We start from the raw sequence: 42948 nt of genomic DNA on the forward strand, positions 1-42948 counted from the left end.
AGCCCGCGGGTGATAGGTCACCGGCCCCGACGGCGTCGGGGAGTACGTGGTGACCAGCACGTCCGCGCCCCGCGGCACCCGGATCGCCACCACGTCGCCGACCACCTCCCCGCCCGCCGGTACGACGACGGACGCGGAGCCGCCGAAGGTGAGCCGCCGCATCGTCCCGGCGTCGGCCGCGGCCGTGTCGTGGCCGGCCGCGAGCGCGATCGAGGCGTGGGTGAGGGTGAGCGCCGACTGGCCGTACAGGTTGGAGAGCGTGATCCGGGCGCTCGTACCGGACGCGGTCGTGTGCACGACGTTGCGCACCGACCGGCCCGCCAGCCCGTTCGTCTCGGTGCCCGGCTCGCCGCCCACCGGGGACGCCGACCAGGCGCCGACCCAGGTACCGGCCGACACGGGTGCCGCCGAGGCGCCGTGGTGGCGGCCGGCTCCGTCCGCGTCGGTGCCGCTCCGGGACGTGCCGTCGGCGGCGACGCCGGCGTAGAGGGCGGCGGACAGGGCCACGATCAGCGCGACGACCGCGCTGAGCAGGGCGTAACCGTGGTGACGCCGGGTCATGCGTGTTCAGTTCTCCTCGACCGAGGGCAGGCCCCTGATGGGCGGGCCTGCCGGAATCTCCCGAACAGAGAGACGACGGGAACTCTTGTTCCGTTCCGGGAGTAGGTCAGCAAGGGACAATATGTGCGGGATCACCATGAGGGTGGGACCGGCTGCGAACGGGTGGAGCAGATGGCGGAACGTACGCACACGCCGGACGGCGACGGTCGGACGGCCGGGCAGGCGGGCGGCCGGGTGGCGGCCACCACCCCGGCCTCGGCCCCGGCCCCGACGCAGACGCCGTCCTACAAGTCCATGAACGCCTTCACACCCGCCGACGAGGAGCGCCAGCGCGGCGTACGGCAAATGAAGCGCATGGCGACCGGCCTGCTGCTGTTCGTCGCGCTGGTGTACGCGCTGGCCAAGTGGGCGTCCGGCGAGGGCGCGGGAGTCTGGGCGGACTACGTCGCCGCGGCCGCAGAGGCGGGCATGGTCGGCGCGATGGCCGACTGGTTCGCGGTCACCGCGATCTTCCGGCACCCCCTCGGCGTGCCCATCCCGCACACCGCGATCATCCCCAACAAGAAGGACCAGCTCGGCGTCTCGCTGGGCGAGTTCGTCGGCGAGAACTTCCTCTCCCAGGACGTCGTACGACAGCGGTTGCGCGCCGTCGGCATCGCCGGCCGGCTCGGCGCGTGGCTGGCGGAGCCGAAGAACGCCGACCGGGTGACGGCCGAGCTGGCGACCGCGCTGCGCGGCGCCCTGACCGTGCTGCGGGACTCCGACGTGCAGGCCGTGGTCGGCGAGGCGATCACCCGGCGGGCCGACGCCCAGGAGATCGCCCCCGGCATCGGCAAGATGCTGGACCGGGTCGTCGCCGACGGCGGTCACAAGCGGGTCGTGGACCTGGTCGTCTCCCGGGCGTACGACTGGCTGGTGCAGCACGGGGACTCCGTCATGGACGCGGTCCAGGGCGGGGCGCCCGGCTGGACGCCCCGGTTCGTGGACCGGCGGGTCGGCGAGCGCGTCTACAAGGAGCTGCTGCGCTTCTGCTCCGAGATGCGGGACATGCCGTCGCACCCGGCGCGCGGCGCCCTCGACCGTTTCCTCACGGACTTCGCGAACGACCTCCAGTCCGACACCGACACCCGGGCCCGGGTCGAGCGGCTCAAGGGCGAGGTCCTGGGCCGTGGCGAGGTGCAGGACCTGATCGCGTCCGCCTGGACGGCCGTACGGTCCATGATCGTCTCGGCGGCCGAGGACGAACGCAGCGAACTGCGGCTGCGCGTCCGCGCCTCCCTGATCTCGCTTGGTGCCCGGATGGCCGACGAAGCCAAGGTCCAGGACAAGGTCGACAGCTGGGTGGAGGGCGCGGCCGTGCACGTCGTGTCGACCTACCGCAAGGAGATCACGTCCCTGATCACCGACACCGTCGCGGGCTGGGACGCCGAGCACACCACCCGGAAGATCGAGGCGCACATCGGGCGTGATCTGCAGTTCATCCGGATCAATGGCACGGTGGTGGGGTCGCTGGCCGGAGTGCTGATCTTCACGGTGTCGCGGGCGCTGGGCGCGTAGGGCGTTTCGAGCGCTTCAGGGGCCCGGGGCTGGGCACCCGGCCGGGGATGTCGGTTCCTTCCCGGCCGAGGAGGCGCGGATGGCTACGGGTGCGGACGTGGGCGTGGACGGAGTGGACGGCGGCAGCGGCCCCGGGCGGACGATCACCACCCGCATCCCGGCCCGCCTGGACCGCCTGCCCTGGTCCCGCTGGCACTGGACGATCGTCATCGGCCTCGGCACGGTCTGGATCCTGGACGGCCTCGAGGTCACGGTCGTAGGCAATATCGCGAGCCGTCTGTCGGAACCGGGCAGCGGGCTCGCGATCTCGTCGTCCCAGGTCACCGGCATGGCGGCCGCGCTGTACGTGGCCGGCGCCTGCTCCGGTGCCCTCTTCTGGGGCCGCCTGACCGACCGCCACGGCCGCAAGAAGCTCTTCATGATCACCCTGGTGGTCTATCTGGCCGCCACCGCGCTCACCTCGATCTCCTTCGCTCCCTGGTGGTTCTTCCTCTTCCGCTTCCTGACCGGCTTCGGCATCGGCGGCGAGTACGCGGCGATCAACTCCGCGATCGACGAACTGATCCCGGCGTACCACCGCGGCCGCGTCGACCTGATCATCAACGGCAGCTTCTGGGTGGGCGCGGTCGGCGGCTCGCTGCTCTCGATCGTCGCCCTGAACACGGACTTCCTGGCGAAGGACGTGGGCTGGCGCCTGACCTTCGCCCTGGGGGTCGTCCTGGGCCTGGTCATCCTGCTGGTACGACGGAACGTCCCGGAGAGTCCGCGCTGGCTGCTGATCCACGGCAGAGAGCGGGAGGCGGAGGAGATCGTCTCCTCCATCGAGCGCCAGGTGGAGGCCGAGAAGGGCGAGCCGCTCCCCGAACCGGCGAGCGAGCTGGTGATCCACCAGCGGTCCGGTGTCAGCTTCCGGGAGATCGCCCGCACGGTCTTCCACGACTACCGCCGCCGGGCCGTCCTCGGCTTCTCCCTCTTCATCGGCCAGGCGTTCCTCTACAACGCGATCACCTTCGGCTTCGGCGTGATCCTCACCAAGTTCTTCGACGTGCCGACGGGGGACACGGGCTACTACTTCGCGGTCATCGCGGTCGGCAACTTCCTCGGCCCCCTGCTGCTGGGCAAGCTCTTCGACACGGTGGGCAGGAAGGTGATGATCTCCTCGACGTACCTCGGGTCGGGGCTGCTCCTCTTCCTGACGGCCTGGCTGTTCGGCCGGGGCGTGCTGACGGCGGGGACGCTGACGGCGTGCTGGTGCGCGGTCCTGTTCTTCGCGTCGGCGGGAGCGTCCAGTGCCTACCTGACGGTGTCCGAGATCTTCCCGATGGAGACGAGGGCCATGTCGATCGCGTTCTTCTACGCGCTGGGCACGGCGGCGGGCGGCATCAGCGGGCCCCTGCTGTTCGCCGACCTGACGGGGACGGGGAAGGTGGGCGACACGGTGCTGGCCTTCCAGATCGGGGCGGGGCTGATGTGCGCGGCGGGGCTGGTGGCGGCGGTGTGCGCGGTGAAGGCGGAGCGGCGGTCGCTGGAGGACATCGCGACACCGCTGACGGCGGCGCCGGGCGGGGCGGCGAAGGCGGGGGCGTAGGGGCGTAGGGGCGTAGAGGCGGGGGAGGGAGGGGAGAGACACAGGGGTCTTCGGCCGCCCAGTGACAGGGCCGCGCGGGCGAAGGGCTGTCAGCGGCCAGTGACACGGCCGCGCGGGCGAAGGTCTGTCAGCGGCCAGTGACACGGCCGCGCGGGCGAAGGTCTGTCAGCGGACCAGTGACACGGCCGCCGCCAGGGCGACGACGCCGGCGCACACGGCCAGTGCCCATCCCACACAGCGCGCCCGCAGCCCGCGGTACCGCCGCTCGTACTCGCCCCGCAGGGAGACACACCGGGCGGCGATCCGTTCGAGGTCCTGCCGGGCGCGCCTGAGGCTGTCCTCGACGTAGTGGCGTTCGACCTCGTCACGCTGGGCCGTGGTCAGCCAGTCCAGGCGCCCGGTGAACTCCCGTGCCCGCTGTTCGGCCTCCGTGATGCTGGCCTGCCACAGCAGGTATCCCTCCACCTCGTTGGCGAGGTCTCCGTCGGCTCCCCGCTGCGGTCTGCCACCCACTCGGTGTCCCGCGTCGGTCATGAGTGGACGCCGTGGGCCTCGGCCTCGGCCAGGGCGATGTCCGGGTGGTGCAGGTCGAACGCCGGGGACTCGCTGCGGATCCGCGGCAGGGTGACGAAGTTGTGCCGCGGCGGCGGGCAGGAGGTCGCCCACTCCAGCGAACGGCCGTAGCCCCACGGGTCGTCGACGCCGACCGGCTTGCCGTACCTGGCCGTCTTCCACACGTTGTAGAGGAACGGCAGGATCGACAGGCCGAGCAGGAACGAACCGATCGACGAGACCGTGTTCAGGGCGGTGAAGCCGTCCTGCGCCAGGTAGTCGGCGTACCGGCGCGGCATGCCCTCGGCACCCAGCCAGTGCTGCACCAGGAACGTGGTGTGGAAACCGATGAACAGCGTCCAGAAGGTGACCTTCCCGAGCCGTTCGTCGAGCATCTTGCCCGTCATCTTCGGCCACCAGAAGTGGAAGCCGGCGAACATCGCGAAGACGACCGTACCGAAGACCACGTAGTGGAAGTGGGCCACCACGAAGTACGAGTCGGAGACGTGGAAGTCCATCGGCGGCGAGGCCAGGATGACACCGGTCAGACCACCGAACAGGAACGTCACGAGGAAGCCCGTCGCCCACAGCATCGGTGTCTCGAACGACACCGAGCCCTTCCACATGGTGCCGATCCAGTTGAAGAACTTCACCCCGGTGGGGACCGCGATCAGGAAGGTCATGAAGGCGAAGAACGGCAGCAGCACACCGCCGGTGACGTACATGTGGTGCGCCCACACCGTCACGGACAGACCGGCGATCGCGATGGTCGCCGCGACCAGGCCCATGTAGCCGAAGACCGGCTTGCGGGAGAAGACCGGGAGCACCTCGGTCACGATGCCGAAGAACGGCAGCGCGATGATGTACACCTCCGGGTGGCCGAAGAACCAGAAGAGGTGTTGCCAGAGCAGCGCGCCGCCGTTCGCGGCGTCGAAGACATGGGCGCCGAACTTGCGGTCCGCCTCCAGCGCGAACAGCGCGGCGGCGAGGACCGGGAAGGCGAAGAGGACCAGGACGGCGGTCAGCAGCACGTTCCACACGAAGATCGGCATCCGGAACATGGTCATGCCGGGGGCGCGCATGCAGATGATCGTGGTGATGAAGTTGACCGCGCCGAGAATGGTGCCGAAGCCGGAGAAGGCCAGACCCATGATCCACATGTCGGAACCGAGGCCCGGCGAGCGGATCGCGTCCGACAGCGGCGAGTAGGCGAACCAGCCGAAGTCGGCCGCGCCCTGCGGGGTGAGGAAGCCGCCGACCGCGATGGTCGAACCGAACAGGTAGAGCCAGTAGGCGAACATGTTCAGCCGCGGGAACGCGACGTCCGGCGCACCGATCTGGAGCGGCATGATCCAGTTCGTGAAGCCCGCGAACAGCGGCGTCGCGAACATCAGCAGCATCACCGTGCCGTGCATCGTGAACGCCTGGTTGAACTGCTCGTTCGAGACGATCTGCAGGCCCGGCCGGGCGAGCTCGGCGCGCATGAGCAGCGCCATCACGCCGCCGATCAGGAAGAACGCGAACGACGTGATCAGATACAACGTGCCGATCGTCTTGTGGTCGGTGGTGGTGAGCCACTTGATGACCACGTTGCCGGGCGCCCGGCCTCGCAGCGGCACCTCGCTGTCGTAATGCGGGACGGCAGAGGGCTCGGGGTGGTTGAGAACGGTCACCGGTGTGTGTCTCCAGACGCTCGCGGTTCACTCGCACCATGGCTGACTCTCCGGCCATCCTGGCCGCTCGGAGTGGGGAGAGAAGCCCCGAGCCGCCCGCCGTAGGGCCGATCGGGCGGCCAGGACCCACGAGTGGAGCAAGCCCGGCGCCGGTCCGGCCCCGGCGGACGGCGCCTAGTCGGCCCGGCGCCCCCGTTCCCGCTCCAGCCCTCGCCTCCGCAGCAACAGCAGCCCGCCCGCCAGCGCGGTGATCCCCGTGGCCGCGGTCCATCCGACGACGTCACCGGACCCGGTGGCGGCGAGGTCGTCGCCCTTGCCCATGACCGACGGGGAGGACGACGCCGACGCGGACGCGGACGCGGACGCGGACGCCGGAGCGGACACGGATGCGGATGCCGATGCCGTCGGACTCGGGGAAGACGTCGCACCCACTGCCGCCTCCGTCCGATCCCGCGTGAACGTCAACGTCCCGAACCCCAGCTGGTCGTACCCTCCGCTGTTCGGCCCGTAGTCCCCGCCGCCGCCCTCCGGCGCGGCCTTCGCCGCGATCCGGGTGACGTACGTCGCCGGCATGCCCCGCCGCCTGGTGTAGTGGTTGGCGATCATCGCCCAGATGGGTCGCGTCATCGACGGATCGACGCCCGCCGCGGCCGTCACCGTCTCGCTCCCCGACCACCCCCCGATCGCTCCCTTCCGCCGCGTGCTCGCGGTGAACGGCACCTGCCCGCCCATGCTCCACTTGGCGACGTACTGCGCCCCCTTGAGGAACCGGCTGTCGTCGTACCCGTACAGGTCGATCCCCTGGTTCCAGGCCATCTCGCAGAACGTGCCCATGAGCCCGACCCCGAGCAGCGCGTGCCCCTGGTCGCGCCCCGCCTCCAGCCACTCGCCCAGCCCGCCGTCCGCCTCCTCGTCGTACACGACGGGAATGGCGTTCCTGATCGCCCCGAGCCCGTCGCCGTGCTTGAAGTAGTCGACCGCGCGGGCGACCTGGGCGCGGTCGTCGCAGAAGATGCCGGTGGCGAGGACGCAGGCCATGGCGGCGAGGTCCCAGTTGGTCCAGTAGTTGGAGACGACGGCGTCGTTGTGCCGGACGAGGAAGTCGTCGCTGACCGCGCCGAAGTGCTTGCTCAGCATCTCCTGGAAGCGGGCGAGCTCGAAGTCCCCGTGGTCACGGACGAGTTCGGCGGCGTTCGCGAACTGGTAGCCGTACAGCCCGGCGGCCAGGAACCGGTCGGCGGACCCGTTGACCGCGGTGAGGGTGGACGACCAGGCGTTGAGGACGGCGACGGCGGTGTCGGCGTACGCGCTCTCGCCGGTGACGTGGTGGCGCAGGGCGTTCTGGTAGGCGGCGTGGACGTCGTTGTAGAGGAGCGCGTAGTTCTCCGGGGTGCCCGAGCCCCGGTACACGACGGCCTGCGGCCGCGCCTGCCAGCCGCTCTGCGCGTGCCGGTTGGCGGTGAGCCGGGCGAACCCGGCCGCGTAGGGTGCGGCGCCCGCCTTCACCTTGGCGGCCATGCGGTCGAGATCGGTACGGGTGTGCAGCAGGCCGGGATGGGCGAAGGCCCCGGCGGCGGTTGCGGGACGGCCCGCCGCGGCGATCCCCGCGGCGGCCCCCACCGCCACTCCCGAGGCCTTCAGCAGACTCCGGCGGCTGATCTGTCGAGTCATGTGCATGCCCTGGGAGACGGACCGGCGGGGCCCCGATAACAGAAACCCGGAGCCGACTGCTCAGGCGCCGGTCGTCGACCCCGGCCGCACGATCATCAGAACCGTCACGGCGGCCCACAGCAGATTGAACACCCCGGTGAACATGGCGAGTTGGACCGTCGCCTGCCGCGCAGCGCCCTTCGCGCCGGCCTCCGTGGCGCCCTCCACCAGTGCGCTCTGGCGGGGCAGCACCAGTGCGGCGAGGACGAGGGCCGCGAGGGCGGTGAGCGCGATCGACGTGATCAGCCAGGCACTGCCCAGCACGTGCATGTTGCTCGCCGTGGCGAACCCGAACACGGGGACGACGACGCCGACGACGGCGTACATCCGGCAGATCCGGTACAGCAGCTGGAGGGTCTCGGCGGCCCGGACGTCGTCCGGTGCCTCGATGGCACGCCGGGCGGCCGGCGGGAACATGCTGGCGGCGACGGTGACGGGACCGATCGCGACGATCGCCGCGAGGACATGGACGGCGAGGAGGAACTTGGTCACGGCCTCGACCGTAGGCGGCCGGAGGATCTTGCAGAAGCGGCAATACTGCCACCACTCGACGGATTCTCGCCAGGTGTGCGTCTCACCGCCTCCCGGTGTCCCCCTCCGGTTGGCGGCAACCCGTCGGACGGGTACGTTCCTGCCATGCACACCGTCGCCGTACTGGTCCTGGACCAGGTCATCCCGTCCGACTTCGCCGTGCCGATCGACACCTTCGGCTGGGCCCGGCTGCCCGACGGCCGGGACGCCTACCGGGTGCGGGTGTGCGGGCCGGCGGACGAGGTGACGGCGGCGGGCGGCGCGTTCACGATCAAGGCGCCGTACGGGCTGGACGCGCTGGCCGACGCGGACACGATCATCGTGCCGGGCGTCGCGGATCCCACCTGCGTCCTGCCGGCCGAGGTCGCCGATGCCCTGCGCGCGGCGGCGGCGAACGGCACGCGGATCGCGTCGGTCTGCGTCGGGGCGTTCGTCCTCGCGGCCACCGGCCTGCTGGACGGCCTGCGCGCCACCACGCACTGGGTCGCGGCCGACACCCTGGCCGCGCTGCACCCGGACATCGACGTCGACCCGAACGTCCTGTACGTCGACAACGGCCAGTTCCTGACCTCGGCGGGCGCGGCGGCGGCCATGGACATGTGCCTGCACCTGATCCGCAGGGACTACGGTTCGGCGGTCGCCGCCCACGCGGCCCGGATGTCGGTCATGCCGCTGGAACGGGAGGGCGGCCAGGCCCAGTTCATCGTCCACGACCAGCCGCCGGCCCCGGCCGGTGCCACCCTGGAGCCGCTGCTGAGCTGGCTTGAGGACAACTGCGACCGGGACCTGACTCTGGAGGAGGTGGCGGCGCGGGCCGGCATGAGCACCCGTACCCTCAACCGCCGCTTCCGCGACCAGACCGGCACGACCCCGCTGCAGTGGCTGCACCGGGCGCGGGTGCGCAGGGCGCAGCACCTGCTGGAGACCACCGCGCACCCCGTCGAACGCATCGCGACCCAGTCGGGCTTCGGCTCCCCGACGGCCTTCCGGGAACGCTTCCGCAGGGTGGTCGGCACGAGCCCCCAGGCATACCGCCGGGCGTTCCGCGGCGCGGACGCTTCCTAGGCGTACGGCAGGGCGTTCCGCCGGGCGGATGCTTTACGGGCGTACCGCGGGCGTACCGCGGGCGTTCCACCGGGCCTTCCGCAACGCGGATGCTTCCTGCACGTACCGCCGGGCCTTCCGCGGCGTGCGGACGCTTCCTGGCGCGGATGCTCCCCGGCGTCGATGCCGCTCAGGCGCGCCGGTCGGCGACCGCCCAGGACGCCAGGGCCACCGCGCCCGCCACGCCGAAGACGGACGGCCAGGCGCCGACCTTCTTGGCCAGCGGATGCGACCCGGCGAACGCGGCGACATACGCGACGGACAGTGCCCCGGCGGTCTTCCCGCCCGCCCGCTGCCGCCACTGCTGCGCGGCGGCGGCCCCGGCGACGGCCAGCACGGCCCCGCCCAGCGGCCGCTTCTTCGTCCACCGGGCCACGCCGTAGCCTCCGACAAGCCCGCTCGCGGCGATCACCGAACTGGGAACCCTGGCCATGCCTGTCTCCTTCTGCCACCTTCTGCCTGGATTTCCCGAGGCTAGCCCGACGGCAACCGACCCGACCGAACTTGAGTCGACCCTTGTCAACCCTGCCCCGTCGGCGAGACTGCGCGGTCTTCAGGACCGCCACTTGGGGCTGAGCGCGATGGCACGCAGCTGCTTCATGGTCAGCGCCGGGGTCTTGCGGGTCGCGGCGGTCTGCTGGGAGCCGGAGTTGAAGGCGCTGATCACCACACGGAAGCCGTCGGTGCGCATGGTGTCGACGGTCCACATGACGACCCCGTCGCCCCCCTTCTCCCCGGGCCCCTGCCGCTCGGCCACCTTCGTCCCGTCGGACAGGGTCTCGGACCCGCTGCCGAACAGGTCACCGGCCACATCGGACATGTCCGGCTGCACATTGATCTGGACGAGACTCCTGCCCTTGCCGTCGTCGACGACGAGGTAGGTGAACTGGTCGTCGTCATCGGCCCCGTGCGCCACGACCTTGAGCCCCTTGGGGATCAGCGAGGTCAGGGTCCGCCGGATCGCCTTGCCGCCGTCACCGTCGTCCGGCGCCGTGGGCTCCTGGGTCTGCCGGGGATCCTCCGGGATGGCGTCGACGACCCCACGCCAGTCCGCCGCGGCCGCGAGGGTCCTCAACTGCGCGGCGGACAGCGGAGGTCGGTCCCGGCTGATCGGCGCGTCCTTCTCGGCGGCGGCGTTCCACTCGCTCACGGAGACGTGATGGCCGTCCGGGGTGACGAGGTTCGCGGTCCAGAGCTTGGTGTCCACCCGCCGGTCGGGATACTCGTACCCCTTCACGACGGTGACGACGGAAGCGTCGGGCAGATGGCTGGTGACACAACTGTCGTACGGGACGTAGACCTTGTCCGGGCATTGGACGGCCTGCCGGGCGTCGGACCCGCCCGGCAGCACCCGGTTCACGGAGACACTGACGGCGGCGGCGCCGTGCCCGTCGTCGTACACGAGCTGCGCGTACGGCGCCACGAGCGGCGCGTTCCTGTCGACGCCCCGCCCCTGCGCCTTGCTGAACCCGCCCTTCGGCAGCAGTTTCTCCAGCGTGCGGATCATGTCGTCCGAGGTGACGGCGCGGGCGGCGGAGGCGGTGGGGGACTGGGCGACGCGCGGGGTGGTGCTGACGGCGGCGAGCGGCCGTGCGGACGACGACCCACCCCAGGGCACCAGCAGCGCACCGCCCACACCGGCCAGCGCGACACCGGCGGCGCCGCCCAGCACGGTGGTCCGCCGCCGCAGCCGTAGCCGCCGCCCCCGCGCCGTTCCGGCGGCGGCGAGCGCGCCCCGGTCGGTGTCGAAGGCGGCGCCGGCGTCGTGCAGGGCGGCGGAGAGCCGGTTTTCGAAAGGATCGCTACTGCTGTTGCCGTCGCTGTGCTGCTGCTCCACGGGCATGACGAACCACCGTTTCCACAAGATCGAGGTCAGGAGCGGGCGTATTCGGCGAGGTCCTCGCCCAGCAGCTCGCGCAGCCGGGCGAGGGCGCGTACGCACCGCGTACGGACGGCGGCCGAACTCGTGTTGAGCGCGTCCGCGGTCTCGTGTATCGACCGGTCCTCCCAGTACCGCAGGACGACCACCGCCCGGTCCTTGGCGGGCAGCCGCGCGAGCGCGTCGAGGAGGGTCAGCCGCAGCGAGGGATCGTCACCGGCGTGGTCGGCGCCGGTGACGGCCAGCTCGGGGAACGAGTCCCTGGCCCGCTCCCTGCTGCTGAACCGCCGCCGGTGGGCGAGGAAGGTCCGGGTGAGGACGGTCTGCGCGTACCCGGCGGGGTTCTCCACGCGGGAGACCCGGCCCCACCGGAGGTAGATCCGCCCGAGGGCCTCCTGCACCAGGTCCTCCGCGAGATGCGTGTCCCCGGCGGTGAGCAGACAGGCGGACCGGTACATGTGCCCGGCCCGCACCGCGGCGAACTCGGCGAAGTCCTCCCCAGACCCCTGCCCCATCCGCGACCTCCCCCGTCCCCGGCGCTCTGCCGTTCCACCTCATTGATGCGGTGGGCCGGGGAAAATGTTTCAAAGAATTCTCAGGGGCGGCTCATTGCTCCCCGTGTCGCCCCTTCCCGTTCCCCGGTCACCGGGCCAGCGCCTCCCGCACCGCGTCGACGAGCGTGGACGCACGCGGGTCCTCCGCCCCTTCCACGATGCTGTTCATGACGTACCCGAAGGCGATGCCGTGCTCGGGGTCGGCGAAGGCCAGCGATCCGCCGCGGCCGGGGTGGCCGAAGGCACGGGGACCGGTGAGCGGGTTGGTCTCGACGGGCAGCATGTACCCGGAGGCGTACCGGATCGGCAACATGATGACCTTGTCCACCCCGGCGGCCTGCTCCGCGGTCGCCGACGCGAGCGTCTCCGGCGTGAACAGCCGTACCCCGTCCACCTCCCCGATCAGCGCGGCGTACATCCGCGCGAGGCCGCGGGCGGTGCCGATCCCGTTGGAGGCGGGCAGCTCCGCGGCCTGCACCTCGGCCGAGTTGAAGTCGATCTCGACGGGTTCGGTGACGGCGAACGCCCTGTTGGTCAACGAGTCCGGATCCTGCAGCGCCGCGACGAAGTCCCGCGCCTCCGGCGGCACGAGATCCAGCGGTACGGTGCTCAGGTCGACCTCCGGCTTCGGGTACACCATCCGGCTGACCCGCCCGCGCTCGGCCGCCGGCAGCCCGATGAAGAAGTCGAGGCCCAGCGGCCCGGCGACCTCCTCGGCGAAGAACCGCCCGGGCGTACGCCCGGAGACCCGCCGGATCACCTCTCCGACCAGCCATCCGAAGGTCCGCCCGTGATACCCGTGCGCGGTCCCCGGCTCCCACTCCGGCCGCTGCACGGCGAGGGCGTCGACCATCGGCTGCCACCGCAACGCCGCCTCCAACGGCACAGGCGGTTCCACGGTCACCACCCCGGCCCGATGCGACAACAGCCACCGCACCGGGATCTCCGCCTTGCCGTTCACGGCGAACTCCGGCCAGTAGGCGGCCACCGGCGCGTCGAGGTCCAACTCCCCACGCTGGGCGAGCAGATGCGCGACGGTGGCGGTGGCCCCCTTGGTCGCCGAGTACACGAGCTGCAACGTGTCCCGCTCCCAGGCCCGCCCGGTGTCGGGATCGGCAACCCCACCCCACAGATCCACCACGGGCCGCCCGTCCCGGTACACGCACACGGCGGCCCCGACATCCCCCCGCCGCTCGAAGTTGGCGGCGAACGCCTCCCGTACACCCTCGAACCCGACCGCGACTTCCCCGTTGATTGTCGTCATGCCCTCATCCTGGCACTGACGCCGTTCGGCCGGATGCCGCAGGCGAGTTGGAGCAGTACGCGGTGGAAGCGAATCGTCAATTACAAGTTGACGCTGAGGGATCGTCAACTTAAACTTGACGCATGAGCCCACTCGACATCAGCCTCGCGGACCTGATCGCCCGTCTCGACGAGGAGCTCCCGGAAGCCAACGAACTGGCCCGCATCAGCGAGGCCCGACTGCGCGCCCAGACCCTGTCCGACCTCGGTGACCAGCTCATCGACCACTACGTCAGCAAGGCCAAGCAGACCGGCGCGTCGTGGACCGAGATCGGCGACGCCATCGGTGTGTCCAAGCAGGCCGCGCAGCAACGCCACGCCCCCGCCGCGTTCGAGCGGTTCACGAACCTGAACCGGCACAGCATCGTGCTGGCGCAGGAGGCCGCCCGAACGTACAAGCACGACTCCATCGGCACCGAACACCTCCTGCTCGGCCTGCTCGGCGAACCGCGGGGCCTGGCGTACGAGGTGCTGGTCGCGAAGGCCGGGTCGGAACAACGCGTCCGCGACGCGATCCAGGAAGCGCTGCCGCCGGCCGGGGAGAAGGCGCTGCGGGGTCACATCCCGTTCCGGGAGGAGACCAAGGAGGCCATCGGCCAGACCCGCCGCGCGTCGGCCGACCTCGGCCACGACTGGGTCGGCACGGAACACACACTGCTGGGCCTGATCCGCACCGCGGAGAGCTCGGCCGCGCAGATCCTCCGCACCCTCGGCTTCACGTCGGAGGAACTGCACGAGACGGTCAAGGCCGAGATCACCAAGCGGCTCGCCGCCCGCGACAAGCAGTAGCGAACCGATCGGTCCCCGCGGGGTCCCGCCCACCGACGGTCCGGCCGGAAAGGGGATCCGGATACGGCTGGTGCCCAGGAGGCCGGGACCTCCTGGGCACCACCTGCGCGTCGGCGCGTGCGGTCGGCGGACCGTCAGGCGTCCGTGGCCGTGACGTCCGATGCGTACACGAGGACGACCCGGTGGTTGTACTGGATGGTGTACATCGCCTTGGCGCCGGTGACGACCGCGCCGCTGGACGGGAAGAAGTCGTCCGTCAGGGACGGCGCCACGGTGGCCACGTAGGCCTGGCCGGCCGGGACGGAGTACATGCTCAGCGGGGCCTGCGTCGAGGGCGACAGGCCCGCGGGGTACTCGGCGGCGTCCGGGTAGCTGGAGCCGTACACCGCCACCGGCGAGCTGCCGGCCGCCGTGATCACCTTCACGCCGTGGGCCGGCGCGGTGTTGCAGCCGTGCGGGTTGTGGAACCACACCTTCGCGCCGCTGTACCAGACGGCGGTCCAGTCGCCGTCCTGCCCGGCGACCACGAACTGCTGTCCCGCCGCCGCCGTGCTGCCCCAGTCGTTGATCCGGTCGGTGCCGGCCGCGCCGGGGTGCAGCGCCTGGTCCCCGAAGAGGGGAGCGGTGTCGCTGGGCCCGGTACGCAGGTACACGAAGTCCGACGGCTGCTGTGTCTCGGTGCACGCGGTGGTGGCGCCGGTCGGGTCGTCGGAGGGGCAGATCTGGACGGTCTGCAGGTTGTCGTCGAAGCGGGGGGCGATGGTGACCACCGAGCCGACGGGGCCGACGCCGTGCCGCCCGGTGTGCACACCGAGCAGGCTCATGAAGTGGTTCCAGTCCCAGGACGGGCCCGGGTCCCAGTGCATGCCGGAGACGAGGGACGAGTTCGGCCCGGCGACGTTGTCATGGCCGATGATGTGCTCGCGGTCCAGCGGTATGCCGAAGCGGCCGGCGAGGTACTTCACCAGCTCGGCCGTGGCCTCGTACTGCGCCTCGGTGTACCAGGTGGCACCGTGCGCGGCGTAGCCCTCGTGCTCGATGCCGATCGAGTGCATGTTGGTGGAGTAGTTGCCCGCGTGGAAGGCGAGGTCCTTCGTGGGCACCATCTGCGTCACCGCACCGTCGGAGGACCGCATGACGTAGTGCGAGGCGGAGCCGCCCGGCTTCTGGAAGAGGCTGATGGCGGTGTCGTACGACGTCTCGGTGTCGTGGATGACGATGCTGTCGATCCGGATGCCGTTGGCGGGGCGGTTGGAGACCTGCCCGTTGGACGGCGACGCCGGCACGAACGTGCAGGCGACGGTGGTCGGGCACTCGGTGCCGGTGTCCGCCGCGGACTTCAGGTCCAGCGAGGCCAACTGGCCGGTCGCCGGCGCGACATCGCTGTCAGCCGCCAGCTTTACGTGCGCGCCGTCGGCCGTGGTGCGGTGGGCGCCCTTCTGCACGGTGGCGAAGACGCGGTCCGCGAAGGCCGCGGCGCCCTGTCGCTGGGTGGACTGGCTGTAACGGGCCACGGCCGCGTACCAGTTGCCGGGGTCCGTGGCGTCCTTCGAGCCGGACCCGGTCACTGCCTTCTGGTACGAGGCGAGCAGCGCCGCACCACCGCGGATGTTGGCCGCCGCATCGGTACGCAACTCCTCGGCCGACAGACCGGTCAGCTTCGCGGCGGCCTGAAGGGTGTGCAGGGCCGGATCCGCGGACATCTGCTTCAGATCGTGGCGGCCCGCCGCGCCCGCGTCACCGCCGGCCATCATCGCCGGGGTGACGTCCGTCAGGTTCATCGGACCGTAGCCGCCGTCCGTGCTGTGCTGCCCGGCGTGCGTGTCCCAGGCCGACTCCTGGTACGCCACCGCCAGCAGCACCTGACGCGGCACGTGGTAGGCGTCGGCGGCGGCCGTGAAGTCCTGCTGCAGCGTGGTCGCCGCAACCGGGTCGCCACCGGCGGCCAGCGCCGGCACCGGCAGGGCCGTCCCGCCTCCGACGGCGAGCGCGGCGACGGCGGTCAGCAGGGCCGCACGGCGGTGCTTGGACGCGGGTCCGCGTCTGAGATTGCTTGTGCTCATGAAAGGGTCCCCGGACCTCGGAGGATCAAATGGAGGATCAAATGGCGGAAGGAAGGATGCATGCGACGGGACATCGGTTCACTGACCGGGCCGGTATGCGCACGGTTCCGCGACCTACGCGGGGCTTCGTCCGTCGGCGTCCGGCAGTGGATGATCCCTCTCGACGAGAACGCGCGTCAACCTCACCCGGACAAAGGGGACTTGAGGGCGAGCGGGATACGTACGCGCAGGGCTTCGAGCTCGACCCGGACGACGACATCCCGATCACCCTCGACCTGGTCTTCCGCCGCTACGCCTGCCTGACGCCCGGCGACGAGGTGGCCGACGCGGCAGGCCGCGCATGGCGCTTCGACACCCCCTGGGACTGGCGCCTCTTCGACGGCGCCACCCCCGACGAGCCCCGCCGGCCCCTCGCCCTCCTGACGAGGCGGCCACCCAGCCGCCCCAGAGCGCGCCGCCACCGTCACCGCCGCGACGAAGACCGGCTCACACCACGAGGAATTGGCCCGCTGGTCGGAACTGGCCCAAGCAACACCCACCCGGACACCGCCACCCCCTGAGCCGTGAGGCCCCGTCCAATGGCCCCTCGCAACCCACACAAGGGCCATCCAACGCAAGCCCCACCGCATCCTTCCCGGCCGCCCGCTCGCTTCTTCCCCGTGCTGGAGTGAGCTGAGTCAAGGGTCGGCCGAAGGCCGATCGGCGCCAGCCGACGCGGACGCGCAGCGCAGCGGAGCGGGAGCGCCCTTTACTCGGCTCGCGGAAGCACGACACTGAGAAAGAAGCGGGCGGCCGGGGGCACCTTGCAGCCGACGGTTCGGCGCATGACCTTGATGCCGGGCCCTACCCCAGAAGCAGTTCAAGCCCCGGGCAACTCAAGACCGGACACTTGCGCGTGGACCAGCCTCTGCTCCCTACCGCGCACCCGTAGTCTGAACGACTCCGGCCCTGGACACCCGGCGGAGTCGAAGGCGTCGACGACCTCCTCGACGCGCTCCCACAACCGCACCGGCCCGGCCTCCCGCACCTCCCACCCACCGTCGCACGGCGTGAGCGACGCGGCAGAGCCATGGACGACATCGATCAGGTTCACGACCTCTCCCACGGCGGTCATCTGAGCGTCGGGCACCGCGCATTGGGCGAGGAAGCGCAGTTGAAATGCCTCCGCACCGGCAGCCGTGATCCGCTCGGGCCCGTACCGCGCCGGCCTGGCCTTCTCCGGTAGCCCGGCAGCCCAGTGGGCGGGGTTCCCGAAGACCGGAGCCGCGTGCGCCCGGACCGACATGAACGAGACGGTGCCCGGCAGCAGCGGCCCCTCCGCCATACCGTCCTCGGTGACGGTGAGGAGGACGCGCGCATAGCCGTACAACCACCCCGACAGCGTGAGCAGGATCTTCCCGCCCGGCCGCGTCTGCGCGACGAGCGCGCCCGGCACGGAACGGAAGGAACAGGCGGCCACGATCCGGTCGAAGCGCGCCTCGGGCCAGTAGCCGTACCGGCCGTCCGCCACGGCCAGAGTCGGCGTGTAGCCGCAGCCGTACAGGGCGTCGGCCGCCACCGCCAGCCGGTCCGGATCGACGTCGATGCTCGTGACGTCGGCGGACCCGAGGCGCTCACAGGCCAGCGCGGTGGAGTAGCCGCTGCCGGTGCCGATCTCCAGCACCGTGTGCCCCTCGTCCAGGTCGGCGTCGGCCCACATCCGCAGGACTAGTGACGGCAGGGTGGACGAGGAGGTCGGCGCCCCACCGTGCCGCACCTCGGGCGCGCTCCAGTCCGGCTCCCTGTGGTCGAACTGGGTGATCAGCGTGGCATTGGAGTACGCGGCGGCCAGCCACCTGCCGTGGTCGAGTTCGGCGGTGACGGGCTCCCAGACCGTCAGCCCGTGCTCGTCGGTCGCGTCGGCGGACAGATAGAAACCCGGCACGAACCGATGTCGAGGCACCTTTTCGACGGCGGTCAGCCACCGGAGATCATCCACCGAGCCGTTCCGCGCGAGTTCCTTCGCCATCTTTCGCCGGAGCAGAACGGCATTGCTCCCAAGGTCGTTCGGTGTCGTCAAGGTCTTCGATGTCCTCTCGACTCAGGATCTCGGCGAACGCGTCGGCGATGGCCGGCGCGTCCGGAAGCCAGCCCCACTGCCCGTTCGGATTGCACTCGATCGCCCACCAGTCCTCCGGAGCCGTCCCGTCGCCGGTGAGCGCGAAGTCGAAGCAGCCGAAGACCAGCCCGAACGAGGCCAAGTAGCTGTACAGAGCGGTCCGAACGGACTCGGGCACGGCGACGGGGGTATGGACGAGACAGTCCCAGTCACCCCGGCGCCAGTCCAGGGCACCGTCCGGCGTGGTGATCCGCTGGGCGAACACACGATGCCCGACCACGGTGACCCTTACGTCCGCGCTCTTCGGAATCTCGGCCTGAAAGAGATGCGCGGTCACCGAGACTGAGTCGTCCAGGGCACCGGCCTCGATCCGCTGGGCCCAGATCGCCCCGGCGCACCCGTCTTCCCCCTCCGGCAACCCGCGGAACGACTTGTAGATGACACGCTCGTGCTCGGCCGCGAACTTCCGAGCCTCCTCCACGTCATTGGTGACCAGGGTCTCCGGAACACGCAGACCGAGAGCGGCGAACCTCTGGAGCTGGGCGGGTTTGAAGTCGGCGCGGGCTACGGCGGCCGGGTGGTTGACATACAACGCACCCCGCAGACCGTGGAGCACACCCCCGAGCCCATGACGTGCCTCTGCGACGGCGAACTCCCGTAACTGGCGGGGCAGCTGCTGGAAGCGAGCGGTGTACGGGGTCGGCCGGCGACAGTAGACGGCTGTCACGGCCTCTACATCCACCTCCCGGCTGGCAGTACGCAACCGACCGCCCCACGTCGAGCCTGTGCCCTGCCCGAGCCGAAACCCGAAGACAAGGCCCGGCCCGACATCCCCCGGATCGACGCGTACGACGGCCGTGCCACGCTCATTCAGGGCCTCGACGACCCGGTCCGCGGTGACGTCCTCCAACGCGGTGAGCACCAGAACGACGGACTCCACCGCTCAGTCCGACTCGTAGTCGGTCGTGTTGTCGTCCTGCGTCTGAGGCTGCGGCTTCTGCCCGTCCCCACCACCGGAAACCGACGCCGTACCCGCCGTCTTCGACGTCCCGTGCTTGCCCATCTCCAGCACCTGACCGGCGGCGTCCGTGTACACGGCGGTCTGCGACGTGGCATCAAGCGCCACGGACGCGTACGACGGAGGCCCGACCGGCAGCCGATCGGTCACCAACCGCATGGCCCAGGGCGCCTGAACGGCAGTAGTCGTCATGTGATTGCTCACCATTCCTTTCGAGGTTCTTCGCGGAGGAGGATCAGACTTCCGAGCGTGCGGCCAGTCGCGACCGCCCTCTTTTGACCAGGGCCGTGACTGAACGTGGGGTGCACAGATCGCCCTCGTAGCGCGGCGGAACGAGCCAGTAGGTGCCCGGTGACTGCTGCCGGTCGAGTCGTGGCACGCCGAGATAGGTGCCTTGCCCCAGACACGTGGCGATGTCGTCATACGCCCAGACCAGACCGGCGTGTCCCTGGATCAGGGCGTAGTAAGTACCGCCGGCGAATCGGCGGTCGTAGATGATCGAGCCCCCCAGTAGAAGACCGAGGCAGACGGCGACATCGTCCGGGTCGCTCGAATCCACGGCGGCATGCACCTCCTCCGACGCCATGCGTACCGCTGCGAACCGATCGCCGAGCGGTAACAGGGCGACGCCCTGAACCGCCCACTCGTGCCAGGCCTGCGCAGGCGTCGGATGGGCTCGTGCGAGCCATTCGGAGATCGCTCTGTCCAGGGCCTCTTGCGTGTCCACAACCTGCCTCCTGTCTTGGGAACAACACAAAGCGTCCAATAACTGAGCGTTGGATTCGAGGACTTGAAAAGGTCTCGGATGGGACTCCTTGGGGGCTTCTATGACTCCTTGAGTGGGAGACCCTGCTCGAAACAGGACTCCGTGTGGGAGAGTTGGAGAAGCCGTAGCAGGAGGTGCTCCAGTGCCCAGGCCCACCGGCAACGTCCGACTCAAGGCCGCCCGCGTAGCCGCGGGTTTCAACTCCCAGCAGCATTTGGCCGACGCACTCACCCGGCACGCCAAGGACATGGGCGTCCGAGGGTTGTCGATCGGTGTACGACAGGTTCGCCGCTGGGAGTCGGAGAACCCGCCCTGGCCGCAACCGGACTGCCAACGCGTTCTTGTGCACCTGCTCGGACAGACCATGGAGGCGTTGGGATTCACGCCCCCGTGGGGTTCCGACGGGGCACAGCGTGCAGAGCACGCACGGCGGCCCCCGGCCACCGGCGGCCGGACAATGTCGGGAGGCTGGGCATCGCTGCCCCGGAAAGTCGCGGTGGCGCCTCAACCTTCCACGGCCGGCGCGGATTTCATGGCGGTGACCCGCGCCCACCGGCGGCTCTACTGGTCGGTCGCACCGGCCGAGCTGCACCCGGCCGTTGTCGCGCACGCGACGCTGGGATGCTCCCTGTTGCCGGAGACGACGGACTCGACACGTCGTGAGATCGCGGCCGCGATGGCGGAGACCTACCTCCTGGCAGGCCGTGTCGAGTTCTTCGATCTCCGCGAGCCGACCACGGCCAACGACACCTTCCTGTTGGCTCTGCAGGCAGCAGGGGAGGCCGACGACGCGTTGCTCGGCTCAGCGATCATCGCGCACATGGCGTTCGTTCCAGGTTGGGCGGCGGATCGCGACGGCGCGCTTGAGCGTATGACTGCCGCGCGCACCTACGCACGACGTGCGCCGGTCTCCGCCGAGTTCCTGGCCTGGCTGGACGCGGTGGAGGCCGAGTGCGAGACGCGGTCGGGCAACAGCCGTACCGCGCTGCACCTCCTCGGCCACGCGGAGGACGTCCTGACGGCGGGCAACGAACACCCTTCGCCGGAGTGGCTGGACTGGTTCTCCCCAGCCCGTCTGGCGGCCTTCAAGGGCAACACCCAGATGATCGCGGGCCACCTCCCGCAAGCCCGCGAAAGCCTCCTGCACGCCCTGACCACGATGACACCGGCCGAGGACAAGCAGCGCTCGGTGGTCTACGGCGACCTGGCTGCCGTCGAGGCGACTTCCGGAAACCCGGAGCAGGCCTGCGAGTACGCGGGCAAGGCCCTCGACCAGCTGGCGGTCACCTGGTACGCGACCGGCATGGACCGGGTACGCGAGGTACGCCGCGCGCTCGCGCCCCACCAGGCCGAGCGCTGCGTACGTGACCTCGACGACCGCCTGTACGACTGGTCGACGACGCTCAGCGCGCTGGGCCGTTGAACTGACGGATCAGGTCCGGCAGTTCAAGCAGTGTCTCGACCCTGAAGGTCGGCAGTTCTCTGGCCTCGCGGTCATTCCATTGGATGGTGGCCCAGGGCCCGCGGTGCACGAGAGCGGTGTGCATGCCGGCCTGCCGGGCGGGACGGATGTCGTTGTCGCAGCGGTCCCCGACGTACAGGATCTCGTCGACGTTGAACGGCACAGCGTCGCCGACCCGCTTGAAGAACTCCAGGTCGGGCTTGCTGGCTCCCCAGTCGTCCGACGTACCGATCAGGTCGACGTCGTCGGAGAACATCTCCCGCAGAATCCGCCCGGCCCGGACGGTCTGGTTCCCGGCGATCCCGAGCCAGAGCCCACTGTTCCGTAGTTCGGCAAGCGCAGGCCGCACATCGGCGTAGAGATCCTCCTCCCCGAAAGCCTCCGGCCTCCCGGCGGCGGCCCGCTTCTCCCGCTCCTCATAGAGGTTGAACCCGGGCCGGAACTCCTGGAAGACCTCCCGGTAGTCCCGCCCTTGAGCGATCACGGCCCCGAACACGGCGTGGAAGGTATGCCGAGGCACACCGAGCCAGTCGGCCCAGGTTCCGTACTCCCGGGTCTCGTCTACCAGACACTCACCTACGTCGAAGACCACTGCGCGGATCACGGGGGCAGGGTACCGGGACGCTTGCCCGCCCCCAGGGTTGGTGATCGGCCGGTGCGATCATGTCTGGCCACCGCGTTGAGTTAGGAAACAGTGATCACGCGGTGCCTCGAGGAAAACGCAACGTGCCCCGGCCGGACATACTCCCAACCGGATTCGCCGATTCCCGAGACCAAGCAGCGCTGGATCTCCGTGACGGATGCGCTCGATGGTGCGAGCAGGCTGAAGGACTCCCCCGAGGAAGTGGATTCACACAAGGTCACTCGCTCTCGTCGGAAATCCGCCCCCTGACCTGCGCGTACGCAAACAGCTCCTCGAAGTGGACGATCAGTCTCTCAACCGCCCCCTCTGGAACTCTTTCCTCCTCCGGACCTCGGGGCAGCTCATTCCTGGGCGATGGAGGTGATGACTCGGCGCCCGCGATCCACTCGCGCAGCGGCTCCCGATCACTTTCCACATCCAGAGCGATGACGTCATACATCAAGGTCGCTGCGGCAGCATTGACCGCAGACGTCAGGGCGTTGACTTCGCGACCGGTGCGCACAGAGCCCCGTTCCATGAGCCTGACGAGAGCAAGGGCGGTGGGGCGGTGGTCGATGACGTCGAGCCGAAGGGCAGAGTTGAGCATGTCCTGGTTGCCACAGGCCACTACGACGGGTCGGTAGTCCGAGCCGTCACGGAAGAGTTCGGCTGCCCACCAGAGCCGGGCGAACGTCTGCTTGTAGTGTGGGCCGACGAACCTGTCGCGAGCCACGCGCCCGGGGGATCCATCCGCCTTCGGTTCGGATAGGTGCCGCCACACTACGTAGTCCGGCGCCACTCCAAGGGCTAGATATGTCCAGAACCCCTTCTCGGCCGCTTCCCGACGCGTGATGCGAAGGGTCTCGTGCAGACGTGGTGCCAGCCACGCGTCCGCGGCAGTGGGACGTTCGTTCCCGAATCTGCTCAGCGCGTGTTCGATCAGATCCCGGACTCGGTCCAGCCGCAGGCGCGCGTCGTCACCCGGCAGTCTCTCGGCAATCTTGTTCAGCGCGATGGAGGGGACGTCCTCGCGTCCCTCGAGCAGTCCTGTGGAGATGAACTCGGCAGCCTGCACATCGGAGATCAGAGCAAGTCGTTCCGGCAGGTGCTCGGGACGGGAAGTCACGCGAGGGTCTCCTGGTCGATTCGTTCGATGTCACGGACAGTGGTGGCCAACGCTTTGGGAACCTCGGCACGACGTGCGGCGGCGTACTGGATACGAGGTTGCAGATCCGTCCAGCTCCCCTCACCGGTACGCCGGAGATGCACCTCTCGGAGAGCATCCTCCACCGCCCGCCCGGGGACGATGTCCGGAAGCATCTCTCGCAGCACCGCGCCTCGCCAGTCGGGCGGGAAGAGCGGCGTCCCGTCGTCCTCGATCTCCAGGTCGCCGATGGCAGTGTGGAATACAGCGGTCCATACATCGGCGCATATCTGGGCCAGCAGCATCTCTCCCACCACGCCCTCTACCTTTGAGCCCCGACCCTCCACCAGTGCTACGAGGCCCTCGAAGTCCGAGTTAAGGCGGACCGTAGGCATCCGCCCCGAAGTGTCCACTATCCAGGGTGCGTCCCGGAAACTGCGCAACCACTCGGCGCCACGGGCGAAACTGACTGTGCTGACGTCCAGTTGGCGATCCCTGAGCGGGACGTCGGAAGAGATGTCGATCACCCACTCCTGATCGATGGAGCCGATGATCCGACCCGGCGTTTCCTCGACTGTGGCCACCACGTGCACAGCCAGCGACGCGCGGTCCAGATGGTCGTCCCGGTCGAGCTCGATCTCGCCGGTCCACTCCCTGCCGCCTTCCACACCGCGCGTCAACGGAACGCAGGTCCGCGCGTTGGTTGCCCCCTCCGTCAGAACGGCGACAACCGCGATGTCGGACCAGTGGCCCTTCACCTCGATCTCTCGGACCGGCACGGTCGCCGTCAGGGCAAGCCGCGCGATCTGCCAGTCGTCGCGCTCGGCCATGCCGAGTGCCACGACCTGCTCGACGACCGAGTATCCCTTGGATTCCAACTGCTCACGGATGTCTCCGGGGCCGCGCAACCGGACGGCCGTGACACGCGCCGTCACGGCACCGGTCAGCCGGGGGTACGGATAAACCCTCACGCGAGGCCCCCCTTGCTCTCGTGGAGTTCGACAACGAGACCGCTCAGTGCGGCCCTCACCGGGTGTGTGGACACGTCCGTGACGCCCCGAAATACCGCACGACGACTCCCAGGCGGGAAATGCAATACGCCGTCCACCACTTCGCAATTGCTGACGGGAACGAGTTCGGCCCATTTGACCACTGGACGAGGGCCGGAGCGAACCTCCAGCTTGGCGACGGGGCTCATTTTCCAGAGGTCGCCCCCAGCTGGCACCTTGACCTCGGCAGTGATCTGCCACGCACCAGAAGGATCGACCACTGCATCCAGATCATCCAGTTTCGGAGGCGTCACCGTCCCCCTGACCCTGCTGACAGGCTTGCCCGAGATCTTGAGGCGCTTGCTCACCCTGCTCGGCCCGCCGGACTTCTTCTCCTTGGAGACCGCCACGAGCTCGTGCACGGCCTTGTTGGTCTCCGACGTCAACGCTGCGATCCGCCGATGGGCTGAAGGCGAGTAGCGCATCCTCAACTCCTCGGTCTGACCCCACTTGTTGTGCTCCGGCGGCTCCGAGGATCGAAGAAACTCCTCAGCTTCGGCTGCGAAGGGTGCGTCGTCACCCGCCGCCCGGCCCACGAGCAGAACTGCCTGAAACGGATTGGTTCCCACTGGGAGGCCAGGCACCCAGCTGGTCTTGACCGTCATGCGATTGCCGCGCATCGCGGTCACCTGGTTGATCTTGCCATCGGCGTCCATCGCCTCGGTGACAAGGAGTACGGCCCTGTGCTCACCGGCCGTTTCGGGCAAGCCATCTCTCTCGGGCACCTTCAATGGCACTGTGACGAGGGCTACTTGACCGGCCTCGGTGAGCCGGTCCACCGTAGTGCCGCTCAGAAATGCCTGAAGAGCACGCGAGCGCGCGGGTTGATGCACTTCCGGCTCAACCCGTTCCTCCTCCACGTATTCCACCCCGTTGCGCAGCGTGCGCACCGATGCCTCCAACAGAGGCCGGCGGTCGCCTCCTGCTGTCATGGCAGCCCAGAAATTACGACCGAGCGCACGAACCAACCGCTGGTGCATACGCTCCAGGCTGTCCTCGTCATCAGCCGCATCACCTTCGAGGTCCTGCCCCACCCCGGCGAGGCTGGCCACATCGTGTGCTCCAACAATCAAGAACGATGTGCCGGGATCATCGCGCTCACGGGTGAGATGTAGCTCCTCTGTCGTCTTTTCGTCAGCCCACCAGGAACGGACGACCTCGCTGTTTTCGGCCCCTGGATCTGGTTGCCCGAACCAAGCGGGCCCGGCAAACCTCTTGCCGTCCACTTCACGCCAGGGCAGATCGAGTCGTCCAATTAGCCGCCGCTGGGTATGCCCCTCATGAGGTTCGGAGAGCGTGGAATTGATGAGAACGAGCCCCAGCCGGCTGGTTGCCCAGAGCGTGGCCTTTCCGAGTCCGTACGAACCACCGGCCGCCACATCCGACTTGCGGCTTTCGAGTTGGCGTCGCACCACGGCGGCGAAGCGGCCGTCGTCGTAGTCGTCACCGGTCAGCCCGTTGGCGTTGTAGTCGTCGACGCGAAGCAGGACCAGCCGATCTCGCTCGAGCATCTCCCGCAAGCCAGCGCCGATGACCCGCCCGACCTTCTGGTCCTGCGCGGCAGCAGCCTCATAGTGCAGGTGGAGATCGTGCCAGTGGATCGCAGTGCGGAACCGTGCCAGGGCGTCCCCGGTCAGTTCGTGCAGGGTGTAGCGGACCCTCACCGGGCGGTCGTTCCTTCTGTCGCGCTCGTCGAGGCTGTTCTGCGTCGCCTCACGAGCCAGAACCTCCAGATCGGCCTCGAAGGCGAAAGCCGCGGCGTTGCCGAATTCCCGCCCACCGTCGTCGTGCCCGGGCCGGTGGTACCACACGATCGATGTCTCCGAGGATGCGTCCGATTGGTCCGGACCACTCGCGAAGCCCTGTTTGCTTTTCGCGTCGACTCCAAGCGTCTCGTGCACCCTAGTCAAAAGGTCGGGGTCAGGCATGGAGCGACCATCGAGCCAGGCTTCGACAAGTGCCCGCGTCACTGCTAGCCGGTGTGCCAGTTCACTTTCGTTTGTCCCCATTTCTCGTGTCCGCTCGGCCAACCACCGACCGAACTCCGTCTCCTTCGAGGCCACCGCTCCCCCTCTCCCGCCGGAACCGCTCTCTGTCTCTGGCTTGCCCGCACTGTCGTTCTGCAGTGATGCGCCGGCCCCCGCCTCTGCCTGCTCCGCCGAACCTCTGTGCCGCTCGGACATCTCAGCGACCTCCTGAGCAATTTTCCGGGCGGCCTTCCTCCGGCGGCGTTCCGCGTCGGGGTTGTCGGGATCCAACCCCATCTGGATCCTCAGCTCCTCCATGGCCCGCTTCTCGATCTGCCGGATACGTTCGCGCGTGACTGCGAACTTCCTCCCGATCTCCTCCAACGTCCAAGCCGTGCCGTCGATGAAGCCATGTCGTAGCAGAAGAACATTCCGGGTTCTCTCCGTGAACATGCACGCATCGAACAACTGGAAAAGTTCCTCGCGTTCAAATTCTGACCACAGCTCCTGTTCCGGACTCGGAAAGGGCTGAAACTCATCGACGACCAACTCCCCGAGGGACGTCTTCTCGCCGACGGGTTGGTCGAGCGACAGAACCACCCGATGCGCCAACCTCAAATACTCCGTCACCTTTGAGGGAGTGAGTTCGCACGCCAAGGAGAGATCATCCACGTTGGGGATTCTTCCCTGATCAAGAAAGAATCGCTCCCGTTTCCGTACCTTTTCTACGTCGCTCCAGACGTGAACCGGAAGTCGAATCGCTGCCTCTTCGTTGATCACGGCTCTGGTGATGCGTTGCCGAACCCACCAGGTGGCATAAGTGGAAAACTTGCACCCCATGGAGACGTCGAACTTCTCTATGGCTCGAATCAGTCCTACCATGCCGTGCTGCGCAAGGTCCTCGTACATGGGACCACCTGCCCAGCGCCCCATGCCGCGAAGGATCTTGTGCACGAGCCGCTGGTTGTGGATGACCATGGCAGATGCTGCTCTGTAAGCCTCGCTGTCTCGCGGAAGTGTCGCCAAGTAGCCATCGGGCAACTCATCCGAGGAATTTCTTGTTCCTCGGAACAGAAGGCAGAGCCCCACCTCTTCCTCGGCACTCAGCAGACGCCGGTGCGGGTTCACTCGCCGTCGGTCGACCTCGAGCAGGCGGCGAGCGGCGCGACGGGCCGCTTCCATGTCGCCGACACGCACCGTCCCTCGAAGGGACTCGAGGTCCGGGGCCGCCTCTCCTTCGTCGAAGGAATCCAAGTCGTCGACCACCTCGTCGAGACCTGTCTTCTCCTCGGAAGCTGGGTTCTCCGCGACGTCCGGCGTGTCTGCTCCGTGCTCGGCTTCCTCCTCTGCCTCCACCACGGCTTCGTACAAGGCCTGGGACTCTTGCGCGTCAAGGCGTGCAGCCCTGATCACTTGCATCAGGGCTGCACCGCGCTCGGCCCCTTCGTCCGTGAATCGACGTATGAGCCCGACGAGCAGATTCCGACCGGATTGATCCAGCCGGATCCCGGATGCATCGTCCCGCTCCGTGGTCATCACGCCCCCGCGCCCCTACTTCGTCGCTGCTCCGTCGTAGTCCATCACCCAACGGGCCGTTACTGCCAGCACTTCCTCGCCAGAGGCCGCGCGCCGAGGATCTGTCGCTCGGTATTTTGAGGACGTCTGGGCGTGACCATGGGGAGAGTTGATGCGAATCATTCCGAGCGAGATCTCGAGCAGCACGAGGAGCCAGGCCGAGCGCAGTGTGTTCGCGGCACTCAAGGCGATTCCCGATGACCAGAGCGTCGCCCTGCACACGGTTCATCTCCCCAAGCACCACAAGAAACGTGTTGGCGAGATCGACTTCGTCGTCATCATGCCCGACATCCTGCTCTTCATCGAGGTCAAGGGCGGTGGGGTCCACCACCGTGACGGAAAGTGGTACTACGGGCCACCCGGTCGCGAAGCAGGCCCCAAGGAGAGCCCCTTCGCCCAGGCCAGCGGAGGCATGCACGAGTTCGAGCGGGAGCTCAGCGCCCTGATCGGGGACTTGAGGGAACACGGCGTCCCCAGCGGATACCTCGTGATCACCACGGACGTTGACATCCAACGCACGACCGAGTTCGAGCCCCAACAATATCTGGGCGCCACTGCGTACAACGGCGGACGCGGTCTTGCACAGGGCATCGAACGAGCCACTCGCTTCTGGCTGGCTCGGAACAGGTGGGCCCGCACGCCTGTCTCTGCCTCCCTGCGCAAGAGGATGCTCGAGGCCGTCCGCCCGGATTTCGACCTCGTGCCCAATTTGCAGTCCCGACTGACGCATCTCGACGTGGTCTTCGAACGCCTCACCAGCGAGCAGATCGACAGGCTCGACGAGTTGGAGTCCAATGCACGACTCGTCTGGACTGGAGGCGCCGGCACCGGCAAGACCTTCCTCGCCGCTGAGGCGGCGCGCCGCAAGTCCGTCACCGGCAGTGTCCTGTTCACCTGTGCGAGCACCACGCTGGCTGCCCACATGGACCGGATACTGACGGGCGACTCGATCACGGTCCTGCCCTTCGACCGTCTGGACGAAGTTCGAGGTCGCACCTTCGACCAGCTGATCGTGGACGAGGCCCAGGACCTGATGACCTTCGAGTGTCTGGACACCTTGGAGAAACTCGTCTGGGACGGCCTCGCCGAAGGCAGCTGGCTCTTTATGCTCGACCAGAACAACCAGGTACTGGCCCCGGACTCGTTCGATCCCGAGGCTTGGGACTACCTCCGCCCCCTGGGACTCGTGTACGGGCCCATGAAGCGTAACTGCCGTAACACCGTGCAGATCGTCAAGCAGGTCCATCACTACACGGGAGCCGACCTGGGGGTCGCGTCCGCGGGTGAGGGCGAGCCGGTCCTCTTCGCCGACGCGCAAGACGTTGGCGAGGAGGCGGTGGTCCTCGACGCCTACGTCAACGAGCTCGTGCGGGAGGGTGTCTCGCTCCGCGACATCACGCTGTTGTCCGCCGCCGGGGAGTGGGAAGCGAGCTCGGCCCGTCTGTCACAGCGAGCCTCGAAGATCGAGCGATTCTCCGACGTAGTCGGGACCGACCGCACGAAGCACCGTCTCACCTGGTCCTCCGTCACTGACTTCAAGGGCCACGAGAACCATGTGGTCTGTGTGATCGATCTCGAGCCCTCACATCTTGAGGGCCGTCTTGACGCACTTTACGTCGCCCTGACCAGGGCTCGCGCCCAGCTCTGGGTCGCTTGCCGCCCCGGAACCCGCCGGACGCTCAAGGAACTGGGTATAACCGTGCTCACGCGGGAGGGACGACTCAAGTGAACGACTCCACATCACAACTTTCCGAATACCGCGCCGACTTCGTGGCGTACCTCCGCAAGCAATTGGTCGGACCGGCAGGTCCCGAGGACGAGACGCTCGTTGACCCGCCCGACCGGCGTTACCTGATGGGCACGTTGTATCCGCGGGGTGCCTCCTTGCTGGAGCAGGCGCAGGACGACGGCGAACAGGACTTCAACGAGACTGAAGCGGGAAACGGGGAGGAGGACAGCTTCGCCGACGATCCGGTGGCCGAGGCGAACGCATGGCTTCCGTCCTCGCTCGGCTTCTCCTTCTTCACCAACGCTCGCCACATTAAGGTGACATGTGCGGCCTCCCGCTACCTGACATTTCGGGAGGGTGGGCGTCGCAGCTGGCGAAGGCAACCGCGACTCTCCACGACCGAGATCGTGTCCGCGGAACGAACGAAGCCGATTGGCGTTCTGGACGGTCACGGGTTTCTCCATGTCCGATGGCGCCCTTTCGGTAACGGCCATCTCATCACATGCGTGCTGGCGAACGCGCATGACGAGGAGGAGAGCACGCACAAGGACCGCGAATTGATGCTGTTCCAGGCCGAACTTCGGGCGACTACACTCGATGGATCATCCATCCTGGAGTACCCGAGTACCCGTCTCAACAGCCGAGACGAGGAAGAGCAGGAACTCCGGGTCCAGTATCGGAACATCGTGACCAGGGCCGTGGGACACGGATGTGCCGTCGAGTGGGACTACCAATCCGACCCCGTCACTACCGTGCGGGCCGAGGTCATGCCACAACAGGTGGTCGAGCGCATCAAACCCGACGGCCCCAAGGACCTACCGGTGCTCAACCTCGCTTATCTCTCCCAGCCGGATCTCACCGTGGACGACTTGAAGGCCGAACTGCACTCCTTCGTCCTGGGCTATCGCAAGTGGTTCGACACCCAGCGGTCGGATGCGGATTACCTGCAAGCGTGGGCTGCCGAGCCCACTGCGCGCATCCTGGAACGCATCGGGAGGACAGTCGACCGCATGACGTCGGGAGTAGAAGCCCTTACGGCATCAACCCCCGCAGGAACCAAGGCACGTGAGGCCTTCCGGCTGGCCAACCGGGCCATGGCGCTCCAGATGCTCCACAGTCGCCCAGAACTGGCGGGCAGTCGTCGCCGCAGAAACAGCGAAGTGCTCGAACTGTCCGAGCCTGACGGTGACTATGCATGGCACCCGTTTCAGCTCGCCTATTTCCTGCTCGTGATCGAGGGTCTGATGAAGCCCGAGCACGAGAGTCGCAGGACAGTCGACCTCATCTGGTTCCCCACAGGCGGGGGTAAGACGGAGGCCTACCTCCTCACCGCCTGTTTCGAGATCCTCTGGCGCCGGTTGACGTTCGGTGCTGCTGGGGGCGGCACGGCCGTTCTGAGTCGGTACACGCTGAGTCTCCTCACCACGCAGCAGTTCCAGCGCACTGCAACGGCAGTCTGTGCCCTGGAGTACATCAGGAGAGGGCACGACGGAGGGTTGTCTCATGAGCTGGGGCAGGAACCATTTTCGATCGGTCTCTGGGTGGGCAAGGAGACTACGCCGAACAAGATCTCGGCCGCGCAGGACGAGCTGGATGCCCTGAAGCAGATGAACACCCCCGATGATCGCTTCCTGCTCGAGCGTTGCCCTTGGTGCGGCACCGAGATCGTCCCGGAACGGCAGGGGCACGATCGCGACTTCGGCATCCGGGCGGACGGAGTCACCACCTCGTTCTTCTGCCCGCGCGACGCATGCGTCTTCCACGAGCTGCTCCCCGTGTCCGTCGTGGACCAGCAGATCTACAAAGAACCGCCGACGTTCGTCCTGGGCACCGTGGACAAGTTCGCGCGACTGGCTTGGGAATCAGAAGCGGGCAATCTTTTCGGCGGGAACGGCAAGCGTGCTCCCTCGCTGGTCATCCAGGACGAGCTGCACCTCCTGGCCGGACCTCTGGGAACCACGGTCGGTCTGTACGAAGCAGCCGTCCTCGAGCTCTGCACCCGCGGCGGCACCATACCGAAGGTCATCGCGTCCACAGCGACGATCCGACGTTCGCAGGACCAGATTCGCAGCCTCTACGGTCGACCCGCACAGCTCTTCCCTCCGGCGGGGATCAACGCCGGTCACTCCTACTTCGCCTCGCCCGACAAGGACAAGCCCGGACGTCTGTACGTGGGTGTCATGGCGCAGGGTCACACCGCCTCGACGTCGACCGTGCACGTGGGGGCCGCCGCGCTCCAAGCCCCGAAGGAGATCTGTGACGACGACAACCTCCGTGACGCGTACTGGACCACGGTCGCCTATCACAACAGCCTGCGGGAACTTGGCAGAACCGTCACGATCGCACGGGACGACATTCCCGCGCGACTCGAGCATCTGACGAAGGACGACACTCAGCGACGCGGGCTGAACGACGACTCGGTTGTCGAGCTCACGAGCAACATTCCGCGCGCCGCTCAACCACGACTGCTCGAGCGTCTCGGCAAGAGCTTCAAGGAGGCTGGCAGCGTTTCCTTTCTCGCCACAACCAACATGCTGTCCGTTGGCGTCGACGTTCCGCGGCTCGGCCTCATGCTCATGAACGGACAACCCAAGACGACTTCGGAATACATCCAGGCCACCAGCCGCGTAGGTCGTCGTCATGTACCGGGGCTGATCGTCGCGCTCTTCCGCTCGACCAAACCGCGTGACAGATCGCACTACGAGTCGTTCGGCGTGTACCACCGCTCGCTCTATCGGCATGTCGAACCCACCAGCGTCACACCGTGGTCCATGCCCTCACGCAAACGGGCCCTGCATGCGGTGCTGACCATCCTTGTGCGACATCGAATCGGGCTGGACGCGGAGAACAGGGCCGGAGACATCCTCGATCACGCGGATGAAGTCGCCCGGATCCGCGACCTCGTGGTGGATCACGCGCGGCGAGCCGATCCAGAAGAGGCCGACGCCGCAGCCGAGCAGCTGGACTCCCTGATCGAAGCCTGGATGCAGGAGGCCGAGATCGCGCGCGGCGAGGGTAGCCGCCTCTACTACCAGCCCCAGGGACGACTGCACCCGTCGCTCCTCAGAGACTTCGGCAAGCAGGGTGGCCTGTGGGAGACAGCGCAGTCGATGCGCAACGTCGACCGCGAGTGCCTCGTCAGCGTGAAAGGAACATGAGGGCCGTGAAGGACATTCGTCGCAAGGTTCGCAGGTCGCAGACCATCGTCCCGTTCGGCGTCGGTGGAATCCTCGATCTGCGAGGTGAATCGTTCGTAGCCGCCGACATCCGTAGTTGGGCAGCGAATGCCGAGCGGGTGGATTCACCACGGCTTGCAAGGAAGCTGGGAGTCGAAGGCTTTCGGTCGGCCCCCGTCATCCCCTCCGGAAAAGCCGCTTACGCGAGCCGCAGCGGCCCCTCCTACGTGCGGTTTCCCAAATGGCTGTTCTGCCCTCAGTGCAGGGAAATGGAGTTCTGGCGCCTGGAACGCGAGCAACGGGACAGGCAGCCGACCTGCGGGCGCTGTGCCGGGAAGCCGCAGCTGGCTCCGATGCGTTTCATCCAGGTATGCAGGGCGGGTCATATGGCCGACATCGACTGGCGTAGATGGGCCCACTCTAGGAGTGAGGGTCATGCTCAGCGCCAATGCCAGGTTCGTCGGCTCCGGTTCCTCGCCACTCCCGAGTCGTCCGGGCTGGAGGCGCTGCGCGTCGTCTGCGCCGTTTGCCGAGCCGGTCGCAATCTGGCAGGAATCAGCCAGAAGAACATCCTCAAGCAGACAGGCGTGGAGTGCGCGGGGACGCACCCCTGGCAATACGAGACCGACGAGACGGATCCCTGCGAGGAAACGCCACAAGCGGTACAGCGGGGTGCTTCCAACGTGTACTTCCCGATCACCCACTCGGCGATCGACATCCCGGCGCCGGCGGGCCTGTCCGAGGAGGACGAATCGACCCAGAGGGTCGTCAACCACTCTCTGTGGCCAGACTTTAACAACGAGTACGGCAGCCCGATCTCTGACGCCTACAGAGCTGTGATCGCCAACCAATGCGAGGTCGCAGAGGAGTTCGTGGAAACTGTGCGACGCCGCCATGCCGACGAAGCATCGTCGATGTCGTCAGCCGGTCAGGACGAGGACCTCAGTATCGCCGAGTGGGCGGCCTTCTCCGCTCCGGAATCCGTCGCCGATTCCAAGACGTTCTCCGTGCGTCGGACCCATCTCGGGGTCGGCCACGAGGCCCCAGGGTCCATGCAGGAGCTGGCCGAGGGCATAACCGCCGTGGTCGTCGCCGACCGGGTACGCGAGGTACGTGCGCTCCAGGGATTCTCGCGGTATGAGCCCAGCTCAGGTGACGACGAAGAGGGCGAGGGTGGGCGCGTCGTGTCGGTCAACACACAGACCAGGGTCCGATGGCTGCCTGCCATCGAGACCTACGGCGAAGGCATCTTCATCGCCGTCGACGAGCAACGCGTGAGCGCCTGGGAGCGGCTTGATTCGGTGCGCGACTGGACACGACGCATCATGCGCAACATGGACGCCTCCTTTAAGGCCGACCGCCTTAGGGAAAAGACGGGTCCGGAGCTTCTTCCGAGATTCGTGATGCTGCACACGCTGGCCCATCAATTCATCCGCCAACTCTCGTATGACAGTGGATACAACGCAGCGTCACTAAGAGAGCGTGTCTACGCTCGAAGTCATCCGCCGGGGAGTGAACTTCCGCCTCAGGCTGGTGTGTTCATCTACACAGCCGCCGGAGACGCCGAGGGGACGCTGGGCGGGCTCGTACGCCAGGGGCAGCCACCGAACCTCGTCGAGACTTTGATCCGACTGCTCGAATCGGCGCAGTGGTGCTCCCAAGACCCACTGTGCGCCGACTCGACCGGTAGGTCGCTGGCCAACCTCAACCGTGCCGCCTGCCATGCCTGCACGCTTCTTCCCGAGACGTGCTGCGAGATCGACAACTCCCTTTTGGACAGGACCCTGTTGATCGGCGACGGCGAGGTCCCAGGGTTCTTTCGCGGAGTTGTTCAGGCCGCACTCGAAGAGTCGGCAAGAGCCGTCGATGTGCCGTGAAGATCCCTTCCCTCCTCGACCTCGACACCGAGCAACGGGCAGTCGTCGACCTCCCGTTCCACGGAAACCACGTCGTCACTGGGGTCCCTGGGGCCGGAAAGACCGTGATGGCCATCTATCGGGCCTGGGCGTTGACAGTTACCGGGCGCGACGTGGCCCTCTTTACGCACTCCAATCTGCTGCATCAGTACCTCGCACAATTGGCGCCGAACCTCACGGAGGCCCTGAACGTCACTACCTACCATCGGTGGTTCAGGGACTTCTGGCACAAGCGCTTCCGGACCGATCCCCCGCTGGCCGGCGAAGATGCTTTTGGCTACGACTGGATCGGGATACAGCGAGTCTGCGTCAGACAAAGAGTGAGATCGAACGCGCATCTGGTGATCGACGAGGGTCAGAACCTGCCCGTCGCCTTCTACCAGTTGTGCCACATCCTCGGTGTCGGCGTCACCGTGTTCGCAGACGAGAACCAGCGGATCGACGACGACGACAGCAGCCTGTCCGAGATGCGACGGTTCCTTGGCGCACCGGCCGTTCCGCTCCTATTGCGGGAGAACCGTCGGTGCAGTCGGGAGATCGCGATCCTGGCGTCAGAATTTCGAAAGGAGTCGCGGGACATGATGCCCTTGCCGACGCGCGTCGGTCCCATTCCCACCGTCCTGAAGGTCCCATCCGTGGAGTTTCTCCTCGCCAGTGTTTCTCAGTGCTTCAAAGCCCACCCGGAGCGAAGCATCGGCATCATTTGTAGATCGACGAGACTGTTGCGGGACGTCCAGAGCAGACTCACGCACCTCGGCCTGGCGAAGTACACCCAGGCGTATGCTCACGACGATCGCTACCGGGACACCATCAACTTCTCGACCCGCCCGATCCGGATCGTGACCACGGCCAGCATGAAGGGCTTGGAGTTCGACAGTGTCTTCGTGCCGGACTTGGACGCGTACACAGAGGACCCGACCAGCGTGGACGCCCGTCTTCGACTTTTCGTGTTGTGTACACGCGCTCGCGAGGATCTGCACTTCGCCTACCGTGGCCCCGAAGAACCCACCGTTCTTTCGAACATCCCAGAATCCGTGTTGGTACGCCACACCGGTTGATCGTGTAGCCAGTCATACCGTCCCGGGTCAGGGGGGGGTCATCTGTCCGTGAGTGGGTGCCCCTTCAAGCCGCGGTGCCCGCGGGGCTTCACCGGCCTGGCAGGCTTCCAGAACTCCAGTTTCTCGGCGGCTTGCTTCAGCCTGCCCCTGGCATTGTTGCCGCTCAGCTCGGGTTCAAGTACGTGCTGCAGCACGTACAGCGCGAGCCTGGGAGGCACGGCGTTACCGATCTGTTGGGGTACGTCGTTGCCGCTCCAGGGGTATTCGACGGGGAACGTCTGGAGCACGCCGGCCTCGGCATGGGCGAAGCGGTCGAATTCTGTGAGGTCGTCGTTGGTACCCTTGTGAACCAAGCGGTTCCGCGACACCTTCCCGGTGATCGTGGCAGAGGGGACGTCGTGGTCGCGCCGACCGCGCGCCTCGGGGTCCCCACCGGTCCCGTAGTTTGAAACGACGGTGAAAGCGGGACGCTTGTACACCTTCCCCGGTGAGATCTTCCGCGCCTTCTCGAGTGCCAGTTCCATGGAAACCCAGGGCTCCCTGGGAGCTTCTTGGGAATCCTCTTCCGAAGCTTCCCCAAAGAGGGTATCCGAGTGACGTGCTTTCGGTGGCATGGTGGAGCGGCCCCCGGGCTGATAGCGCTCGTGAGTTTCGGGCACGTCGAGGAGAAGATCGGTGGGGAGCCCGTTCTGAGGGGCGGTCGGAACGAGACGGGCCATCAGTACCGCACGCCGTCGAGTCTGTGGAACGCCGAATTCCTCGGTGTGCATCAGCTGCCTCCGGGTCCGATATCCGAGGGACGTGAGCACCTTGGCGTACTCCTTCCACACCGGCATCACCGCGGGCACCTGCTCCAGGATGACAGCTTCGTAAGGCTTCGAGCCGGGGCGCTTGCTCCGTTCGATCACCCACCAAAGGGGCTGCAGGACCAATCCCGTCCGCTCGTCGCCCAACTCCTCGAGAATGTCCTTCAGTATCTTGAGCCCCTCGGCAAGATCCCAGAACTCCTTGAGCAGACCCTTGAGTTCGTCATCGTCATCCGCAACCTCAAGATCCTTCGGGGCCCTAAGCCCTTTCAGGAAGCTCTTGACCTGGTTCGAAGACCGTCCGAGCTCTTCCAGCCTGTTCCTGATGGCCTTGCGGTTCGTGGCCCTGAGCTCCTCGACCTTGCGTTTCTCGGCCCTGACCTTCTTGGCCTCGATCTCTTTCTCTCGGAGCTCCTCCGAGATCCTCCGCCAGGTCCGGAAGATCTTTATCCAGTCCGGGTTCTCGGGACGCACGACTTCGTGCAATTGCTCGATGTACTCCACCACCTGGTCCAGCGCCCGTCGCCCAGCCCCGTGTCCGGCGACGGTGAAGGTCTGGCAGGGAGGTCCACCGGTTAGCACCTGAGCAAGAGGGAAGAAGGTCGCACGGTAATGCCGGACATCTCCCCGGAAGGTGTCCATTCCCGCCGCTCCACGGGTGGCGCATGCTCCCGCGTCCCATTCGATGCCGGTGACCTCGTACCCGAGGACATGTGCCGCCACATCCAGCCCACCCGGGCCCGCAAATAGGTCCAAAATGCGGAAGTTCGCAGGTGGGGAGTGTTCCTTTTTGATGTGGCTCATGGGCTTGAAGTGTAGCCGGCGTTAGAGGGTGATGGTTCCTGTAATGCCGCTACCACCGCACGACCCAGCGCCTCGCCCACAGCCGGTGGCGCGGCGTTGCCCACCTGTCGGTAGCGGGCGGTCTTGCCACCGGCGAAGAGCCAGTCCTTGGGGAAGCCCTGGCGGATGGCCGTCTGGTCCACCGTGGTCCGTATCAGTCCGTCGTCGCCCAGGGACGGATCCCACTTGAGGTCGGGACCGGGTGGCTCGTTCGTGAACGATTTCGTGTAAACCTCCATTCGTCGCCACTTCGCCTTCGTGCCACTCGGTCCGAAGTCAGGACCTTTGTGGTTCTTCGATCCGCCTGCAAAGTCGGCGCGACGCTCGTCGCCTGGGCCGCCCAGTGGTCGGCGTCCGGCCAGTCGCGGCAACGCATCGACGGCGCCAGCGCCTCTCCGACCGACACGCGCTTCTGGGCGGTGGGGCGAGGCGGTCGGATTCCCCTGCCCTTTGCTGCTTGAGGCCACGAGGATGTCTTGTTTTGCGGTACTGAGGGACTCCGAAGTCGGCGGCGTTCCGGACGACCCAGATCAGGTCGTAGCCGAGGTGGTCCAACGCCTTGCGGAGGAAGTCCCGTATCGGCGCGAAGAAGTCCTCCTCGACCAAGGTGGTCATGTTCTCGATGACCAGCGATCGTGGCTGTACGGCGCGGACCAGATAGGCGGTCGCCTCAATGAGGCGGAGCTCGGTGTCAGGCGATCGACGCGTCACCGTCGAGTTCGACTTCACCCGGGGTAGTCCGGCCGTCAGCAGGTCGACGTCATACGCCTCTGGGTGATCCATCGGGTTGAAGTCGAGAGAGATCCGCATTCACATGTTCCAGTGCAGCCGATGGCTATGAGCGTGTCACAGGCGTACTGCTCGATGCCCAGCAGGAGTCGAGGAGCGAAGCCCTCCTGTTCCAGGCCCAAGGCCAAGTTGCCCGCTCCCGAGTACACATGGACGAACGTAAACTCGGTTACCGAGCCCTCCCCCTTGATCGTCTTCGTTCCACGGCTGCGCGGCGACGTTGGACTGCCTCGGCGATACGCAACGCCACCGCGTCAGGCGCCTCGTGCTCCCAGAACCGTAGGACCTCCCACCCGGCGGCCACGAGGTGTTCAGTAGTCTCCGCGTCTCGAGCCATGTTGCGGTCCAGCTTTTGACGCCACCACTGTGTGTTCGACTTCGGTTGCGTTGCGTGTTCCGGGCATCCGTGCCAGAAGCATCCGTCGATCAGCACGGCTAGCTTGATCGACGTGAACGCCACGTCGATCCGGCGTCGGGCCATGCCCGGTACCGGGTACTCCACCCGATAGCGCAGCCCGGCCGCGTGCAGCAATCGTCGTACGGCTAGCTCGGCCGCAGTGTCTTTGCTCACCTGCATGCTCATGCGGGCGGAGACTGCGGGAGAGGAGGGGGTGACGTCTGGCACGGGAACATTTTGCCAGCGGTGGGTGTAGGACACGTAGTGAGGCGAGAGCCCTGCCTGGGCCGAGGTCGGCATTCACGGCCGAAGACCGGGGCCGCCCGCTTCTTCGCAAGTGTCGTGCCTCCGCGAGGCCGCTACAGCACGGGCTGGAAGCGAGCGGGAGGCCCGGGGGAAGCGGGCGGCTTTCCGGGCTGTGCCCTGGGTGGGCTGCGGTCGTAGCCGTTGGTTGGGGCGAGTCGGGCGACGGGTTGGGGGGCACGCCGGATGCCTGGGGTGGTGGGCGGCTTTTACGAGCCATGACAGGCGTCGTACGGCTGAGTCTCGCCGCACCAGCACTCAGAGCTCCGCTGCGGAGGCCAAACCACCGCCCGCCCCCGCGCCGCCAGAGTCGTCGCATACTGCGGCAGCAGTGTCGAGTCCCCCGGGGACGAGCCCTCCGACGCCGCGAACGCCTCGTAAGACGGCACCGTCCCCGTCACGATGCCCAGGTTCGGGGTGCCGGACGCCGACAGTTCGCGCAGTGACGACTCTATGGTCGCGAGGTGCTCGGGGTGGGACGGGTACTCGGCGGCCAGGTCCGGGTACGCCGAGAGGAGTTCCGTCAGTTCTCCCGCCGGCCAGTGCAGGACCGCCACCGGGAACGGGCGGGACAGGGCCTCTCGGTAGGTGCCGAGCTCTGCTCGGAGGCGGGAGATTTCGGCCTCCAGTTCGGCCGGGTTGTCCGAGCCCAGGGACCAGACGCGCTTCGGGTCGTGGAGTTCGTCCAGGGAGACGGAGGAGGAGTGGAGGGTGTCCGCGCGGGCGTCCCAGTCGTCGTGGGGAAGGCCCAGCATGCGGCGGACCCGGTGGCGGCCGATCAGCACCGGGTGCGTGGCGTAGGGGGGTTCCGTCACGTCCGTGAGGAGGAGGGTCGCCGCCTCCGTGAACGTGTCGTGCGCCGACTCCAGCTCGTCGTGGGACTCGAGGGACTCGGCGATGATCACCCAGGGGGCCGGGTCCCGGGGGCTGGTGGTGCGGAGACCGTCGATGATCGCTCGCGCCTCGGCCTCGTGGTCGTACTCCCACAGGTTCGACGCCTTCAGAGCGCGGACCAGCGGCGCGTTCTCCAGGCCGTCCGGTGTGGACAGCAGGCGGTCGTAGAGCGCGGTCGCGGCGGGGCGGGCGTCGGCCAGTTCCAGGTGGGCCGCGGCCTGGAGCAGCAGGGCCTCGGCGTCCTCGGGGTAGAGGCCGGCGGTCCGCTCCAGGCGTGCCGCTTCGGCGGTGTGGTCGACGTTCTCGGCAGGCGTGTCGGGGCGCATGAACGACACGGTACTGCCCGTCGGTGACAAGGAGAGATAGAGATGGGGGGAGTAATCGAGGAGGAGGGACGTCCTGTGCGCTTCGTGTTCGGTGGGAGTGTCGTGGAGTGGCGGGGGCCCGCGCCGTACTACTTCGTGCCCGTGCCCGACGAGGAGTCGGAGGAGATCCGGGCTGTCGCCGCCATGGCCTCGTACGGATGGGGGGTCATTCCCGTCGAGGCGACCGTGGGCGGGGTGGTCTTCGAGACGTCGCTGTTTCCGAAGGACGGCGGGTATCTGCTGCCGCTGAAGAGTGCGGTGCGCAAGCCGCAGGGGTTGGGGGCGGGGGACGAGGTGAGTGTGGAGATGCGCGTTCGGTTGCGGTAGCGGCGCCGGGGGCGTGGTGGGTGGGCCGCGTGCCCCCGGCGCCGGGGGCTCCTAGATCGTCACGCCGTCGATCTGCAGTGTCTGTACCGCCTTCGCCGGGACCGATACCGCCACCGTCTTCCCCGAGACGTATGTGTCCGAGTACGACTTGTACAGGTCGCCGCCCGTCGTCACCGTGTTCCAGCGCGGGACCAGGCCGCCCGAGCCGCCGGTCACTGTCGTGAAGCCGGAGAGGTTGAAGGTGAAGGTCTGGGCGGAGGTGGCGGTGTTGAGGGCGACGATCACCAGGCGCTTCGCCGACGAGTCGTAGGCCGCCACCGCGTTGCTCACGCCCGTGTCCAGGATCTTCATCCCGGGGCGGATGTGACGGCTGAACTGCGCCATCACGTAGTACTTGGTGGTGACGGCGCCCGCCGCCAACGTGTTCGCGTCGTACGCGATCATCGCCCAGTTCGAGGACGGGTCCATGACCTGCCAGTAGACCCAGGCGGTGGGGTGCAGCCAGCGGAAGTCGTAGAGGAGGTTGAAGGCGAGGGTGTAGCCGGTGCCGTCGTTGTCGCCGGTCTCGGAGTTCCAGAGGGCCTTGCCGGCCGTGGTCACGACGTCCGTGTAGAGCAGGTCCCTACGGCCGCCCGAGCCCTGGTAGCCGTGGACGTTCACGCGGTCCACGTAGCCCTTCGTGGTGGAGGAGAAGGAGCTCCAGGTGGTGCGGGCCAGGTCGTAGCTGGTCTCGTCCGATGCCGAGATCTTCGTGCCGGTGAGGCCGCGGGTGTTCAACTCGCTGCGCAGGTAGGGGAGTACGGCCGACTGGACGGTGGCGTCCATGTGGCAGCCCTCCTGGGTGCCGGTCGCCGTCCACCAGGAGGACGAGGGCTCGTTGAAGGCCTCCACCGTCGCGAAGTTCACGCCCCAGTTGTTCTTGGCGTAGAGGGCGACGGCGGCCAGGTGGGAGGCGTGCTGGCGGTAGTTCCAGGACTGGAGGTTGTTGCCGCCGCCGGACGCGCCGGACGGGTTGTGGTTGAGGCACATCCACCACATGGGGGAGTTGGCGAAGAGTTCGGCCGTCGCGCCGCGGTTCACCGCCTTCACGAGCATCGCTCGTTGTGTCGCGTCCGCGGTCCAGTCCCAGGCGGAGGAGGTGGGGTCCTCGTTGTTCCAGTCCTGCCAGTAGCCCTCGATCTGCTTGTACGCGGGGATGTTGGCGGAGGCCACCATGCTCTCGCCGTTCACGGTGTTCCAGCTGCACCCGCCCAGGTTGTAGCGGGCGATGTTCAGGCCGAGGCCGGGGAGCGAAGTGCTGTTGTACGTCGTCGACTTGGTGGTGAAGAAGATGTCGGCGAAGTCGTCGCGGGTGCCGAAGACGTTGCCCCACCAGGCCAGCGAGGTGCCCCAGCCCTCCCAGGTGCCGTACGACGTCGACGGGCTGACGGCGATGGTGGCGTCGGCGCGGGCGGTGCCCGTGGCCAGGGCGCTGCCCAAGAGGCCGCCGCCCGCGGCGGCCAGGAGTGTTCTGCGTCGGATCATGGCTGTTTCTCAACCTCTCCGTTGCGGCTCAAGCACCGGTTCCCGGACCGGCGTTGACTCGTCCCCCCGCATGCCATGACGAAGCATCGGGTGTGGCGTGTGAGGTTGTCGAGGGTTGCGACAGCGGTTTCTAAAACCCGTGGAGGAAGTGATCGTGGGGAGGGATCGAGGAGAGGGGCCGTGGAGAGGGGAAGGGGCGGAATTCCCTACGACTCTGGAGACTTGGCGGTGTTCGCCTTATCGTGCGGCTCCGGTCGGGGGTCGGTACCGGCCGGGGTCGGCGGGAGGTGCGTGCGCGGTGCGAGTCGTGGGGCACGGCGACCGGCGGTGGCGGGCCCGGCGCCGGCGGGTCCTGTGGAGCGGGGGCGAACTCCTCGTCACCGTGGGCGTGGTGCTCATGCTCCTCGTCGTGCACCAGCTGTGGTGGACCAACCGGGAGGCCAGACAGGGGGCCGAGCGGAAGGTGGAGGCGCTGGAGCGGGAGTGGGGGGACTCCGGCGGGTCCGGAGGTCCGAGCGGAGAGGCGAAGAGCGACTCCGGTACGACGGGCTCCGCGCCGTCCGCCCGTTCCGGCGCCGGGCGGCGGCAGACGTCGTACACCACGCGTGTCGTCGCCTCCCAGGCCTACGCGATCCTCGTCATTCCCCGGCTCGGCCTCCGTGTCCCGGTCGCGGAGGGCGTCAGCAAGCCGAACGTGCTCAACCACGGGTACGTCGGCCACTACCCCGGCACCCAACAGCCGGGCCAGGCAGGGAACTTCGCGCTCGCCGGGCACCGGAACACCCACGGGGAGCCGTTCCGGTATCTCCCCCGGCTCCGGCGCAAGGACACCGTCGAGGTCGAGACCAGGTCGGCGACCTACACGTACACCGTGGACCAGATCCTGCCGCAGACCTCGTCCCGTGACTCCGGGGTCATCCGGGCCGTACCGCGGTCGATCGTGAAGCCGTCGTACGGGTACCAGGAGCCCGGCTACTACATCACCCTCACCACCTGCACGCCCGAGTTCACCTCGCGGTACCGGATGGTGGTGTGGGGGAAGCTGGTGTCGATGCGGCCGCGGGCGTAGGCGCCGTGTCGTCCGATACCTCGGTGCCGGTGCCGTCTCCTTGGCGGTGCGCGCATGCCGGTTTTTGCCAGCCATTGGGCTCACCCATACCTCCCGCATAACCGCTCTCCATAGTCTCTTGGGTTGGCATGTGCACAGCGTGGAGTACGGGGGTGGGGTGGCATGTCGGACCTGAAGAAGGAAGCCGC

The 42948-nt window shown here is 67.7% G+C and carries 36 protein-coding genes and 1 pseudogene (1 of these 37 cut by a window edge); 12 read left to right on the plus strand and 25 right to left on the minus strand.

Annotated elements, in window-relative coordinates; translation table 11 throughout:
• Positions 1-561, minus strand: the 5' portion of a protein-coding gene (locus AB0D59_RS43705; RefSeq protein WP_362576973.1) for an SGNH/GDSL hydrolase family protein. Its footprint begins 780 nt before the window's first position; the window shows 561 of its 1341 coding nt (coding positions 1-561); the start codon lies at positions 559-561; the stop codon falls past the left edge of the window.
• Positions 562-855: 294 nt separating this feature from the next.
• On the opposite strand from AB0D59_RS43705, the gene AB0D59_RS43710 reads away from it, so the two are divergent.
• Both AB0D59_RS43710 and AB0D59_RS43715 read left to right on the plus strand, forming a co-directional pair.
• A complete protein-coding gene (locus tag AB0D59_RS43710) occupies positions 856-2118 on the plus strand; it encodes a DUF445 domain-containing protein (RefSeq protein ID WP_362577034.1) in 1263 nt (420 codons plus the stop codon).
• 79 nt (positions 2119-2197) lie between these two features.
• Positions 2198-3706: an MFS transporter gene (locus AB0D59_RS43715; protein ID WP_362576974.1), complete on the plus strand. Its 1509-nt coding sequence runs from the start codon at positions 2198-2200 to the stop codon at positions 3704-3706.
• A gap of 165 nt (positions 3707-3871) precedes the next feature.
• Here the strand turns inward: AB0D59_RS43715 and AB0D59_RS43720 are convergent, their stop codons facing one another.
• From AB0D59_RS43720 to AB0D59_RS43735, 4 genes are all read right to left on the minus strand, one after another.
• The gene (locus tag AB0D59_RS43720) at positions 3872-4240 is read right to left on the minus strand and encodes a cytochrome C oxidase subunit I (protein WP_362576976.1); all 369 of its coding nucleotides are present in this window, start codon (positions 4238-4240) and stop codon (positions 3872-3874) included.
• Positions 4237-5931, minus strand: coding sequence for a cytochrome c oxidase subunit I (gene ctaD, locus AB0D59_RS43725; protein WP_362576978.1), 1695 nt, complete (start codon positions 5929-5931; stop codon positions 4237-4239). The genes AB0D59_RS43720 and ctaD overlap by 4 nt, the downstream gene beginning before the upstream one ends.
• 174 nt (positions 5932-6105) lie before the next feature.
• Positions 6106-7602 carry an alginate lyase family protein gene (locus AB0D59_RS43730; protein WP_362576980.1) on the minus strand — a complete coding sequence of 499 codons (1497 nt, stop codon included), beginning with the start codon at positions 7600-7602 and terminating at the stop codon, positions 6106-6108.
• Between the two features lie 60 nt (positions 7603-7662).
• Positions 7663-8133 (minus strand): DUF2269 family protein, encoded by a 471-nt coding sequence (locus tag AB0D59_RS43735; protein ID WP_362576982.1) that lies wholly within the window; start codon positions 8131-8133, stop codon positions 7663-7665.
• Positions 8134-8277: 144 nt separating this feature from the next.
• Between AB0D59_RS43735 and AB0D59_RS43740 the strand changes: the two genes are divergently transcribed.
• A complete protein-coding gene (locus tag AB0D59_RS43740; RefSeq protein WP_362576984.1) occupies positions 8278-9237 on the plus strand; it encodes a helix-turn-helix domain-containing protein in 960 nt (319 codons plus the stop codon).
• Positions 9238-9406: 169 nt separating this feature from the next.
• Here AB0D59_RS43740 and AB0D59_RS43745 read toward each other — a convergent pair whose 3' ends face one another.
• The 4 genes from AB0D59_RS43745 to AB0D59_RS43760 all read right to left on the minus strand — a co-directional run bounded on the left by AB0D59_RS43745 (position 9407) and on the right by AB0D59_RS43760 (position 12973).
• The gene (locus AB0D59_RS43745; protein WP_362576985.1) at positions 9407-9709 is read right to left on the minus strand and encodes a hypothetical protein; all 303 of its coding nucleotides are present in this window, start codon (positions 9707-9709) and stop codon (positions 9407-9409) included.
• Between the two features lie 120 nt (positions 9710-9829).
• The gene (locus AB0D59_RS43750; RefSeq protein WP_362576987.1) at positions 9830-11119 is read right to left on the minus strand and encodes a hypothetical protein; all 1290 of its coding nucleotides are present in this window, start codon (positions 11117-11119) and stop codon (positions 9830-9832) included.
• A gap of 29 nt (positions 11120-11148) precedes the next feature.
• A complete protein-coding gene (locus AB0D59_RS43755) occupies positions 11149-11670 on the minus strand; it encodes a SigE family RNA polymerase sigma factor (protein ID WP_362576989.1) in 522 nt (173 codons plus the stop codon).
• Between the two features lie 127 nt (positions 11671-11797).
• Positions 11798-12973 carry a serine hydrolase domain-containing protein gene (locus AB0D59_RS43760; protein ID WP_362576990.1) on the minus strand — a complete coding sequence of 392 codons (1176 nt, stop codon included), beginning with the start codon at positions 12971-12973 and terminating at the stop codon, positions 11798-11800.
• Between the two features lie 122 nt (positions 12974-13095).
• Here AB0D59_RS43760 and AB0D59_RS43765 point away from each other — a divergent pair, with 122 nt between their 5' ends.
• Complete coding sequence (locus AB0D59_RS43765; protein ID WP_362576992.1) at positions 13096-13800, plus strand: Clp protease N-terminal domain-containing protein; 705 nt, start codon at positions 13096-13098, stop codon at positions 13798-13800.
• A gap of 134 nt (positions 13801-13934) precedes the next feature.
• Here AB0D59_RS43765 and AB0D59_RS43770 read toward each other — a convergent pair whose 3' ends face one another.
• Positions 13935-15863, minus strand: coding sequence for an N-acetylmuramoyl-L-alanine amidase (locus AB0D59_RS43770; protein ID WP_362576993.1), 1929 nt, complete (start codon positions 15861-15863; stop codon positions 13935-13937).
• A gap of 146 nt (positions 15864-16009) precedes the next feature.
• On the opposite strand from AB0D59_RS43770, the gene AB0D59_RS43775 reads away from it, so the two are divergent.
• Complete coding sequence (locus AB0D59_RS43775) at positions 16010-16423, plus strand: hypothetical protein (protein ID WP_362576995.1); 414 nt, start codon at positions 16010-16012, stop codon at positions 16421-16423.
• 299 nt (positions 16424-16722) lie between these two features.
• On the opposite strand, the gene tgmC is transcribed toward AB0D59_RS43775, so the two are convergent.
• The 4 genes from tgmC to AB0D59_RS43795 all read right to left on the minus strand — a co-directional run bounded on the left by tgmC (position 16723) and on the right by AB0D59_RS43795 (position 19706).
• Complete coding sequence (gene tgmC, locus AB0D59_RS43780) at positions 16723-17922, minus strand: ATP-grasp peptide maturase system methyltransferase (RefSeq protein WP_362576997.1); 1200 nt, start codon at positions 17920-17922, stop codon at positions 16723-16725.
• Positions 17834-18901, minus strand: a complete 1068-nt coding sequence (tgmB, locus tag AB0D59_RS43785) for an ATP-grasp ribosomal peptide maturase (protein WP_362576999.1) — start codon at positions 18899-18901, stop codon at positions 17834-17836. Before tgmB ends, tgmC begins: the two co-directional genes overlap by 89 nt.
• 3 nt (positions 18902-18904) lie before the next feature.
• Positions 18905-19138 carry a putative ATP-grasp-modified RiPP gene (locus AB0D59_RS43790; protein WP_362577036.1) on the minus strand — a complete coding sequence of 78 codons (234 nt, stop codon included), beginning with the start codon at positions 19136-19138 and terminating at the stop codon, positions 18905-18907.
• 76 nt (positions 19139-19214) lie between these two features.
• Positions 19215-19706 carry a hypothetical protein gene (locus AB0D59_RS43795; RefSeq protein WP_362577001.1) on the minus strand — a complete coding sequence of 164 codons (492 nt, stop codon included), beginning with the start codon at positions 19704-19706 and terminating at the stop codon, positions 19215-19217.
• Positions 19707-19887: 181 nt separating this feature from the next.
• Between AB0D59_RS43795 and AB0D59_RS43800 the strand changes: the two genes are divergently transcribed.
• Positions 19888-21168: a transcriptional regulator gene (locus AB0D59_RS43800; RefSeq protein WP_362577003.1), complete on the plus strand. Its 1281-nt coding sequence runs from the start codon at positions 19888-19890 to the stop codon at positions 21166-21168.
• Here AB0D59_RS43800 and AB0D59_RS43805 read toward each other — a convergent pair.
• From AB0D59_RS43805 to AB0D59_RS43825, 5 genes and pseudogenes are all read right to left on the minus strand, one after another.
• Entirely contained in the window at positions 21149-21811 is a 663-nt protein-coding gene (locus AB0D59_RS43805) for an HAD family hydrolase (protein WP_362577004.1), read from the minus strand. The two genes, AB0D59_RS43800 and AB0D59_RS43805, sit on opposite strands and share 20 nt — an antisense overlap.
• Before the next feature lie 256 nt (positions 21812-22067).
• Entirely contained in the window at positions 22068-22955 is an 888-nt protein-coding gene (locus tag AB0D59_RS43810) for a DUF6339 family protein (RefSeq protein ID WP_362577006.1), read from the minus strand.
• Positions 22952-23944, minus strand: coding sequence for a hypothetical protein (locus tag AB0D59_RS43815; protein ID WP_362577007.1), 993 nt, complete (start codon positions 23942-23944; stop codon positions 22952-22954). Before AB0D59_RS43815 ends, AB0D59_RS43810 begins: the two co-directional genes overlap by 4 nt.
• Positions 23941-26031 carry a transcriptional regulator gene (locus tag AB0D59_RS43820; RefSeq protein WP_362577038.1) on the minus strand — a complete coding sequence of 697 codons (2091 nt, stop codon included), beginning with the start codon at positions 26029-26031 and terminating at the stop codon, positions 23941-23943. The genes AB0D59_RS43815 and AB0D59_RS43820 overlap by 4 nt, the downstream gene beginning before the upstream one ends.
• A gap of 267 nt (positions 26032-26298) precedes the next feature.
• A pseudogene (locus tag AB0D59_RS43825) lies at positions 26299-27525 on the minus strand (sigma-70 family RNA polymerase sigma factor); the annotation flags it as partial.
• Positions 27526-27676: 151 nt separating this feature from the next.
• Here AB0D59_RS43825 and AB0D59_RS43830 point away from each other — a divergent pair.
• Genes AB0D59_RS43830 through AB0D59_RS43845 form a run of 4 tightly spaced genes read left to right on the plus strand, consistent with a single transcriptional unit; the run spans position 27677 to position 35443 of the window.
• Positions 27677-29293, plus strand: a complete 1617-nt coding sequence (locus AB0D59_RS43830) for an NERD domain-containing protein (RefSeq protein ID WP_362577008.1) — start codon at positions 27677-27679, stop codon at positions 29291-29293.
• Positions 29290-32451 carry a helicase-related protein gene (locus AB0D59_RS43835; protein WP_362577010.1) on the plus strand — a complete coding sequence of 1054 codons (3162 nt, stop codon included), beginning with the start codon at positions 29290-29292 and terminating at the stop codon, positions 32449-32451. Before AB0D59_RS43830 ends, AB0D59_RS43835 begins: the two co-directional genes overlap by 4 nt.
• Before the next feature lie 5 nt (positions 32452-32456).
• Complete coding sequence (locus AB0D59_RS43840; protein WP_362577012.1) at positions 32457-34346, plus strand: DUF1998 domain-containing protein; 1890 nt, start codon at positions 32457-32459, stop codon at positions 34344-34346.
• Positions 34343-35443: a hypothetical protein gene (locus tag AB0D59_RS43845; RefSeq protein WP_362577013.1), complete on the plus strand. Its 1101-nt coding sequence runs from the start codon at positions 34343-34345 to the stop codon at positions 35441-35443. The genes AB0D59_RS43840 and AB0D59_RS43845 overlap by 4 nt, the downstream gene beginning before the upstream one ends.
• Positions 35444-35481: 38 nt before the next feature.
• On the opposite strand, the gene AB0D59_RS43850 is transcribed toward AB0D59_RS43845, so the two are convergent.
• From AB0D59_RS43850 to AB0D59_RS43870, 5 genes are all read right to left on the minus strand, one after another.
• Positions 35482-37053, minus strand: a complete 1572-nt coding sequence (locus AB0D59_RS43850) for a DNA cytosine methyltransferase (RefSeq protein ID WP_362577015.1) — start codon at positions 37051-37053, stop codon at positions 35482-35484.
• Positions 37050-37331 (minus strand): DNA cytosine methyltransferase, encoded by a 282-nt coding sequence (locus AB0D59_RS43855; protein WP_362577017.1) that lies wholly within the window; start codon positions 37329-37331, stop codon positions 37050-37052. Before AB0D59_RS43855 ends, AB0D59_RS43850 begins: the two co-directional genes overlap by 4 nt.
• Positions 37332-37368: 37 nt before the next feature.
• Positions 37369-37902: a DNA cytosine methyltransferase gene (locus AB0D59_RS43860; protein ID WP_362577019.1), complete on the minus strand. Its 534-nt coding sequence runs from the start codon at positions 37900-37902 to the stop codon at positions 37369-37371.
• Positions 37903-38050: 148 nt separating this feature from the next.
• Complete coding sequence (locus AB0D59_RS43865) at positions 38051-38464, minus strand: very short patch repair endonuclease (protein ID WP_362577020.1); 414 nt, start codon at positions 38462-38464, stop codon at positions 38051-38053.
• Between the two features lie 326 nt (positions 38465-38790).
• The gene (locus tag AB0D59_RS43870; protein ID WP_362577021.1) at positions 38791-39801 is read right to left on the minus strand and encodes a hypothetical protein; all 1011 of its coding nucleotides are present in this window, start codon (positions 39799-39801) and stop codon (positions 38791-38793) included.
• A 75-nt stretch (positions 39802-39876) separates the two neighbouring features.
• Here AB0D59_RS43870 and AB0D59_RS43875 point away from each other — a divergent pair, with 75 nt between their 5' ends.
• On the plus strand, positions 39877-40167 hold the full coding sequence (locus AB0D59_RS43875; protein WP_362577040.1) for a DUF1905 domain-containing protein: 291 nt from the start codon (positions 39877-39879) through the stop codon (positions 40165-40167).
• 51 nt (positions 40168-40218) lie between these two features.
• Here the strand turns inward: AB0D59_RS43875 and AB0D59_RS43880 are convergent, their stop codons facing one another.
• The gene (locus tag AB0D59_RS43880; protein ID WP_362577023.1) at positions 40219-41691 is read right to left on the minus strand and encodes a beta-1,6-galactanase; all 1473 of its coding nucleotides are present in this window, start codon (positions 41689-41691) and stop codon (positions 40219-40221) included.
• A gap of 307 nt (positions 41692-41998) precedes the next feature.
• Between AB0D59_RS43880 and AB0D59_RS43885 the strand changes: the two genes are divergently transcribed.
• Positions 41999-42760 (plus strand): class E sortase, encoded by a 762-nt coding sequence (locus AB0D59_RS43885; RefSeq protein ID WP_362577042.1) that lies wholly within the window; start codon positions 41999-42001, stop codon positions 42758-42760.
• The last annotated feature ends 188 nt before the right edge of the window (positions 42761-42948 follow it).

It is taken from the genome of Streptomyces sp. NPDC048417 (genome assembly GCF_040651615.1).
Lineage (GTDB): Bacteria > Actinomycetota > Actinomycetes > Streptomycetales > Streptomycetaceae > Streptomyces.

Bases quoted from the DNA above. Each gene is read 5' to 3' on its own strand.
- AB0D59_RS43710 (WP_362577034.1), top strand. From the start codon at position 856: ATGAACGCCTTCACACCCGCCGACGAGGAGCGCCAGCGCGGCGTACGG.
- AB0D59_RS43715 (WP_362576974.1), top strand. From the start codon at position 2,198: ATGGCTACGGGTGCGGACGTGGGCGTGGACGGAGTGGACGGCGGCAGC.
- AB0D59_RS43720 (WP_362576976.1), bottom strand. From the start codon at position 4,240: ATGACCGACGCGGGACACCGAGTGGGTGGCAGACCGCAGCGGGGAGCC.
- AB0D59_RS43730 (WP_362576980.1), bottom strand. From the start codon at position 7,602: ATGACTCGACAGATCAGCCGCCGGAGTCTGCTGAAGGCCTCGGGAGTG.
- AB0D59_RS43740 (WP_362576984.1), top strand. From the start codon at position 8,278: ATGCACACCGTCGCCGTACTGGTCCTGGACCAGGTCATCCCGTCCGAC.
- AB0D59_RS43745 (WP_362576985.1), bottom strand. From the start codon at position 9,709: ATGGCCAGGGTTCCCAGTTCGGTGATCGCCGCGAGCGGGCTTGTCGGA.
- AB0D59_RS43750 (WP_362576987.1), bottom strand. From the start codon at position 11,119: ATGCCCGTGGAGCAGCAGCACAGCGACGGCAACAGCAGTAGCGATCCT.
- AB0D59_RS43755 (WP_362576989.1), bottom strand. From the start codon at position 11,670: ATGGGGCAGGGGTCTGGGGAGGACTTCGCCGAGTTCGCCGCGGTGCGG.
- AB0D59_RS43760 (WP_362576990.1), bottom strand. From the start codon at position 12,973: ATGACGACAATCAACGGGGAAGTCGCGGTCGGGTTCGAGGGTGTACGG.
- AB0D59_RS43765 (WP_362576992.1), top strand. From the start codon at position 13,096: ATGAGCCCACTCGACATCAGCCTCGCGGACCTGATCGCCCGTCTCGAC.
- AB0D59_RS43770 (WP_362576993.1), bottom strand. From the start codon at position 15,863: ATGAGCACAAGCAATCTCAGACGCGGACCCGCGTCCAAGCACCGCCGT.
- AB0D59_RS43790 (WP_362577036.1), bottom strand. From the start codon at position 19,138: ATGCGGTTGGTGACCGATCGGCTGCCGGTCGGGCCTCCGTCGTACGCG.
- AB0D59_RS43820 (WP_362577038.1), bottom strand. From the start codon at position 26,031: ATGGGGACAAACGAAAGTGAACTGGCACACCGGCTAGCAGTGACGCGG.
- AB0D59_RS43830 (WP_362577008.1), top strand. From the start codon at position 27,677: ATGCGAATCATTCCGAGCGAGATCTCGAGCAGCACGAGGAGCCAGGCC.
- AB0D59_RS43850 (WP_362577015.1), bottom strand. From the start codon at position 37,053: ATGAGCCACATCAAAAAGGAACACTCCCCACCTGCGAACTTCCGCATT.
- AB0D59_RS43855 (WP_362577017.1), bottom strand. From the start codon at position 37,331: ATGGAGGTTTACACGAAATCGTTCACGAACGAGCCACCCGGTCCCGAC.
- AB0D59_RS43860 (WP_362577019.1), bottom strand. From the start codon at position 37,902: ATGCGGATCTCTCTCGACTTCAACCCGATGGATCACCCAGAGGCGTAT.
- AB0D59_RS43865 (WP_362577020.1), bottom strand. From the start codon at position 38,464: ATGAGCATGCAGGTGAGCAAAGACACTGCGGCCGAGCTAGCCGTACGA.
- AB0D59_RS43870 (WP_362577021.1), bottom strand. From the start codon at position 39,801: ATGCGCCCCGACACGCCTGCCGAGAACGTCGACCACACCGCCGAAGCG.
- AB0D59_RS43880 (WP_362577023.1), bottom strand. From the start codon at position 41,691: ATGATCCGACGCAGAACACTCCTGGCCGCCGCGGGCGGCGGCCTCTTG.